The 51,965-nt window shown below is 67.6% G+C and carries 50 protein-coding genes and 1 pseudogene; 24 read left to right on the top strand and 27 right to left on the bottom strand.

The genetic code is table 11. From position 1 onward, the window contains the following. Positions 1-47 precede the first annotated feature (47 nt). The 3 genes from OR37_RS18215 to OR37_RS18205 are packed head-to-tail and all read right to left on the bottom strand — an operon-like array spanning position 48 to position 2,268. On the bottom strand, positions 48-650 hold the full coding sequence (locus OR37_RS18215) for an FMN-binding negative transcriptional regulator (RefSeq protein ID WP_004623239.1): 603 nt from the start codon (positions 648-650) through the stop codon (positions 48-50). After that, positions 650-1,378, bottom strand: coding sequence for a peptidoglycan recognition protein family protein (locus OR37_RS18210; protein ID WP_004623238.1), 729 nt, complete (start codon positions 1,376-1,378; stop codon positions 650-652). Before OR37_RS18210 ends, OR37_RS18215 begins: the two co-directional genes overlap by 1 nt. Then, on the bottom strand, positions 1,375-2,268 hold the full coding sequence (locus OR37_RS18205; protein ID WP_004623236.1) for a DMT family transporter: 894 nt from the start codon (positions 2,266-2,268) through the stop codon (positions 1,375-1,377). The genes OR37_RS18210 and OR37_RS18205 overlap by 4 nt, the downstream gene beginning before the upstream one ends. Positions 2,269-2,443: 175 nt before the next feature. On the opposite strand from OR37_RS18205, the gene OR37_RS18200 reads away from it, so the two are divergent. Next, complete coding sequence (locus tag OR37_RS18200) at positions 2,444-3,925, top strand: flavin-containing monooxygenase (protein ID WP_004623235.1); 1,482 nt, start codon at positions 2,444-2,446, stop codon at positions 3,923-3,925. 208 nt (positions 3,926-4,133) lie between these two features. Here OR37_RS18200 and OR37_RS18195 read toward each other — a convergent pair whose 3' ends face one another. From OR37_RS18195 to OR37_RS18185, 3 genes are all read right to left on the bottom strand, one after another. Then, positions 4,134-5,441: a cytochrome P450 gene (locus tag OR37_RS18195; RefSeq protein ID WP_004623233.1), complete on the bottom strand. Its 1,308-nt coding sequence runs from the start codon at positions 5,439-5,441 to the stop codon at positions 4,134-4,136. 202 nt (positions 5,442-5,643) lie between these two features. Then, positions 5,644-6,240: a DUF3052 family protein gene (locus tag OR37_RS18190; RefSeq protein ID WP_004623229.1), complete on the bottom strand. Its 597-nt coding sequence runs from the start codon at positions 6,238-6,240 to the stop codon at positions 5,644-5,646. Between the two features lie 4 nt (positions 6,241-6,244). Beyond that, positions 6,245-7,042 (bottom strand): crotonase/enoyl-CoA hydratase family protein, encoded by a 798-nt coding sequence (locus OR37_RS18185; RefSeq protein ID WP_004623228.1) that lies wholly within the window; start codon positions 7,040-7,042, stop codon positions 6,245-6,247. A gap of 177 nt (positions 7,043-7,219) precedes the next feature. On the opposite strand from OR37_RS18185, the gene OR37_RS18180 reads away from it, so the two are divergent. From OR37_RS18180 to OR37_RS18170, 3 genes are all read left to right on the top strand, one after another. Further along, a complete protein-coding gene (locus OR37_RS18180; protein WP_004623225.1) occupies positions 7,220-7,582 on the top strand; it encodes a response regulator in 363 nt (120 codons plus the stop codon). A gap of 50 nt (positions 7,583-7,632) precedes the next feature. Further along, positions 7,633-8,247 (top strand): pyridoxamine 5'-phosphate oxidase family protein, encoded by a 615-nt coding sequence (locus tag OR37_RS18175; protein ID WP_004623223.1) that lies wholly within the window; start codon positions 7,633-7,635, stop codon positions 8,245-8,247. A 67-nt stretch (positions 8,248-8,314) separates the two neighbouring features. Beyond that, entirely contained in the window at positions 8,315-8,773 is a 459-nt protein-coding gene (locus tag OR37_RS18170) for a DUF6334 family protein (RefSeq protein ID WP_035017687.1), read from the top strand. A 112-nt stretch (positions 8,774-8,885) separates the two neighbouring features. Here OR37_RS18170 and dksA read toward each other — a convergent pair whose 3' ends face one another. Both dksA and fliX read right to left on the bottom strand, forming a co-directional pair. Next, positions 8,886-9,314 carry an RNA polymerase-binding protein DksA gene (gene dksA, locus OR37_RS18165; RefSeq protein WP_004623221.1) on the bottom strand — a complete coding sequence of 143 codons (429 nt, stop codon included), beginning with the start codon at positions 9,312-9,314 and terminating at the stop codon, positions 8,886-8,888. A gap of 212 nt (positions 9,315-9,526) precedes the next feature. Continuing rightward, on the bottom strand, positions 9,527-9,961 hold the full coding sequence (gene fliX, locus OR37_RS18160) for a flagellar assembly regulator FliX (RefSeq protein ID WP_004623220.1): 435 nt from the start codon (positions 9,959-9,961) through the stop codon (positions 9,527-9,529). Positions 9,962-10,207: 246 nt separating this feature from the next. Between fliX and OR37_RS18155 the strand changes: the two genes are divergently transcribed. Genes OR37_RS18155 through OR37_RS18145 form a run of 3 tightly spaced genes read left to right on the top strand, consistent with a single transcriptional unit; the run spans position 10,208 to position 12,135 of the window. After that, positions 10,208-11,320, top strand: a complete 1,113-nt coding sequence (locus OR37_RS18155) for a flagellar basal body P-ring protein FlgI (protein WP_035017698.1) — start codon at positions 10,208-10,210, stop codon at positions 11,318-11,320. Then, the gene (locus tag OR37_RS18150) at positions 11,320-11,682 is read left to right on the top strand and encodes a rod-binding protein (RefSeq protein ID WP_004623216.1); all 363 of its coding nucleotides are present in this window, start codon (positions 11,320-11,322) and stop codon (positions 11,680-11,682) included. The genes OR37_RS18155 and OR37_RS18150 overlap by 1 nt, the downstream gene beginning before the upstream one ends. A 3-nt stretch (positions 11,683-11,685) precedes the next feature. After that, positions 11,686-12,135, top strand: a complete 450-nt coding sequence (locus OR37_RS18145) for a hypothetical protein (protein ID WP_004623215.1) — start codon at positions 11,686-11,688, stop codon at positions 12,133-12,135. Between the two features lie 3 nt (positions 12,136-12,138). On the opposite strand, the gene OR37_RS18140 is transcribed toward OR37_RS18145, so the two are convergent. The 4 genes from OR37_RS18140 to OR37_RS21915 form a co-directional block, all read right to left on the bottom strand. After that, complete coding sequence (locus OR37_RS18140) at positions 12,139-12,705, bottom strand: class I SAM-dependent methyltransferase (RefSeq protein ID WP_004623214.1); 567 nt, start codon at positions 12,703-12,705, stop codon at positions 12,139-12,141. Positions 12,706-12,804: 99 nt separating this feature from the next. Beyond that, the gene (locus tag OR37_RS18135) at positions 12,805-14,385 is read right to left on the bottom strand and encodes an ABC-F family ATP-binding cassette domain-containing protein (RefSeq protein WP_004623212.1); all 1,581 of its coding nucleotides are present in this window, start codon (positions 14,383-14,385) and stop codon (positions 12,805-12,807) included. After that, positions 14,342-14,455, bottom strand: a complete 114-nt coding sequence (locus OR37_RS21530) for a hypothetical protein (RefSeq protein ID WP_106404409.1) — start codon at positions 14,453-14,455, stop codon at positions 14,342-14,344. The genes OR37_RS18135 and OR37_RS21530 overlap by 44 nt, the downstream gene beginning before the upstream one ends. A 62-nt stretch (positions 14,456-14,517) precedes the next feature. Continuing rightward, entirely contained in the window at positions 14,518-14,679 is a 162-nt protein-coding gene (locus OR37_RS21915; RefSeq protein ID WP_004623209.1) for a hypothetical protein, read from the bottom strand. Between the two features lie 280 nt (positions 14,680-14,959). On the opposite strand from OR37_RS21915, the gene uvrA reads away from it, so the two are divergent. After that, complete coding sequence (uvrA, locus tag OR37_RS18125; protein ID WP_004623207.1) at positions 14,960-17,872, top strand: excinuclease ABC subunit UvrA; 2,913 nt, start codon at positions 14,960-14,962, stop codon at positions 17,870-17,872. 73 nt (positions 17,873-17,945) lie between these two features. Here uvrA and OR37_RS18120 read toward each other — a convergent pair whose 3' ends face one another. Beyond that, on the bottom strand, positions 17,946-18,854 hold the full coding sequence (locus tag OR37_RS18120; protein WP_004623205.1) for a hypothetical protein: 909 nt from the start codon (positions 18,852-18,854) through the stop codon (positions 17,946-17,948). Between the two features lie 142 nt (positions 18,855-18,996). Between OR37_RS18120 and OR37_RS18115 the strand changes: the two genes are divergently transcribed. Further along, positions 18,997-19,611 carry a glutathione S-transferase family protein gene (locus OR37_RS18115; RefSeq protein ID WP_004623203.1) on the top strand — a complete coding sequence of 205 codons (615 nt, stop codon included), beginning with the start codon at positions 18,997-18,999 and terminating at the stop codon, positions 19,609-19,611. 8 nt (positions 19,612-19,619) lie between these two features. Here the strand turns inward: OR37_RS18115 and OR37_RS18110 are convergent, their stop codons facing one another. From OR37_RS18110 to OR37_RS18100, 3 genes are all read right to left on the bottom strand, one after another. Next, positions 19,620-20,495: a hypothetical protein gene (locus OR37_RS18110; RefSeq protein WP_004623201.1), complete on the bottom strand. Its 876-nt coding sequence runs from the start codon at positions 20,493-20,495 to the stop codon at positions 19,620-19,622. Beyond that, positions 20,496-21,263, bottom strand: coding sequence for a hypothetical protein (locus OR37_RS18105; protein ID WP_004623199.1), 768 nt, complete (start codon positions 21,261-21,263; stop codon positions 20,496-20,498). A 123-nt stretch (positions 21,264-21,386) separates the two neighbouring features. Further along, positions 21,387-22,340: a hypothetical protein gene (locus OR37_RS18100; RefSeq protein ID WP_004623198.1), complete on the bottom strand. Its 954-nt coding sequence runs from the start codon at positions 22,338-22,340 to the stop codon at positions 21,387-21,389. Between the two features lie 96 nt (positions 22,341-22,436). On the opposite strand from OR37_RS18100, the gene trmFO reads away from it, so the two are divergent. Beyond that, a complete protein-coding gene (gene trmFO / locus OR37_RS18095) occupies positions 22,437-23,837 on the top strand; it encodes a methylenetetrahydrofolate--tRNA-(uracil(54)-C(5))-methyltransferase (FADH(2)-oxidizing) TrmFO (protein WP_004623197.1) in 1,401 nt (466 codons plus the stop codon). Here trmFO and OR37_RS18090 read toward each other — a convergent pair. Together OR37_RS18090 and OR37_RS18085 are read right to left on the bottom strand one after the other, a co-directional pair. After that, positions 23,834-24,622 carry a DUF1365 domain-containing protein gene (locus OR37_RS18090; protein ID WP_004623196.1) on the bottom strand — a complete coding sequence of 263 codons (789 nt, stop codon included), beginning with the start codon at positions 24,620-24,622 and terminating at the stop codon, positions 23,834-23,836. The genes trmFO and OR37_RS18090 overlap by 4 nt on opposite strands. Next, a complete protein-coding gene (locus OR37_RS18085; protein ID WP_004623195.1) occupies positions 24,619-25,941 on the bottom strand; it encodes an NAD(P)/FAD-dependent oxidoreductase in 1,323 nt (440 codons plus the stop codon). Before OR37_RS18085 ends, OR37_RS18090 begins: the two co-directional genes overlap by 4 nt. 112 nt (positions 25,942-26,053) lie before the next feature. On the opposite strand from OR37_RS18085, the gene OR37_RS18080 reads away from it, so the two are divergent. From OR37_RS18080 to OR37_RS18040, 9 genes are all read left to right on the top strand, one after another. After that, entirely contained in the window at positions 26,054-26,461 is a 408-nt protein-coding gene (locus OR37_RS18080; protein ID WP_004623193.1) for a DUF2177 family protein, read from the top strand. A 35-nt stretch (positions 26,462-26,496) separates the two neighbouring features. Beyond that, positions 26,497-27,051 carry a sigma-70 family RNA polymerase sigma factor gene (locus OR37_RS18075; protein WP_004623191.1) on the top strand — a complete coding sequence of 185 codons (555 nt, stop codon included), beginning with the start codon at positions 26,497-26,499 and terminating at the stop codon, positions 27,049-27,051. Beyond that, the gene (locus OR37_RS18070; RefSeq protein ID WP_004623190.1) at positions 27,048-27,776 is read left to right on the top strand and encodes an anti-sigma factor; all 729 of its coding nucleotides are present in this window, start codon (positions 27,048-27,050) and stop codon (positions 27,774-27,776) included. The genes OR37_RS18075 and OR37_RS18070 overlap by 4 nt, the downstream gene beginning before the upstream one ends. Positions 27,777-27,984: 208 nt before the next feature. Further along, positions 27,985-29,253, top strand: a complete 1,269-nt coding sequence (locus OR37_RS18065; protein ID WP_035017695.1) for an allantoate amidohydrolase — start codon at positions 27,985-27,987, stop codon at positions 29,251-29,253. Continuing rightward, a complete protein-coding gene (locus OR37_RS18060; RefSeq protein ID WP_004623185.1) occupies positions 29,250-30,473 on the top strand; it encodes a pyridoxal-phosphate-dependent aminotransferase family protein in 1,224 nt (407 codons plus the stop codon). Before OR37_RS18065 ends, OR37_RS18060 begins: the two co-directional genes overlap by 4 nt. Further along, entirely contained in the window at positions 30,470-31,390 is a 921-nt protein-coding gene (gene puuE / locus OR37_RS18055; RefSeq protein ID WP_004623183.1) for an allantoinase PuuE, read from the top strand. The genes OR37_RS18060 and puuE overlap by 4 nt, the downstream gene beginning before the upstream one ends. A gap of 151 nt (positions 31,391-31,541) precedes the next feature. Then, on the top strand, positions 31,542-32,066 hold the full coding sequence (gene uraD, locus OR37_RS18050) for a 2-oxo-4-hydroxy-4-carboxy-5-ureidoimidazoline decarboxylase (RefSeq protein WP_004623180.1): 525 nt from the start codon (positions 31,542-31,544) through the stop codon (positions 32,064-32,066). A 1-nt stretch (position 32,067) separates the two neighbouring features. Then, the gene (locus OR37_RS18045) at positions 32,068-33,255 is read left to right on the top strand and encodes a urate hydroxylase PuuD (protein ID WP_004623179.1); all 1,188 of its coding nucleotides are present in this window, start codon (positions 32,068-32,070) and stop codon (positions 33,253-33,255) included. Then, positions 33,252-33,929 carry a TetR family transcriptional regulator gene (locus tag OR37_RS18040; protein WP_004623178.1) on the top strand — a complete coding sequence of 226 codons (678 nt, stop codon included), beginning with the start codon at positions 33,252-33,254 and terminating at the stop codon, positions 33,927-33,929. The genes OR37_RS18045 and OR37_RS18040 overlap by 4 nt, the downstream gene beginning before the upstream one ends. Before the next feature lie 175 nt (positions 33,930-34,104). Here the strand turns inward: OR37_RS18040 and OR37_RS22380 are convergent, their stop codons facing one another. Next, complete coding sequence (locus OR37_RS22380; RefSeq protein ID WP_004623177.1) at positions 34,105-37,365, bottom strand: cytochrome D1 domain-containing protein; 3,261 nt, start codon at positions 37,363-37,365, stop codon at positions 34,105-34,107. 266 nt (positions 37,366-37,631) lie between these two features. Further along, positions 37,632-38,576, bottom strand: a complete 945-nt coding sequence (locus OR37_RS18030; RefSeq protein WP_165570631.1) for an acetamidase/formamidase family protein — start codon at positions 38,574-38,576, stop codon at positions 37,632-37,634. Between the two features lie 220 nt (positions 38,577-38,796). Here OR37_RS18030 and OR37_RS18025 point away from each other — a divergent pair, with 220 nt between their 5' ends. The 4 genes from OR37_RS18025 to OR37_RS18010 are packed head-to-tail and all read left to right on the top strand — an operon-like array spanning position 38,797 to position 41,800. Then, a complete protein-coding gene (locus OR37_RS18025) occupies positions 38,797-39,015 on the top strand; it encodes a hypothetical protein (protein ID WP_004623175.1) in 219 nt (72 codons plus the stop codon). Beyond that, complete coding sequence (locus OR37_RS18020; RefSeq protein WP_004623174.1) at positions 39,012-40,406, top strand: AtzE family amidohydrolase; 1,395 nt, start codon at positions 39,012-39,014, stop codon at positions 40,404-40,406. Before OR37_RS18025 ends, OR37_RS18020 begins: the two co-directional genes overlap by 4 nt. Continuing rightward, entirely contained in the window at positions 40,403-40,807 is a 405-nt protein-coding gene (gene hpxZ, locus OR37_RS18015; protein WP_004623173.1) for an oxalurate catabolism protein HpxZ, read from the top strand. The genes OR37_RS18020 and hpxZ overlap by 4 nt, the downstream gene beginning before the upstream one ends. A gap of 21 nt (positions 40,808-40,828) precedes the next feature. Next, the gene (locus OR37_RS18010) at positions 40,829-41,800 is read left to right on the top strand and encodes a nucleoside hydrolase (RefSeq protein ID WP_004623171.1); all 972 of its coding nucleotides are present in this window, start codon (positions 40,829-40,831) and stop codon (positions 41,798-41,800) included. A 97-nt stretch (positions 41,801-41,897) separates the two neighbouring features. Here OR37_RS18010 and guaD read toward each other — a convergent pair whose 3' ends face one another. The 5 genes from guaD to uraH form a co-directional block, all read right to left on the bottom strand. Then, positions 41,898-43,202, bottom strand: a complete 1,305-nt coding sequence (gene guaD / locus OR37_RS18005) for a guanine deaminase (RefSeq protein WP_004623169.1) — start codon at positions 43,200-43,202, stop codon at positions 41,898-41,900. Further along, positions 43,189-44,208, bottom strand: coding sequence for a xanthine dehydrogenase accessory protein XdhC (xdhC, locus tag OR37_RS18000; RefSeq protein ID WP_004623167.1), 1,020 nt, complete (start codon positions 44,206-44,208; stop codon positions 43,189-43,191). Before xdhC ends, guaD begins: the two co-directional genes overlap by 14 nt. Before the next feature lie 135 nt (positions 44,209-44,343). After that, positions 44,344-46,686: a xanthine dehydrogenase molybdopterin binding subunit gene (gene xdhB, locus OR37_RS17995; RefSeq protein WP_004623161.1), complete on the bottom strand. Its 2,343-nt coding sequence runs from the start codon at positions 46,684-46,686 to the stop codon at positions 44,344-44,346. Next, the gene (gene xdhA, locus OR37_RS17990; protein ID WP_004623159.1) at positions 46,679-48,121 is read right to left on the bottom strand and encodes a xanthine dehydrogenase small subunit; all 1,443 of its coding nucleotides are present in this window, start codon (positions 48,119-48,121) and stop codon (positions 46,679-46,681) included. The genes xdhB and xdhA overlap by 8 nt, the downstream gene beginning before the upstream one ends. Beyond that, the gene (gene uraH / locus OR37_RS17985; RefSeq protein ID WP_004623158.1) at positions 48,122-48,469 is read right to left on the bottom strand and encodes a hydroxyisourate hydrolase; all 348 of its coding nucleotides are present in this window, start codon (positions 48,467-48,469) and stop codon (positions 48,122-48,124) included. It lies immediately after the preceding gene. Positions 48,470-48,815: 346 nt separating this feature from the next. Between uraH and OR37_RS17980 the strand changes: the two genes are divergently transcribed. Further along, positions 48,816-51,098: an NADP-dependent malic enzyme gene (locus OR37_RS17980; protein ID WP_004623156.1), complete on the top strand. Its 2,283-nt coding sequence runs from the start codon at positions 48,816-48,818 to the stop codon at positions 51,096-51,098. 111 nt (positions 51,099-51,209) lie between these two features. Here the strand turns inward: OR37_RS17980 and OR37_RS22230 are convergent, their stop codons facing one another. Together OR37_RS22230 and OR37_RS22225 are read right to left on the bottom strand one after the other, a co-directional pair. Beyond that, positions 51,210-51,404: a cold-shock protein gene (locus tag OR37_RS22230; RefSeq protein WP_035017693.1), complete on the bottom strand. Its 195-nt coding sequence runs from the start codon at positions 51,402-51,404 to the stop codon at positions 51,210-51,212. Positions 51,405-51,527: 123 nt separating this feature from the next. Then, positions 51,528-51,731, bottom strand: a pseudogene (locus OR37_RS22225) (cold-shock protein); the annotation flags it as partial. Between the last annotated feature and the right edge of the window lie 234 nt (positions 51,732-51,965).

Genomic DNA, 51,965 nt, shown 5'->3' with positions numbered 1-51,965 from the left:
GGATCGCTGGCTCGACCTGGGCCCCGGCATTCGCCGGGGAAATCGGGTTAAGAAAGATCCCGCATCAACCCCGCGATCGGATGCTCGCCCAGCCCCTTCGCCGCGCCCAGGCGGTCGGCGTCGTTCTTGTTCTGCGAGAGCTTGAAGGTCCCTTCCAGCCGCTCGACGAACAGCCGCCCGCCCATGACCCCGTTCAACAGGGCCTCGAACTTGCCGGCCTTCATCTTATCGCGGGTCCAGGGCGTCTTCGGCGAGAGACGCGCCTCTTCCTGGGCCGACAGGTCGTCGAGCAGCGCGATCAGTTCGGCCTCGTTCAGCGGGGCCACCGAGCCCTCGGCCTCGACCGACTGGTAGTTCCAGGTCGGGACCTGATCGGCGCTCTCGTACCAGTCGGGGCTGACATAGGCGTCGAGGCCGGTCGCCAGGACCACCGCGCGGAAGCCTTGCGTCAGATGCGGCGTCAGGACGTTGCCGCGCGACAGGTGGAAGTCGAGGGCGATCTCACCGTCCAGGTCGCGGATCACGACCGGCGACTGGGCCACCATCGGCCGGCCGCCGACGCTGGCGGCGATCGTCACGAACGGATGGACTCGCAGGAAGCCCAGCAAGACCGCGCGATCCTCGACATGGAAGGCTGGAGCGGGATGCATCAGTCGGCCGCCGCGCGCAGCAGACCGACCAGCCGCGCCCGCGTCTCGCCGTCGGCGACGCCGTCGAAGCGGCTCTGCAGCCAGTGGCGCTGGAAGGCGGCGACGATGGTCGTGGTCCATTCGTCGTACTTGCCGGTCGGGGCGCAATCGAAGCCCAGACGCGTCAGGCCCGCTTGCAGCGCGAAGACGCCGGTCCCCTCCTCGCCTTGGCCCAGCGGCGCGCCGGGCGACGGCGCCGGCTCGATCCACAGGCCATGGCCGCTTTCGGCCAGGCGCTTCCAGGGAAAGAGCTCGCCCGGATCGATCTTGCGCGCCGGGGCGATATCGGAGTGGCCGAGGATGCGGCTGTCGGGGATCATCCAGCGCGAGCGCACGTCGGCCAGCAGGTTGATCACCGCGGCGATCTGGGCGTCCGGGAACGGGCGATAGCCGAACTCGTGGCCGGGATTGACGATCTCGATGCCGATAGAGGCCGAGTTAATGTCCTTGACGCCCTTCCAGAAGGCGGCGCCGGCGTGCCAAGCGCGGCGCTCCTCGGGCACGAGACGGAAGACGCGGCCGTCCTCCTCGACGCAGTAGTGGGCGCTGACCTTGGCCTCGGGGTCGCGCAGCCGCTCGATGGCCGCCTCGCCGGTCTCCATGCCGGTGTAGTGCAGCACCACGGTGTCGGGGACGGCCTTCCGCGCGTCGAAGTTCGGCGACGGGGCCTCGATGAAGGACAGGCTCATAGGGCGCGATTCCGGATCGACATCAGCAGTGGCATGACCTGATTCCGCCGCAGCGCGATGATCAGAACGCCGATCAGCGCCAGCGAAGCGCCGATCCCCATGCGCAGATCGAAGTGGTCGTGGGTGACCACCACGCCCATGCCGATCGTAAGGAGCGGCGTCATCAGGGTCAGGGGCGCGATCAGGTTGGCCTCGTAGCGCTGGATCAGCCCGTAATAGGCCGTGTGGGCCAAGACCGAAACCACCAGGGCCGAGAACACCACCGCCCCGACGAAAAGCCATCCGGCGTGCAGGCCGGCCGCCACCTGCCCCGGCTCCATCAGCGCGCTCATCAGCCCCAGCGGCCACAAGGATGAAAAGCCGACCCAGGCCTGGAACTGCAGCGGTTTGACGCCCTCGATCTGCTTCATCATCACCGCGCCCAGCGAGCCCGTGAAGGCCGCGGCGACGATCAGCCAGAGGCCGGGCGACAGCTCGAAGCCGTGCGGGCTCCACATCACCACCACCGCGCCCAGCAGGGTCAGGGCGATGCCGACGCCGCGTCGCCAGCGGATCTTTTCGCCCAGCATCAGCACCGACAGCACGGTGGTGAACGGCACGCCCAGCTGGATCACCACCGCCGCCGCCGAGGGCGACGCGGTCTGGAATCCCATGAACAGCAGCGCGAAATTGCCGCCGCCCATCAACAGGCCCACCAGAACCATCCGCCAGGTCGGCCGGGGCGCGGGCAACAGCCAAGGCAGGGTGATCGCCGCGACCAGGGCGAAGCGAACGGCGGCGTAGTACAGCGGCGGCACGCCCCACTGGGCGACCACCAACTTGGAGACGATGTTGCTGCCGGCCCAGGCCAGGCAGATCAGGATCAGAAGGCCGAAGTCGCGCAGAGACATAGACCACCGCTTAAGCCGCCGCCCCCTCCGTATGCAATCAAAACCCGCGCGCCGTCACCCAACCCGGGGCGCGATCGCGGTTGACGTTCGGTCAAAACGGTCGTTTTGTTCCTAAACAATGTTCACCTATCGCCACGACGGATCAACCGCGGGCGTCGAACCGGGCGGAAATCATATGGAACACGTGGACGTGCTGATTGTCGGCGCCGGGCTTTCGGGGATCGGCGCGGCCTATCATCTGAAAAAGCACTGCCCTGCCAAGACGTACGCCATCCTGGAGGGACGCGAGGCGATTGGCGGGACCTGGGATCTTTTCCGTTATCCCGGCATCCGCTCCGACAGCGACATGTACACCCTGGGCTACAGCTTCAAGCCCTGGAAGGCCGCCAAGGCCATCGCCGACGGCCCGTCCATTCTGAGCTATGTCCGCGAGACCGCGCGCGAGCATGACGTCGATCGCCACATCCGCTTCAGGCACATGGTCAAGCGCGCCAGCTGGTCCAGCGAAACGGCGACCTGGACCGTCGAGGCCGAGCATGACGGCCGTATCGTCAAGTTCAGCTGCGGCTTCCTCTACATGTGCGCGGGCTATTACCGCTATTCGGCGGGCTATACGCCCGACTTCGCCGGGACCGAGCGCTTCAAGGGCCGGATCGTCCATCCGCAACATTGGCCGCAAGACCTGGACTACACCGGCAAGCAGGTCGTGGTGATCGGCAGCGGCGCCACGGCGGTCACCCTGGTGCCGGAAATGGCCAAGACCGCCGCCCACGTCGTCATGCTGCAGCGCTCGCCGACCTATGTGGTCTCGCGCCCGGCCGAGGACGGGATCGCCAACTGGCTGCGGTCCAAACTTCCCGCCATGACCGCCTACGGCATCACGCGCTGGAAGAACGTGCTGATGCAGATGCTGTTCTTCAACATGGCGCGAAAGAAGCCCGAGAAAGTCAAGCAGCGCCTGCTGGACATGCTGCGCGAGCATCTGGGTCCCGACTACGACATCGCCACCCACTTCACGCCTCGGTACAATCCATGGGACCAGCGCCTGTGCCTGGTGCCCGACGCGGACCTTTTCGATTCGCTGAAGACCGGAAGGAGCTCGGTGGTCACCGACCACATCGAAGCCTTCACCGAGACCGGCATCCAGCTGAAGTCGGGCAAGACCCTCGAGGCCGACGTGATCGTCACCGCCACGGGCCTGCAGCTGCAACTGGTCGGCGGCATGGAGATCGTCATCGACGGCAAGCCAGCCGATCTGTCCCGCGCGATGAGCTACAAGGGCATGATGTTCAGCGACGCGCCGAACATGGCCTCGGTCTTCGGCTACACCAACGCCAGCTGGACGCTCAAGGCGGACCTCACCAGCGAATATGTCTGCCGTCTGCTGAACCACATGGACCGCGTCGGGGCCGACTACTGCGTCCCGCGCGTGGACGATCCCGACATGGAGGTCGAGCCGTGGCTGGACTTCTCGTCCGGCTACATCACCCGCTCGATCGGCCAGTTCCCCAAGCAGGGCGCGCGCAAGCCTTGGAAGGCCCACCAGAACTACGCCCTGGACCTTGTGACCCTGCGCTACGGCAAGGTCGACGACGGCGTGATGGAATTTGGGCGCAAGACGGGGGCTAAGGCGACGTCCCTGAAAGCAGCCGCCTAGAGCCTTATCCGCTCGAATGGAATCATTCGAGCGGAAAAATAAGGCTCTAAATCAAACATTTAGAGCGTGATAACCGCCGAAACCGCTCACACTTTCGGCTATCACGCTCTAAAACCCTTAAGCTCGCGGCGGGGATCGCCAGACCAACCTTGTCTCGTAAGGAGATCGCGCCTCGCCGCTCGCGGCGAGGCGCGATGGAGACGCTGAGTCAGGCGTCCAGCTTTTCAAGCGTCACGGGTAGCCGCCGCAGTTGGCACATGGCGTGATTATCGATCCAGTCGTCGATGTCGCCAGCCGCGCGCACCTCGATCCTTTCGGTGATCATGGCGTCGATAAGGCTCCTGGCCGCCAGACTCGCCACGAAACGCCCAGGGCAGATGTGGGCGCCCCCGCCAAACGTTGTCGAACCCTGCTGCGGCCGGTTCAGATCAAATCGATCGGGATTCACGAAAGCTTCAGGATCGCGGTTGGCGGCCGCCCACATCATCAGGACCCGCGTGCCGGCCGGAATGATCAGGCCATCGTAAGCCAGATCGGCGCTGAGGATCCGGTTGAGATGGATAACCGGCGGCTCCAGCCGCAGGCACTCCACAACGGCGGCCGCGACCTTTTCCGGCTCGGCGCGCAATTGGGTCATCACTTCAGGATGATCCAGCAGCGTGCGGACCGTATTCGCGATAGCCAACGCGGCCGTGTGGAAGCCGTCAAAAAGATTGCCGGCGAGGAACGCTCCGACGGTCTTGGGGACATAGCCGCCATAGTCGAGATCGTCAGCGATATCGATGGCCGCGAGATCGTGCGCTATCGCCGTGACGAACGGGCAACGCCCCGCCTCAAGGGCTCGCTGCCCACTCCCTTCCACAAGCGCGCGGTAGGCCTTAGCCGCGGCGTCGGCCTCGCGAATGCCCTCCCAATCCATCCGCAGGAACAGCATCGGCGTCATCCTGCGAGCCTGGACGGCCGCGGCGAGCGCGTCCTGGTCGCTCATGCCGATCAGACCGCCCCAGTAAAGACCGATCAGGGGCTCCGCGATCTGTTCGACCAGATCAACGGCCTGGTTCAAGGGCAAGCCTTCCAGGATTCGTGTGGCGATCGCGCGCGCGACGTCGGTGCGCGCGGCCGTCGGCTTGGGCCCGATCTGGTTGAGGAGCACCTTGCGCAAGCTCGCGTTGAGCTCGCCATTGGCGCCGAAGAGCTGGTTCTTGATCAGATCGGCGATGGCGAAGCCCACGGGCTTCTCCTCTGGCAGCTCGGCTGTGAGCACGCCCGGAAAAACCTGATTGGGGGCCATGGCCGCCAGCTCCGGCTTAGCGGCCATGGCGCGCAGGTCAGCGTGGCGGAACACGACCAAGGCCCCGGTGTCGCTTTTCAGAAAACGAGGCGCGCCGGGCTCGAACACCTGGGCGCAGAACCTGCGGAAGGCGATCCGTCCTCCGTCATAGCCGTAGTCCGCCAGGGTCGGCAGCGCCTCGACCTCCAAAACCGTCGGCTGACGCCCTGCAACCTCGCTAGTCATGAAATACTCCCGGGATCCGAGGTCCTTCGTCGTCGGGCAACGGCGCCGACGCCCCTTCGCGCCGAGCATAACAATAGTAATAACTATCTCAATGGCGTTTCGCGCTTTCTTGAGAACGTCCGGCCTCACGGCGCTACGATCGCGGGTAACCACCCGGCCCAGCGCATGGCCCGTCGATGTCCGTAACCGTTCGCGAGACGACCTACCCGCCCTTGCGCTTCACGAACCTCAGCGCCGTGTGCGTGGACGAGAACGCGCAGACCTTGGTGTCCGTAAACCCAAGGCCCCGCACCGCCTCCAGAATCTCGGCGTCCTTCAGCGGCGCGCCCTTGCCTTTCCGCGCCACGACCCAGACCGCGCCCTTGGCCGCCAGGGCGCCCGCCCAGTCCTCCAGCCGGTCGAAATCCGCCAGGTCCTCGGCGCCGAGGAAGAGAAGGTCGATCCCCTCCTCCGCCTCGTCCAGAGCGACTCGGGTTTCCAGTTCGGCGATGAACGCCTCGTCCTCGACGCCGTCGACCACCACGGTCATGCCCGGCTTCACGCCCAGTTTATCGAGGCGCGAGGGCGGGTTGAGGATGGCGTGGACCCACTTCTCGGCCTGGCCCGCCTCCAGCGTGAAGCGCGTGCCGTCGCTGAGCACCAGGTCGTCGCCCTCGGCCCGCACGTTCTTCAAGGCGTGGCCCTGATAGATGCCGCGATAGGCGCCGCGAAAGATCAGCTTCGGCGGCTCCCAGAGGAGCTTGCCCTCGCTTTCGCCGTCGGACAGCTGGCCCCAGACGCCGCTGGCTTCCTTGCCCATGACCTCAGGCGCCCTTGAACACCGGAGCGCGCTTTTCGAGGATCGCGTCGACGCCTTCCATATGGTCCTCGGTGTGGTGGGCGATGGCCTGGGCGGCGGCGCTCATCTCCATCAGGGTGTCATAGCTGGCGTTCTGGCCGTGCTTGAGCAGGCTCTTGGCCATGCGCAGGGCGTGCGGCGGCTGCTGGGCGATCCGTTCGGCCAGGGCCAGGGCCTCGCCCATCAAGTCGGCGTGCGGCACGGCCTTGCTGATCAGGCCCCACTCGGCCGCCTTGGCCGCGTCGATGACGTCGCCGGTGAACAACAGCTCGGCCGCCCGGCTCATGCCGATCGTGCGCGGCATCAGCCACGCGCCGCCGTCGCCCGGGATCAAGCCCAGCTTCAGAAAGGTCACGCCGAACTTGGCGGTGTCGGCGGCGATTCGGATGTCCGTCATGCAGGCCACGTCGCAACCCAGGCCGATCGCCGCGCCATTGACCGCCGCGATCGAAGGGACTTCCAGGCCGTAGATGGCGCGGACGATGCGGTGGATGTTCTTGCGATAGCCGTCGCGCACCGCCACCCCGTTGCCGCCGAAAGCCCCCTCGCGGGCCTTCATCGCCTTGACGTCGCCGCCGGCCGAGAAGGCCCGGCCCGCCCCGGTCAGGACCACGCAGCGGATGTCCTGGTCGTCATTGATCGCCTCGCAGGCCGCGGCCACCTGGTCGCCATCGCCGGGCGCGCCCAGGGCGTTCATCGCTTCCGGCCGATTCAAGGTGAGAATGGCGACGTGGCCGCGCTTTTCGACGAGAATCAAAGACAATGGGCGCTCCTGCTGATGCTTATTACTGTTATGGATCCATACTCCGCTTCGGCTTCCCGCGCAGCCAGTCCAAATCAGATCAACCCACGCGATAGCGGGGATCACGAAAACGCGACTGGCGCGCCGCTCCTTGGCGACATTGAAATGAGTTCGGGACGAGAGAGAAGGCTGCGGCGGATGACCGAGCACGCTAAGGCCCGCCATGTGTTGATTATAGAGGACGAAATCCTCATCGCGTTTGAAGTCGAGGCCCTTTTGGCGGAACAGGGCTTCACCAGTTTCGATATCGCCGACAGCCCCGGCGACGCCTTGGCCTTGGCCTTGGCCAATCCTCCGGACCTGATCACCGCCGACTACCGCATCGTGGGGGGCACGGGGGTCGAGGCCGTCGAGGCCATTCAGCGTCAACTGGGCTCCATTCCCGTCGTCTATGTGACCGGAAATTCCGACCTTGTGCAGGACCGCCTGCGGCCGATCGTCGGCAAGCCAATCTCGCCGCGCATCTTGGCCGAGGCCTGCGCCCAGGCGCTGATGGCTTGAGTTGTATCGGCGCGGCTCCCTCCGCTAGACTCGGGGGACGGGAGAACGCGATGCACGAGATCACCACGGTCGACGCCTTGGAAGCGCTCTACCAGCCGCTTCCCGCCCCGGCCTCGACCGTCAAGGTCACCGACCATATCACCCCGCACTACGCCGCGCTGATAAAGGCTTCTCCCTTCGTGGCGCTGGCCACGGCGGGTCCCGAGGGCCTGGATTGCAGCCCGCGCGGCGACCTGCCGGGTTTCGTCCGCATCGAGGATCCCCGGACGTTGATCCTGCCCGACCGGCGCGGCAACAACCGCATCGACTCGCTGCGCAACGTCATCCGCGATCCGCGCGTGGCCCTGCTGTTCCTGATCCCGGGCTCGGGCACGACCTTCCGCGTCAACGGCCGCGCGGTGATCAGCGCCGATCCGGCGTTGTTGGAAAGCTTCGCCGTGGATGGCAAGGCGCCGCGCACCGCGATGATCGTCACGGTGGAGGAAGCCTATTTCCAATGCGCCCGCGCCATCGTGCGCTCGGGCCTCTGGAACCCCGAGACCCACGTCGATCCCAAGTCCCTGCCCACGCCCGGCGCCATGCTGGCGGCGGTCACGGCCGGCGAGGTCGGCGGCGAGACCTACGACCGCGAATGGCCCGGACGCGCGGCCAAGACGATGTGGTGAGGGGGTTAGACAAGTGTCGGCCGAGTGTGGGTAGTGGACTATGAACCACCCCGAGCGGAAGCCTCCCATGAATTCTGATGAACTTCCTCGCGCCCAGGGCATCGTGCGGTTTGATTTCGACCGTTACGACGATCTCCAGGGTCAATCGACCTGCCGCATAACGGCTAAGGTCGAGGCGGACGATCCGAGGCCCACTTGGTGGGAAATGGTCGTGATGGGCGAGACCCTGGGTCTACACATCACCGTAAACAGTGACACTGACGAGCTGATCGTCTCGCTAACCGATGTTGCGGAACCTAGCGGCGGTCGGTGGATCGACGTCGAACAACTAGCTGATTGTATTGGGGGCAAGATCGGCTGGTGCTGGTCCGCGCTCAATTCTCAAGGTTATTGGGATTTGTTCATACTGTCGTTCGAGGGCGGTGTAATTCCGGGCGTAGCCTTTCTCGGAATGGCGTCGGAAGTGCACGTAATGCGGATGACCCTGGTTGAGCAACCGTCTGCCCCTGAGGTGCTTGAGCGTTAGGCTATCCAACGTCCCCTCAAGCTCGCAAGCCGTCCCGCACCCCACGAATAAAAGCGGCCCTGGGCTCCCCACCCAAGGCCGCTTGAAACACATCAGTCGCTGAAGCGGGCGCTTAGTCGTCGCGGTGGACGCGTTCGCGGCGTTCGTGGCGTTCCTGGGCTTCCAGGCTGAGCGTCGCCGTCGGGCGAGCGTCCAGCCGGGCCAGGCCGATCGGCTCGCCCGTCTCCTCGCAGTAGCCGTAGGAGCCGTCCTCGACTCGGCGCAGGGCCTGGTCGATCTTGGAGATCAGCTTCCGTTGACGATCGCGGGTGCGGAGCTCAAGAGCCCGATCGGTTTCCGAGGACGCGCGATCGGCGAGATCGGCGTGATTCTCGGTTTCCTTCTGGAGGTGGGAGACCGTTTCGCGCGATTCGCGAAGGATCTCTTCTTTCCAGGCCAGCAGCTTGTTCTTGAAATACTCAAGCTGCCGGTCGTTCATAAAAGGCTCGTCCTCGGAAGGACGGTACTCAGACTTATCGACTAGAACAGTGGCCGTTTGCATCAACGCCTCACGCCCCAATGAACTCAGCCTTCGAGGGCTGCGTGCTTATAGCAAAAGGTGAGCCGCATTCAATGAACCTCGCGTGAGCGGCGCGTTCAGGTCGCGCGACCCGCGCGGCGGCTCGAAGACCGCGGCGGCGACGGATATAAAACGCGCGAACGCGCCAAGCGTGGCGGAGGCGAACGACGATCTTGTTCGCCGCCCCGCCCATGTCAGCTGTTCCGCGCCTGAAGCTTGGCCAGCTCGACGGCGGCCCGAGTCTCGATCTCGTTGAGCACCCCTTCGAGTCGGGGGTCGTCTGTCGCGTCGCGCTGCTCGCGGACGGCGCGGGTCAAGCGATCCAGGGCGCTCGGCGAGATCTCGCCGTCGATCAGCGCGATCCGCACCTCGCCCAGGATGTCGAGAATATTGTCGGCGCGGCGCACCGCCCGCTTGCGGCGCTCCAGCGGGCCGCCGACGGTTTCCATCTGTTGCAGCGCCAGCAGCGCGTCCACCGAGCCGACGCCCGTCAAACCGCCGACGGCCGCCGTGCTGGCCGCGCCGCTGGCGGCGTTCACGGACGGAAGCGAAAAGCCCGACGCCCCGCCGGCGGGCCTGGCCCGCGACGCGCCGGTCGCCCCCACGCCTCCCGTGCTAGAAACCTTCATCCGACAGCTCCAATAAGCCTACGCGCGCGAGTCACGCTTCCCGCGCCTTGGATCACATTAGTCCGCCATCCGCTTGAAGTATGGTTAATGCCGGGCAGATTCTGCCGTTCGGCGCCAGGCGGCCCGGCGGCCAATCGGGAATCCCTTGAGTCACAAGGCCCTAGCCCGTCGGAGAGAACTGGCCCGCTTCTGGCATGGGACGGCGCGGGGATGTGTCCCGACCCCGGTATCGCCTTCGAGACCACCATGCCGCGTTCATTCTTTCGCACGCTCCTGATCGCCCTTGTCGCGGTTTCGTCGCTCGTCGCGGCGCCCGCCTTCGCCAAGTCGCGCATCAAGGACATCGTGTCCTTCGAGGGCGTCCGGGAAAACCAGCTGGTCGGCTACGGCATGGTCGTGGGCCTGAACGGCACCGGCGATAGCCTGCGCAACGCGCCGATGACCAAGCAGAGCCTGGAGGCGATGCTTGAGCGCCAGGGCGTCAATGTCCGAGACGCCAATCTGAACACCAAGAACACGGCCACCGTCATGGTCACGGCCAACCTGCCGCCCTTCGCCGCGGCCGGCGCCAAGCTGGACGTCACGGTCTCGGCCCTGGGCGACGCCAAGAGCCTGCTGGGCGGCACGCTGATCGTCACCAGCCTGCAGGGCGCGGACGGCCAGACCTACGCCGTGGCGCAAGGCACCGTGCAGACGGGCTCGGTCTCGGCGGGCGGCGCGTCGGGCAGCTCGGTCACCAAGGGCGTCCCGACCGCGGGCCGCATCGCCGGCGGCGGCATCATCGAGCGCGAGACCGGCTTCCAGATGGTCAATATGGATATTCTCCGTCTGACCCTGCGCAATCCGGATTTCACGACCTCGCGCCGCATCGCCGACGCGATCAACAACCGCTATCCCGGCTGCGCCCAGGCGCAGAACCCTACCATCGTCGCCATCCGCGCCCCGGCCGGTGTCGACATGATCAGCTTCGTCACCGCGATCGAGAACCTGGAAGTCGAGCCGGACGGCCCGGCCAAGGTGGTGATCGACGAAGTGGCCGGCGTGATCGTGATGGGCGACGACGTCCGCATCAGCAAGGTCGCGATCGCCCAGGGCAACCTGACCATCTCGGTCCAGGAGACCCCGGCCGTCAGCCAGCCGGCGCCGTTCAGCCAGGGCCAGACGGCGGTGGTGCCGCAGTCGACGGTCAAGGTCGACGAGGAAAAGGGCAAGAAGCTGATCACGCTGGGCGGCTCGCCGTCGCTGAAGAGCCTGGTGGGCGGGCTGAACGCCCTGGGCGTCACGCCTCGCGACATGATCTCGATCCTGCAGGCCGTGAAAGCCGCCGGCGCCCTGCAAGCCGATATCGAGGTGATGTAATGAGCCTGCTCTCCGCCCTCGCTCCCCAGGTCAACACCATCGCCAGCGCGGCCGAGGCCACAGCCAAGACGGCGCGCAACGTGGCCAAGACCGCCCTCGGCGCGGCCGACGAGGCCGCCAAGCGCGCCAAGATCAAGGAAACCGCCCAGAACTTCGAAAGCTCGTTCCTGTCTGTGATGTTCCAGCAGATGTCCGCCGGCGTGAAGACCGACGAGACGTTCGGCGGGGGTCAGGGCGAGGAGATGTTCAAGTCGGTCCTGACCGACGCGATGTCCAAGCAGATCACCAAGGCCGGCGGGATCGGCCTGGCCGCCAGCATCCAGCGCGAGATGCTGAAGATGCAGGGTTTGAAGGAGCAATAGTCCATGGCTCTCGCCGCCGTCGACGCCGATGATCGCGTCACCCAGCTGATCCTGCTGACCGAACGCCTGACCGACCTGATCGCCAAGGAGGCCCAGGCCTTCGAGAGCCGCCGGCCGCACGAGGCCGCGCAGTATGTCGAGGAAACCGCCAAGCTGGCGAACCTCTATCGACATGAGTCGATGCGCGTGAAGGCCAATATCGCCCTCGTGGAGGCGGCCCGTCTTGAGCTGCGCCAACGCCTGATCCGCGCCACCGAGGCTTTCGACGCCGTGCTGGCCCGGCAGGCTCGCGCCGTGAACGCCGCCCGCGTGGTCACCGAGGGTCTGGTCCGCGCCGTGGCCGAGGAGATCGCCAACCAGCGCGCCGCCCCGGCCGCCACCTACGGCGCCGGCGCGATGATGAATGACCGCCCGCAGATGGGCGCGGCGATCACCCTCAACCGCAAGGCCTGACTCTTAGATCAACGCGAACACCGCGGCCGGCCGGGTCATGCCCGCCGGGTCGCCAAAGTCGGCCACCGGATAGTCGGCCACGACGCGGAGACGTTCGGTCGGCAGGAACTCGCGCCAGGGATCGCCGATCAGCACCGCCACCCCGGCCGCGCGGCAGCGGTCCAGAAAGGCCAGGATCCGCTCAGCCAGGACGGCGTCATAGAAAAGGTCGCCGACCAGGACAAGGGCGACGGCGGGCGGATCGCCGGTCGTCAGATCCGCTAGCGTCGCCTCCACGCTCACGCCGTTGGCGGCGGCGTTGAGGCCGATAGCCGCCACCGCGTAGGGATCGATATCCACCGCCCAGGCCGCCCGAGCGCCCGCCAACATGGCGGCGATGGCGACCAGACCCGAACCCGCCCCAAGATCCAGCACGCGCCGGCCCGCCACGCTTTCGGGACAGTCCAGCACATGCCGCGCCAGGGCCAGGCCGCCGCCCCACGGTCGGGCCCAGTAGGGCGAGCCGAACGCGGGGTCGGCCTTGGCCAGGCGCATCAGCCCGCTGCGGGGACCGGCGGTGTGCAGGCGCACCTCGGGCGCGCCGGGCGCGGGTTCCAGCGGCAGATTGGCTCGAATGAAGGCGGGAATGTGCAGACGTCGCGATCCTTAAAACGATGTTCCCTTGAGCCGCTAACCGAGCGCGATCCCGCGTTCAATGCCGATGGCGTCGAGAAAATCCTCGTCGTGGCTGACCACGAGCAGCGCCCCGTCATAGCCCGACAGCGCCGCCTCGACCGCCTCGATCGAGGCGATGTCCAGATGGTTGGTCGGCTCGTCCAGGATCAGCAGCTGCGGCGGCGAGACGCCGCTCAATACGCAGGCCAGGGCCGCCCGCAGGCGCTCGCCGCCGCTCAGCGTGCCGGCGATCTGGTGCGCGGCGGTGTTGCGGAACAGGAATCGGGCCAGGGCCGCATAAGCGTCGTTTTGGCTGGCGGCGGGGTTCAAGCGGCGGAAGTTCTCGAGGATGGTCTGGTCGTCGGCCAGCAACGCCGCCCGCTGGTCGAGCAGCGCCGCGGGGACCGACCGCTTCACCGCGCCCGCCGTGGGCGACAGCGCCCCGGTCGCCAGGCGGATCAAGGTGGTCTTGCCGGTCCCATTGGCGCCCGACACCGCCACCCGCTCGGGGCCGGCGATGCGGAAGGACAGATCCTCGATGATCGGCGGTCCGTCCGGCCAGGCCAAGGCGACCGAGTCGAAGACCAGGACCTCGCGCCCTTGCGGCAGTCCCGAGGGGGGCAGATCGAACCCCAGCGTCCGGGCGCGCTCGACGCGCGCCTCGGCCGACGCCTTGGCCCGGGCCGCCTCGGCCGCCAGCCTATCGGCGAGCTTGCCCTCGCGCGCGCCGCTGTTCTCGGCCCGCTCGGCCAGCGCGCCCAGCAGAATTTTCGGTGTTCCGCCCCGGTCGGCGAACCGGCGGCCGCCCGCGTCGCGGCGATCCTTGCGTTCGCGGGCGACCTGGGCCTCGCGGGCGACGCGGCGCACCTCCTTCTCCGCGTGGTCGAGATCCCGGCGAGCCGCCTGGGCCTCTTCGGCCCGGCGCTCGGCATAGAGGTCCCAGCCGCCGCCGTAGGACCGCGCGCCGAGCGACGACAGCTCGACGATGCGGTCCATGCCGCGCAGCAGCGCCCGGTCGTGACTGACCACCACCGCCCCGCCGCGCCATCGGGCCAGCACGCGCGACACCATCTCTCGCGCCGTCGCGTCGAGATTGTTGGTCGGCTCGTCCAGCAGCAGGACGTCGGGTCGGGCGATCAGCAGCCGCGCCAGCCCCGCCCGCGTCGCTTGTCCGCCCGATAGCGACGCGGCCGGCCGCTCGGGATCGAGGCCGGGCAAGCCGACATCGGCCAAGGCCTGCTCAAGCCGCGCGGGGAGGTCCCAGTCGGCGTGGGCGAGGTCGGCCTCGTCGCCCTCGCCTTGCTGGATGCGCGCCAGGCGATCCCAGTCCGGCCCGACGCCCAGCAGGTCGGCCAGCCGCGCGTCGGCCGAGACGTCGGGCGACTGATCCAGGACCGCGACGGTCCCGGTCCGGGCCACGCTTCCCGCCAACGGCGGGCGCGCGCCCGCGATCAGCGCCAGCAAGGTCGACTTGCCCGCGCCATTGCGCCCGACCAGGCCGATGCGCTCGGCCCCGATCGACAGGTTCAGGTTTTCGAAGAGAAGGCGGCCGTCAGGCGTGGCGGCGGAAACGGAATCCAAGGTGATGAAGGACATGCGAACCCAAGGTCAGGGAAACGGAGAGGACGAAGCGGTCTTCCGTCTTGCTGATCATGGGAGCCTCCATCGGATAGGAGCGGCGAATCTAGGCGTTGGCGCGTCGCGCGGCAAGCGGCGCCGGACGGCGCCCTAGTTGGGCGCCATGGTGTGCAGAACGTAGATCAGCGACCCGACGCCGCCGATGAACACCAATCCGTCGATGACGATCGAGCGCGGTTTGCCCGGCTTGAGCGCGTCAAACGCATCCTGCTTGGCTTCCTGTTTGGCGCTTTGGGCCTCGGGCTTGGCCATCGCTCGCTCCTTATCGAGGTCGAGCTTCAGCCCGAACGTGGCCTTTACATCATGCGTGAGCTGAAGAACCCGCTTCCAAACAGGGTTTAGGGAATGCGAACGCCGTTGCGTCCTTTTCGGGCGCGCTCTTCGCACATTGCTGACACCCGCTGTCAGCAGGCGCATCCTCGCGGGCGCGAGACATTTGTTCACACCTTGTTCTTGTGTTAATCCCCGCGCCGAGCCCTACATATAGTCGTTGCGCCGTGAGCCTTCTCATGGCCCGAACGTTCCGGGAAACATGGCTGAACAACTGAACTTCATCCGCGTGCGCGGCGCCCGCGAGCACAATCTCAAGGACGTCAGCGTCGACATCCCGCGCGGCGAGCTCGTCGTGCTGACCGGCCTGTCGGGCTCGGGCAAGTCGTCCCTGGCCTTCGACACGATCTACGCCGAGGGCCAGCGCCGCTATGTGGAGAGTCTGTCGGCCTATGCCCGCCAGTTCCTGGAGCTGATGAGCAAGCCGGACGTCGACCTGATCGAAGGCCTGTCGCCGGCGATCTCGATCGAGCAGAAGACCACCAGCCGCAACCCGCGCTCGACCGTCGGCACGGTGACCGAGATCCACGACTACATGCGCCTCCTGTGGGCGCGGGTCGGGGTCCCCTACTCGCCCGCCACCGGTCTGCCGATCGAAAGCCAGACCATCAGCCAGATGGTCGACAAGATCACCGCCCTGCCCGAAGGCACGCGTCTCTACCTGCTGGCCCCCGTCGTTCGCGACCGCAAGGGCGAGTACAAGAAGGAGATCGCCGAGTGGCAGAAGGCCGGCTTCCAGCGGCTGAAGATCGACGGCGAGTTCTATCCGATCGAGGACGCCCCGGCCCTCGACAAGAAGTTCAAGCACGACATCGACGTGGTCGTGGACCGCGTGGTGACCAAGCCCGACATGGAGCAGCGCCTGGCCGACTCTATCGAGCAGGCCCTACGCCTGGCCGACGGCCTGGCCGTGGCCGAGTTCGCCACCATCGAGGAAGGTGAGAAGGAGCCCAGGCGCATCCTGTTCTCGGAGCGCTTCGCCTGCCCGGTCAGCGGCTTCACGATCGCCGAGATCGAGCCGCGGCTGTTCTCGTTCAACAACCCGGCGGGCGCCTGCCCGGTCTGCGACGGCTTGGGCGCGAAGCTGGCCTTCGACGCCGACCTCGTCATCCCTGACAAGGACAAGAGCCTGCACAAGGGCGCCGTCGCGCCGTGGGCGAAAGGTCCGTCGCCGCTCTACACTCAGACCCTGCAGGCCCTGGCGCGCCACTACGGCTTCTCGATGGACGAGCCGTGGCACAAGCTGTCGCCCGACGCGCGCGACGTCGTGCTGAACGGGTCCAAGGGGACCAAGATCAAGTTCACCTACGACGACAACGCGCGGAAGTACGAGGTCGAGAAACCCTTCGAGGGCGTGCTGCCGAACCTGGAGCGCCGCTGGCGCGAGACCGACAGCTCGTGGGTTCGCGAGGAACTGGGCCGCTACCAGTCCGACACCCCCTGCGAGACCTGCCACGGCAAGCGGCTGAAGCCGGAAGCGCTGGCCGTGAAGGTCGACGGCATGGACATCGCCGAGGTGTCGATGCTGGCCATTCGCCCGGCCCGCGACTGGTTCGCGAGCCTGGACGGCAAGCTGACCGACAAGCAGATGGAGATCGCCCGGCGAATCCTGAAGGAGATCAATGATCGCCTGCGGTTCCTGGTCGATGTCGGTCTCGACTATCTGAACCTGTCGCGCGGCTCGGGCACCCTGTCGGGCGGCGAGAGCCAGCGCATCCGCCTGGCCAGCCAGATCGGCTCGGGCCTGACCGGGGTGCTCTACGTACTGGACGAGCCGTCGATCGGCCTGCACCAGCGCGACAACACCCGCCTCTTGACCTCGCTGCAGGGCCTGCGGGACCTGGGCAACTCGGTGCTGGTCGTCGAGCATGACGAGGAGGCGATCCTCACCGCCGACTACGTGATCGACATGGGCCCGGCCGCCGGCGTCCACGGCGGCGAGATCGTCGCCCAGGGCACGCCGCAAGAGATCATGGACAATCCAAAGAGCGTCACCGGTCAGTACCTGACCGGCGCGCGCGAGATCGAGGTGCCGGAGCAGCGCCGCCCGATCAGCAAGAAGAAGGTGCTGAAGGTCGTCGGCGCCTCGGGCAACAACCTGAAAGACGTCACGGCCGAGATCCCGGTCGGGACCTTCACCTGCATCACCGGCGTGTCGGGCGGCGGCAAGTCGACCTTCACGATCGAGACCCTCTACAAGGCCGCCGCGCGCCGTCTAAACAACGCCAGCGACGCCCCCGCCCCGCACGAGCGGATCGAGGGGCTGGAGCACTTCGACAAGGTCATCGACATCGACCAGTCGCCGATCGGCCGCACCCCGCGCTCGAACCCGGCGACCTATACCGGCGCCTTCGGCCCGATCCGCGACTGGTTCGCGGGCCTGCCGGAAAGCAAGGCGCGCGGCTATGGCCCCGGCCGCTTCAGCTTCAACGTCAAGGGCGGCCGCTGCGAGGCCTGCCAGGGCGACGGCGTCATCAAGATCGAGATGCACTTCCTGCCCGACGTCTACGTCACCTGCGACGTCTGCAAGGGCAAGCGCTACAACCGCGAGACCTTGGACGTGGTGTTCAAGGGCAAGACGATCGCCGACGTCCTGGACATGACCGTCGAGGAAGCCGCCGACTTCTTCAAGGCCGTGCCCCCGATCCGCGACAAGATGGAGACGCTCAAGCGCGTCGGCCTCAGCTACATCAAGGTCGGCCAGCAGGCGACGACCCTGTCGGGCGGCGAGGCCCAGCGGGTCAAGCTGTCCAAGGAGCTGTCGCGCCGGGCCACCGGCCGGACGCTCTACATCCTCGACGAACCGACCACCGGCCTGCACTTCGAGGACACCAAGAAGCTGCTCGAGGTGCTGCACGAGCTGGCCGACCAAGGCAACACCGTGGTGGTCATCGAGCATAACCTGGACGTCGTGAAGACCGCCGACTGGCTGATCGACTTCGGTCCCGAGGGCGGCGACGGCGGCGGCCAGATCGTCGCTGTCGGCTCGCCCCAGGACGTGGCCAAGGTCGAGGCCAGCTGGACCGGCCGCTACCTGAAGGAGCTGCTGGACCGCCACGAGGAACGCCGCAAGGTGCGGGTGGCTGAGCTGAAGAAAGAGGCGAAGAGAGCCTAAGCGCCGCGGAACAGCCCCCCGTTCATCGACACCTCGGGACGGGGGACTTGGCCTGGGGCGCGACTGGTATCGCCTACCAGCCGCCCTCGCCGGAAACGCCTGCCTCGCGCTCTTTCAGCTCACGATAGATGGACGGCGCGGGGCCAAAGACGATCAAGGTGGTCAGCACATTGATCAGGCCGGAGAACAGCGCCTGGACCACCCCGGCCGGCGTGAAATAGGCGCGCAGCGAGGTCGTGTCGGCGCGCAGCATCTTGCCGGTGGCCGCGAAGTCGCCCGACGCGACCAGGCCGATAGCCGAGACGATGGTCCAGATCAGCAGCACGACGATGATGCTCATCACCGCCGCCAACAGATAGGCCCCCAGCAGCGGCCAGAAGAGCCCTTCGGTTCGCGGCATCGACTTGAACAGGGTGATCTTGCCGGTGTCGAAGGTGACCGCCGAGGCGAACGACAGGCGCACGGCCAGATAAACGACGCCGCACAGCGCCCCAACGAGGCCCAGCAGGGCGAGGAACGCGCCCGTGGCGCCGCCGAGCGCGCCCAGGAAACCCGAGACGGCCGAGCCCAGGAACAGCACGCCCATCAAGACGCAGCTGGTCAGCACCCACAGGACCGCCTGCCGCAACTCGGCCGCGCCAAGCCGCAGATAGGCGAAACGGCTCTCGTCATGACGCAGGATCAGGCGGTTCAGGGCCGCGAAGACCACGCCGTTGACGATCAGGCTGTAGGGCAGCATCCACAGCATCAACGGCGTCAGACCCGAGGCGCGATTGAAGAACTCATCCGGGTCCGGATTGTTCGTGTCGGTCATGTAGCTCAGCAGGGCTTCGAGCTTGGGACCGAAGAACTGGATGGCCAGCACGTTCGACGCGATCGACAGCACCGTCATGGCCACCGCCCAGACGCCAATCGTCTTCAGGTTCTCCCGCACCAGCCGGAAGCCGGAGAAGGCCGCGTCGGAGGCCGAGAACTTGGACATGACGAACTCACAGGATGGCGAATAAGCCTTGAGGCTAAACAGGTTCGCGCCGCTTCGACAGGGTGGGCGAAGCCTTTTTCGCACGGGCTTGCGGCGTGGGTCGGCGCGCCTCTAACATCCGTTTTAAAATTGGGAGGACACCATGAAGCTCTATGGCGAGGCCATGCCCGCGCCCAATCCTCGGCGCGTGCGGATCTTCCTGGCCGAGAAGGGCCTGTCGGTGCCCGAGATCCCGATCGGACTGCGCCAAGGCGGCCACAAATCGCCGGAGCATCTGGCGCGCAACAGCCTGGGCCAGGTGCCGGTGCTGGAGCTGGACGACGGGACCACGATCAGCGAGACCGTCGCCATCTGCCGCTATTTCGAGGTGTTGCACCCCAAGCCCCCGCTGTTCGGCGTTTCGGCGCTGGAGCAGGCGATGATCGAGATGTGGACGCGCCGGATCGAGCTGCGCCTGACCGTGCCGGTCGGCATGTTCTGGCGCCACGCCCATCCGTTCACGGCGCATCTTCTGAAGCAGAACAAGGAATTTGGAGAGTCGAACCGCGAGGTCGTCGAAAAGATCCAGCTGTGGCTCGATCGCGAACTGGCCGACGGCCGCCCCTATCTGACGGGCGAGACCTACACCATCGCCGACATCGCCGGCCAGACGACCTTGGACTTCGCCGACTTCGTGGGTCTGCCGACGCCAGACGAAGCCAGGAACGTCATCGCCTGGCGCGAACGGATGGCGGCAAGGCCCAGCGCGTCGGCCTAAGCGCCCCCTCAGGGGTGCAGGCCGGCGTCGATCTCGTCCTGGTTCAAATGGGCGAAGGCCTTGGCGGGGGCCGCGGCGAGGATCACGGCCTGAAGGGTCAGGAACACCGGCGCCAGCAACAGATTGGCCAGCAAGGTCAGGATCAGGCCGGCGTTGACGCCTGCGGCGCGCACATTGACGCCGCCGCCCAACAGACCGGCGACGATGCTCGACACCGTCGCGCCGACGATCGAGACGATCGCGCTCATCACGATCGTCATGACGAACATCCCCAGCAGCCGGAAGAACTGACCGTGGGTCTGGATCCAGGCGGCGCGGATGTCGATGTGATGGTGCGAAAAGGCGTGCGGACCCAACAGCGACAGCCGCACGCCCACCCAGAGCGACAGGCCGATCACCGCCAGAGTGCCCACCGTTCCGAACCAGTTGGCCGCCGGACCGGACAGCAGCGACGTCCCCATCACCACCGCGCCGGACGGGATGACGGTGACGATCAGGGCGGCCGCCCAGGTGATCAACGAGACCACCAAAAGCTGCACCTCTTCCTTGCCGACGCGAAGATAGGCGAAGCGGTCATTGGCCGGTTCGATCACAGAGCGGATGATCGCCGCCGAAAGCACCGAACCCAACAGCAGGGCCAGCGCGATGAGCAGCACCATGGCGCCGCCCAGATGCGTCACGAGGTCCAGGATTTCGCGAGGGTCCGCCGAGCCGGCCCGTCCAGCCAGCACCTTGAGCCCCTCCTTGCCCAGAACGATATTGGCCACCAGGCCCAGGACCGGCAGCATGACGAGCGAGAACACCGCCCAGGCCAGGACGACGGTCGGCTTGCGCCGCATGATCCGGAGGCCTTCGGTGGCCGCTTCGACGGGACGAACAGACATCTAGGCGTCCTGTATGACCGCGCTCTGGCGGTAGATATGGGTCAGGGCGCCCGCCAGGACGGGCGCCAGATACAAATAGGTCATCATGGCGACAATCGCCGCCGCCAGAAGCTCGTCGGCGCGCGGGAGGCTCGCGCCGACCAAGCCTCCGGCCGCGAGCGGCGGCAAGGCCAGCGCCAAGACGGCGACTAGAAGCGTCGCAACACGACCTTTTGTCAGGGGAAAGGCGCTCAAAACCCGCACGCCCGACTGATCGACCGTGGCCGGCGCCACCAGCGCCAGGCGCAGGGCCAGCCAGACCAGCAACGCCAGAGACGCCACCGGCGCCAGACCCGCGATGAGGCCGGCGGGACCGGCGGAGGCCAGCGCCTGACGCCACGCGCTGGCCGAGCCGACGTCCAGATCAGGCGCGCTGGCGCGGGCGACGCCCCAGGCGATCGCCCCGACCACCACCAGCAGGATCGAGCCGATCAGCAGGATCAGGCCCAGCGCCATGACGTGCGCGCTTAGCAGTCGCCACTCGTCGCGCCCCCATCGCAGACCCTTGAGGCCCGGGGCCCGTCCGAAGGCGCGTCGATAAAGCGCGCCCTGCGCGATCACCGTCGCGACGACCAGCGCCAAGGTCTTGATCGCGGGCGGCAGGGTCGCGGCCAGAACGGTCAGGACGATGGCGGCCAGCAGCGCCGCCCAGCAGGCGTTGATCGAAGCCCCGAGGTCGGAATAGCCCGCGCGGAGCGCCGCGCCGACGTTCGCCGATCCCTCCGTCATCCGATCAAATCCCCTTCCCGCCACAGCGCGGCGAGTCACCGCCCCACCCGGCAATCTAGGGCCTCGCGGACCGTCTGGCGATGGCGGCGCGGCCCCGCGCGCGCATTTCGATCCGGCGTTACGTCAGAGCCACGCCGTCTCGCGCGGGCGGGCCAGGGCGCGGTGAATGAACGCCCAGGGCGCGTAGAAAACCGCCTGCGCCACCGCGCCGAACAGCGCCACGACAACGCCCAGCGACGTCAGCCACGGCCACAGCACGCGCAGGATCTCGATCGGCGGCCGGCGGAACAACGCGTCCAAATTGGCCGAGCCTTGCAGCGCCGCCAGCGACCCGCCGCCCGCCAGGACGACGCCGCCAATCAGCCCGGCCAGCAACATTTCCATCACCACCAGGAACAGGATGACCAGCAAGGCGACGCCTAGCAGCCGCCACGTCTGCCCCTTGGTCAGATCCAAAGACTCGAACAGGCGAAACTGGTTGTCGGCGAAGCTCATCGGACCGGCCATGGACAGGCGCAGCGCCACCCAGATCACAAGGACCACGGCGATCGCGCCGCCAACGCCGGCGACGGCGATCGCGCCGCCCGTTTGATGATCCCCCGCGCCCACCGCCGCGATCGCCGCCACCACGGCGATGACCAGGGCCATGACGAAGACGGCGATAAACAACAGCACCTGCTCGACCAGCATCACCAGCGCCAGCCACATCTCCCGCGACCCGATGCGCAGATAGGCCCAGGCGGCCTTCTCCGGCGTCAGCACGGCGCGGAACGCCGCGCCGCAGAACACCGCCTTCACGAAGGTCGACCACAGCCAGTAGAGCATGTTGAAGCCGGTCAGGCCGGAATTCAGCCGCATCATCCGATCCAGGGCTTCGGGATCGCCGGCCTGCCCTTTCTGTTGGGCCGCCAACTGCATGATCTCGACGAACCGCGGTCCCAGCATCGCGATGCACAGCAGGGCGGGCAGCACCAGCGCCGCGACCAGCGCGATCGCCCAGCCCGCCACGACCAGCGGCCTGCGACCGACGATCCCGAAGCCGGCCGTCGCCGCCTCGGTCACGGAAAACCTAGCCATGTCCCCTCCCACGCCGTCCAGCGCGAAGCGCTGACTCCGCTCGCGAGCCTACACGCAGGTTTCGCGAAACGACAGCGGGGGGTATAGGGCGCGGCCATGACCACGAACTCGACCTATCAGCCCGTCCACGTCGTCGGCGGGGGCCTGGCCGGCTCCGAGGCCGCCTGGCAGATCGCCCAGAGCGGCGTGCCGGTGATCCTGCACGAGATGCGCAAGGACGACGCCACGGGCAAAGTCACGACGGACGCCCACCAGACCGACGGCCTGGCCGAGATGGTCTGCTCGAATTCGTTCCGCTCCGACGACTGGCAGTTCAACGCCGTGGGCCTGCTGCACGCGGAAATGCGCAAGCTGGGCAGCCTGATCATGAGCTGCGCCGACCAGCACCAGGTGCCGGCCGGCGGCGCCCTGGCCGTGGACCGCGACGGCTTCTCGGCCGAGGTCACCAAGCGCCTGTCACAGCACCCGCTGGTCACGATCGTCCGCGAGGAGATCGCCGGCCTTCCGCCCGCCGAATGGGACAATGTCGTCGTCGCCACCGGCCCCCTCACCTCGCCGGCTCTCGCCCAGGCGATCCTGGAGATGACCGGCGAAGGCCAGCTCAGTTTCTTCGACGCCATCGCGCCGATCATCCACTTCGAGTCCATCAACATGGACGTCGCCTGGCGACAGTCGCGCTACGACAAGGAAGGCCCCGGCGGCGACGCGGCCGCCTACATCAACTGTCCGATGAACAAGGACCAGTACGAGGCCTTCATCGACGCCCTGCTGGCCGGTCCCAAGTCCGAGTTCAAGGAGTGGGAGAACGTCCCCTATTTCGACGGCTGCCTGCCGATCGAGGTGATGGCCGAGCGCGGCCGCGAGACCCTGCGCCACGGCCCGATGAAGCCGGTGGGCCTGACCAATCCGCGCGACCCGACCGTGAAGTCCTACGCCATCGTCCAGCTGCGCCAGGACAACGCGCTGGGCACGCTGTGGAACATGGTCGGTTTCCAGACCAAGCTTAAGCACGGCGTCCAGGCCGAGACCTTCCGGATGATCCCGGGCCTGGAGAACGCCCAGTTCGCGCGTCTGGGCGGCCTGCACCGCAACACCTTCATCAATTCGCCGAAGCTCCTGGACAAGTCGCTGCGGATGAAGGCCCAGCCGCGCCTGCGGTTCGCCGGCCAGGTCACCGGCGTCGAGGGCTATGTCGAGAGCGCCGCCATGGGCCTTCTGACCGGCCGCTTCGCCGCCGCCGACCGCAAGGGCGCGCCGATCGACGCGCCGCCCCCGACCACCGCCCTGGGCGCTCTGGTCGAGCACATCACCGGCGGCCACCTCGAAGGGGGCAGCTTCCAGCCGATGAACATCAACTACGGCCTGCTGCCGCCGCTGGAAGCGCCGAAGGTCGACGAGGATGGCAAGAAGATTCCGCTGAAGGAACGCGGCCGCGCCAAGAAGCGCCTGATGAGCTTGCGGGCGCTGAAGGATCTCGAAACCTGGATGGGCGCCTAGACCGCTTCAAGCGTCCCGGCCGGCCGACGCACGCCGCGCGTGGCCGGATCCTGCGGAAAGAAGCGAAAGCCTTTCAGGACGAGCTTGATCGCTTCCCAATGGATGGCGACCATCACGCCGATCACCTGCCAGGGATGGGTGGCCAGTGCCCGCCAGATCGCGCCGTCGGTCAGGTCGCGCCGCGTTCCCGAAAAGGTCGCGGCCAGCACGACGCCCTCGGAGTCCAGCACGTCGACGCCGACGTGCACGGTCTCGCCCGGCGGCGCGATCTCGAAGCCGTAGCGCAGGTCCATCGGCAGGAACGGTGAGACATAGAAGACCTTCGTCCGCGCGCCCTGATCGAGCCGCTCGCCCCGCGCCTCGCCGGCGGGCAGGACGTAGTCATGACGTTGGCCGAACGTGTTGCGCACCGCGTGGACGGTCGCGACCAGCCGCCCGTCGGCGTCGTGGCAGAAGAAGACGCTCAAGGGATTGAAGCCCTTGCCGAGGATGCGCGGCATGGCCAGCACGCTGATCCGCGCGCCCTTCGGCGCAAGGCCGCTGGCGTCGAGCTTGGCCAGCACCACGTCCTTCAGCGACGCCGACGGATCGTCGAGGTGGTCGCGGTCATGAAAGCCGAGCAGGTTGAAGCGTCCGCGCGAGAACCGCTTGAGCCTGGCGTCCAGGGCGTCGATCTCGTCCAGGTCCAGCAGCAGCATGAACACGCGATAGCGCAGGCTATGCCGCCGGGGCCGCGCGCGGTCATGGGTCACCAGGCCGGCATAGAGCGCCGAGCGAAAGGTCACGCCACCAGTTCCTCTTGCGGCTCGATCGTCCGGTCGTCGAGGAAGATGCGCCCCGATGGATCGGGCAGCACCCACGGACGGTGCACGCCGCCCAGCCGCTCGGCGACCGCGAGTCCCGCCTGCAGGCCGTCCTCGTGGAAGCCCGATCCGAAATAGGCGCCGCAGTACCAGGTCCGCCGCCGGCCCTGCAGGGACCACAGACGCCGTTGCGCCAGCATGGCCGGACCGTCGAACAGCGGGTGCTCGTAGACCTGATCGTACAGGACCTCGCTGGGGGCCTGCTCGGGATTCAGGGTCAGGAAGAACGCCTTGTCCTTCGGAAGCGGCTGCAGCAGGTTCATCCAGTAGGTCACGCCGCCATCGCCGCCGCGACGGCCGACATGGTTCCAGCTGGCCCAGGCCGAGCGGCGACGCGGCATGGCGCGCGCGTCCCGGTGCAGCACCGCGCGATTGCGGCTGTAGCGGAAGCTTCCCAGCAGTTCGGCTTCCTCGGCGGAGGGCGAGGCTAGCATCCTTAGGGCCTGATCGGCGTGCGCGGCGATGACGACCTGATCGAAGGTCCGAGACTCGCCGGCCATGTCCTCGATCATGACGCCATCCCGTTCGCGCCGGATCGACGTCACGGGGCGTCCAGTCAGGATCTCGCCAGAGACGCCGGCGGCCAGCTTTTCGACATAGCGCGCGCTGCCGCCGACCACCGTGCGCCAGATCGGCCGCTTGTCGATCGGCAGCATCAGGCCGTGGTTGTCGAAGAAGCGCAGCAGGGCCGCGGCGGGAAACTCACGGATGTCGCGCAGAGATGCCGACCAGATCGCCGCCGCCTGGGGCAGCAAGTGGTCCTCCTGAAAGGCGCGCCCGAAACCCTGTTGGCGCAGATAGTCGTCCAGCCGGCACAGACCGCCGCTCTCCAGCTCGGGCGGGATGCGCCGGCCGTCGCGGTAGAAGCGCATGACGTCCATCAACATCTTGAGGAAGCGCGGGTTCACCGCGTTGCGCTTCTGGGCCAGCAGGTTGGTGCTCGAATATTCCAGCGCGCCGCCGTCCAGTGAGACGCCGAACGACATGTCCGTGGGCGTGGTCTCGACGTCCAGATGCCGGAACAGCGCGGTGAGGTTCGGATAGTTCGGCTCGTTGTAGACGATGAAGCCGGTGTCGACCGCGTCGCCTTCGACGGTCACGGTGTGGGCATGGCCGCCCAGCCGGGCGTCGGCCTCGTAAAGGGTCACGTCGTGACGGCGAGACAAGAGCCAGGCGGCCGACAGGCCCGAGATCCCGGAACCGACGACGGCGATGGACTGGCGAGCAACGGCGGTGACCAAGGAAGCGCTCCGGATAGGTTTCGCAGGAAGTTACGGCGCGAGTGGGCTGATGGACGCATCCGGAAACACGGCTTCGCCGTACCTTGATCCGAAATCAAGGACGAGCCTCGGCATGACCCTCCTACGCCTCGCCGGCGGGACTTTCGCGACCGCCGGAACCATGCTGGCGCTGGACGCCGCGTGGCTGATGAGCATGACGCCGCGCTTCTACAAGCCGCGCCTGGGCGGGCTGATGGCGGAGACCCCCTCGCTGGCGCCGGCCGTGGCCTTCTACCTGCTCTATGTCGTGGCGATCATCGCCCTGGCGGTGCTGCCGGCGCTCGACGGCGGCTGGAGTCGCCTGCTGGGCAACGCCGCCCTGCTCGGCCTGACCGCCTACGGGACCTATGACCTGACTAATCAGGCGACGCTCAAGGGCTGGCCCCTGTCCGTTACGCTCGCCGACATGGCCTGGGGCGTCGCGGCGACCACCGCGGCGGCCTGCGCCGGCTATGTGGCGCTGCTGCGCCTCGGCGCCTAGGTCGGCGGACATGAGCCGCTTGTGGGGAGCCTAGCATGGACGCTGACACGAGCCGCGCCTTGCTGTCGCGCGCCATTAGTCGCGTGGCCCAACGCGATCATGATGCGCTGAAATACGTCTATCGGCACACCTCCGCGAAACTGTTCGGCGTCTGCCTCCGTATCTTGAACGACCGCGAGGAGGCGGAAGACGTGCTTCAGGATGTGTATCTCACCGTTTGGAACCGGGCCGATCGCTTCGACCAGGAGAAGGCCAGTCCGATCACCTGGCTGGTCAGCATCGCCCGCAATCGTTCCATCGACCGGCTGCGCAAGCGGGGCGGCCGGGTTATCGCCGACGTCGAGGAGGCCGAGGCCCTGGCCGATGGCGCGCCGCTGGCCTCGACCCTGCTCGAGGACGAGGACGACCGTCGCCGCCTGGAGGGCTGTATCGACCAGCTGGATCCTCGGCACGCCGGCGCCCTGCGCACCGCCTTCTTCGAGGGCGTGACCTATGACGCCCTGGCCCAGGCGCTGAAGGTGCCGCTGGGCACCATGAAAAGCTGGATCCGGCGCAGCCTGATCAGCCTGCGCGGATGTCTCGAAGCATGACCGACATTGCCTCCTACGACGGCGATGAACGCCCCCTGGCCGGTGAATACGTGCTGGGCGTGCTGGACGCCGATGAACGCGCCCAGGCTCAGGCGCGGATCGCCGCCGAGCCGGCCTTCGCCCGGGCCGTGGCCTGGTGGGAGAACCGCCTCGTCCATCTCGCCGCGCGCGTCGCGCCGGTCGAGCCGCCGGCGACCGTATGGCCGCGCATCGCCAATCTGATCGGCGCGACCGAGACGCCTAAGCGCTCGGCCTGGAACAGCCTGGGACTTTGGCGCGGCGCGTCCCTCAGCGCCTTCGCCCTGGCGGCGGCTAGCGTCGTGGCTTTGATCGTCACGCCACGCCCGGCCCCCACGCCCACGCCCGCGCTCGCCCCGGCCGCGACCGAGGTGGCGGTGATTAACAACCCCGCCACCCAGCGCCCCGCCCTGGTGGCGACCCTCGACCGCGCGGCCGACAAGCTGATCCTGACGCCCGTGTCGATCGCCCTGCCCAACAAGCGCGACGCGGAGTTGTGGATCATCCCCGAGGGCCGCAAGCCGATCTCGCTGGGCGTGATCCCGCGCGACGCCCAGACCCGCGTCGCCCTGCCCGCCGGCCTACGTGGCCCGGCGGCCTACACCACCACGCTCGCCGTCAGCGACGAACCGCTGGGCGGCTCCCCGACGGGCGCGCCGACGGGACAGATCCGCGCGGCGGGCAAGTTCCAGCGAATGGCCGGGTAGCGGAGCCTTCCGCTCGGCGGCTTCGTGTCGCGCGAACACGGCAAGATACGGCCGGCCTTCCACAAGTAAGAGAATTATGACTTAACAGGAGGCGCCGCCGTCCGCGCATGGCGCATGGGCGGGCGCCTGGGCGAGAACTTCGCCATTCGGCGCTTGTCGTGGAGGGGCGACGGGCGCGAACTGCTAGGGTCTGGGGATGGAAGCGGACGTGACCGAGGGTCTCGACATCGACGTCCTGGCGTGGGGGGCCAGGGCCAAGGCGCGCTGCGACGCGCTGGGCCTGCCGCCCTACAGCGAGGTCGAGGGCCAGCTGACGCGTCGCTTCCTGACGCCCGCCCACGCGGCCGCTCTGACCACGCTGTCGGAATGGATGGCCGCCGCCGGCATGAGCGTGCGCCGCGACGCCGCCGCCAATCTGATCGGGCGCTACGAAGGCGAGACGCCCGGCGCCAAGGCCCTGATCATCGGCTCGCACATCGACAGCGTCCGCAATGGCGGACGCTATGACGGTCCGCTGGGGATCATGCTGGGCGTCGACGTGGTCGAGGCCCTCCATCGCGCCGGGCGACGCTTGCCCTTCGCGATCGAGGTCGTGGCCTTCGGGGACGAGGAAGGCTCGCGCTTCCCCGCCTCGATGAGCTGCAGCCGGGCCATCGTCGGGAGCCTGGATCCCTCCGCCCTGGCGATGAAGGACGCCGACGGCGTGTCGGTCGCCCAAGCCCTGGCGGCGTTCGGCGGCGATCCGGACGCCATCGCCGCCGCCGCGCGTCGGCCCGAAGACGTCCTGGCCTTCCTGGAGGCCCATATCGAGCAGGGCCCGGTGCTGGAGGCCGAGGGCCTGGCCCTGGGCGTCGTCACCGCCATCGCGGCGCAGAAGCGGCTGATGGTTCGGATCGAGGGCGTCGCTGGCCACGCCGGCACGACGCCGATGGCCCTGCGCAATGACCCCGCTCCCGCCGCCGCCGAGGCGATGCTGGCCCTGGAGCGGATCTGCCGCGCGGGCGCCGACGGCCTGGTGGGCACGGTGGGCCGGATGACCGCCCTGCCTGGCGCGTTCAACGTGATCCCCGGCGCGGTCGAGTTCTCGATGGATATCCGCGCCGAGACCTCGGCGACGCGCGACGCGGCCGTCGAGGCCGTAACAGCAGAAATCCAGGCCATCGCCGATCGCCGCGGCCTTCGCGCCGAGATCACCCTGATGCAGGTCCTGGCCGAAAGTCCCTGCGATCCGTCCCTGATGGGTCTGCTCGAAGAGTCCCTCTCTGACCTTTCCCTGCCCGCGCGCCGCCTGCCGTCGGGGGCCGGTCACGACGCCATGGTGATGGCGGATCTTTGCCCCGTCGCCATGCTGTTCATCCGCTGCGAGGGCGGAATCAGCCACAACCCGGCCGAAGCCGTCAGCGAGGCCGACTGCGCCTTGGCGGCCCAGGCCATGCTCCATTTCATCGACAAGCTAGAACGACGCGAACGCGCATGACCGAGACTTTTCACGAGCTAGACCACCCCGCCCGCCTGCTGATGGGCCCAGGCCCGATCAACGTGCACCCGCGCGTGCTGCGGGCCATGTCCGTGCAGCTGCTGGGCCAGTTCGACCCCGAGTTCACCGGCTACATGAACGAGGTCATGGCCCTGTATCGCGGGGTCTTCCAGACGAAGAACCGCTGGACCTTCACGATCGACGGCACCTCGCGCGCGGGCATCGAGGCGGCGCTGGTCTCGACACTCTGCCCCGGCGACGACGTGGTGGTGGTCAACGCCGGACGCTTTGGCCTGCTGCTGGCCGAGATCGCCGAGCGCTGCGACGCCAAGGTCACCTTCGTCGAGGCGCCGTGGGGAACGGTGGTCGATCCGCAAGCCGTCGAGGACGCGGTCAAGCGGGTGAGGCCGCGCCTGGTGGCCTGCGTCCATGGCGACACCTCCACCACCATGGCCCAGCCGCTCGACGAGATCGGCGCGATCTGCCGCGCGCACGGGGCGCTGATGTATGTCGACGCCACCGCCACCCTGTCGGGCATGGACGTCCCGGTCGACGCCTGGGGCGCCGACATCGTCACCGCCGGCCTGCAGAAGTGCCTGGGCGGCCCCTCGGGCTCGGCCCCGATCACGATCAGCGACCAGGCCGCCGAGCACATCTTCTCGCGCCGGCATGTCGAGAAGGGCTTGGCTGGGACCGGCGGCGCGGCGGGCGCCGGCCGGCGGATCGCCTCGAACTATTTCGATCTGGCGATGATCATGGACTACTGGTCCGAGAAGCGGCTGAACCACCACACCGAATGCGCGCCGATGCTGTTCGCCGCCCGCGAATGCGCCCGGCTGGTTCTGGAAGAAGGGCTTGCGGCGCGCTTTGAACGCCACGCCAAGGCCGGCGCGGCGATGACCGCCGGATTGGAAGCGATGGGCCTCTCCATCTACGGCGACAAGGCCCACAAGATGACCAACGTCACCGGGATCTGGGCGCCCGAAGGCGTCGACTACGACCGGGTGAAGGTCCGGATGCGCACCGACTTCGAGATCGAGATCGGGTCGGCCTTCGGGCCGCTGACGGGCAAGATCTGGCGGATCGGGACCATGGGGGTGAACGCCCGCAAGCACGCCGTTCTCCAGACCCTGGCGGCGCTGGAAGCGGTGCTGCGCTGGGAAGGCTTCCAGGCGCCGGCCGGCGCGGGCGTCGACGCGGCGGCGAAGGTCTTCGCATGACCGCCGCCTATCCCCGCGACCTCATCGGTTATGGCGAGCATCCGCCGCACGCCCGGTGGCCGAACGGCGCCCGCGTCGCCGTCCAGTTCGTGCTGAACTATGAAGAAGGCGCCGAACGCTCGATCCTGCACGGCGACCCCGTGTCCGAGTTCTTCCTGTCGGAGATGGTCGGCGCCCAGCCCATCCCGGACATGCGTCACATGTCGATGGAGAGCCTCTACGAGTACGGCTCGCGCGCGGGCTTCTGGCGCATTCGGCGGCTGTTCGACGAATTTGGCCTGCCGCTGACCGTGTTCGGCGTCGCCCAGGCCATGGAGCGCCATCCCGACGCCGTCGAGGCGATGATGAAATCCGGCTGGGAGATCGCCAGCCACGGCTATCGCTGGATCGACTACCAGCACTTCACGCCCGACCAGGAGCTGGAGCACATCCAGCGCGCCATCGAGCTCCAGACGCGGCTGACCGGCGAGCGTCCGCTAGGCTGGTACCAGGGCCGCACCAGTCCCAACACCGCCCGCCTAGTCGCCCAGGAGGGCGGCTTCGTCTACGACGCCGACAGCTATGCCGACGACCTGCCCTATTGGGACGATCAGCACGGCCGGCCGCAGCTGATCGTGCCCTACACGCTGGAAGCCAACGACATGCGCTTCACGGCCGCCCAGGGCTTCAATACCGGCGAGCAGTTCTTCACCTATCTGCGCGACGCCTTCGACGCCCTCTATCTGGAGGGCGAGACCGCGCCGAAGATGATGAGCGTCGGCCTGCACTGCCGCGTGGTCGGCAAGCCCGGGCGCATCGGCGCCCTGCGGCGGTTCCTCGCGCACATCACCAGCCACGACCGCGTCTGGGTCGCCAAGCGCATCGACATCGCCCGGCACTGGATCGCCGAGCATCCTTATGCGGGGAGCGGCCAATGAACGCTCTCTACTTTTCTCCGTCATCCCGCGCTTCATGCGCGGGACCCATGGTTCAGCTTTCACGTGAGAACGAAATCTCTCCCGCACCTGCGACGGATCGATGGGTCCCGCGCATGAAGCGCGGGATGACGGGGTTCGCGGAGGGAGACGCATGAGCTCGGCCCCTCCTCTGTCCCTGAAACTGCTCAACAGCATGAACCGGACCGGCTTCGCCACCGCTCTGGGCTTCGCCTTCGAGCTTTCCCCGTGGGTCGTGGAACGCGCCTGGAGCGAGCGGCCGTTCGCCAGCGTCGAAGCCCTGCACGCGGCGATGATGGACGTTCTGGGCGCCGCGAGCGTCGAGGACAAGCTGGCCCTGATCCGCGCCCACCCCGAACTGGCCAGCAAGGCCGCGATCGCCAAGCAGCTGACCGCCGAGAGCAACGCCGAGCAGGCCAGCGCCGGCCTCGACCGCCTGACGCCCGAGGAGTTCGCGCGCTTCCACGACCTGAACGCCGCCTATTCCGAGCGGTTCGGCTTTCCGTTCATCATCTGCGTTCGCCTGAACGACAAGGCCTCGATCCTGGCCGCCATGCAGGCGCGCCTCGCCCACGATGAGACCCAGGAGATCGCCGAGGCGATCGCCCAGATCGGCCTGATCTCGAAACTCCGACTGCTCGACGCGGTGACCGACTAAGATGGACTACGACCTTCCCGGCTGGCTGAACCTGGCGCTCCGCTGGCTGCACGTGATCGCCGGCGTCGCCTGGATCGGCGCGTCCTTCTACTTCGTCTGGCTGGACAACAATCTGCGCGCGCCCATCCCCGAAAAGGACGGGGTCAAGGGCGAGCTGTGGGCCGTGCACGGCGGCGGCTTCTACCATTCTCAGAAGTACATGGTGGCGCCGGCTCACATGCCCGACCACCTCCACTGGTTCAAATGGGAGGCCTACACCACCTGGCTGTCGGGCTTCGCCCTGCTGATCGTGCTCTATTACTGGCAGGCGAACGTCTATCTGATCGACGCGGCCAAGCACGCCTTCAGCCAGCCGGCGGCGATCGGCGTCGGTCTGGCCTTCATCTTCGGCGGGCTGGCGGTCTACGAGGCGCTGTGCCGCTCGCCGCTAGTCCGGAACGGCAAGCTGTTCGGGATCGTCTGGTTCGGCGCGCTGACGGCGGCGGCCTGGGCGCTGACCAAGCTGTTCAGCGATCGCGGCGCCTTCATCCATGTGGGGGCGATCATCGGCACCTGCATGGCGGCCAACGTCTTCCTGGTCATCATCCCCAACCAGCGCAAGATCGTCGCCGACATGCTGGCCGGCCGCGAGGTCGATCCGCGCCTGGGGCTGATGGGCAAGCAGCGGTCGGTGCACAACAACTACATGACCCTGCCGATCATCTTCATCATGATCAGCAACCACTATCCGCTGGTCACCGGCCACCGCCTGGCCTGGCTGCTGCTGGCGATGATCGCGGCCGGCGGGGTGTCGATCCGCCACTTCTTCAACCTGAAGCACGTCGGCAAGATCCGGCACGATTTCCTGTTCTACGGCGCGATGCTGGTGTTCGGCGCGACCGTGGTGGCCAGCGCCAAGCCGGCCAAGAAGATCGAGGTATCCGACACAGTGCCCTTCAGCACGGTTCAGGGAATCATCCAAAAGCATTGCGTCATGTGTCACAGCCCCAGCCCGACACATCCTGGATTTTCCGCCCCTCCGCTGGGCGCCACCTTCGACACCCCCGCGCATATCCAGGCCTATGCCCCGAAAATCAACGAAAGGGCGGTCCTCTCGACCAGTATGCCCCTTGGCAACGAGACCGGCATGACCGATGAGGAGCGCGCCCAACTGGGCGCCTGGATCAAGCAGGGAGCCAAGAGCCCGTGACCGACGCCGTCCTGGACGCGCCGACCAAGGTCGAGAACGAGCCCGCGCCACGCAAGCGCAACGCCGAGCGGACCCGCAAGGCGATCCTGGCGGCGGCGCTCAAGGAGTTCTCCCAGGCCGGCTTCGCCGGGGCGCGGATCGAGAAGATCGTCAAGTCGGCCCGGTGCAACATCCGGATGCTCTACCACTACTTCGGGGACAAGAAGGGCCTGTACATGGCCGTCCTCGAAAGCGCCTACATGGACCTGCGGGCCCGCGAGGCCGAGCTGAAGATCGACTTCGACAAGCCCCTGGAAGGCTTTCTGGAGCTGCAGCGCTTCACCTTCGACTACTTCGAGAAGAACCCCAAGTTCGAGGGCCTGCTGCGCAACGAGAACCTGCAGCACGGCAAGTTCGCCGCTCAGTCGCGGGTCGTGACCGAAACCGCCTTCCCCCTGCGCCACACGATGGAGCGGCTGATCGAGAGCGGCCAGCGCCAGGGCGTGTTCGGCCCCGAACTCGACCCGGTGCAGATCTATGTGACCATCGCGGCCATGAGCCGCTTCCACCTGGCCAACGGCTATTCTCTGTCGGCCACGCTGAACACCGACATGAGCGCGCCCGAGTGGCGCAAGGCGCGGCTCGACCACGCCCTGGCGCTGCTGGAAGGCTACCTGACGCGCGGGGCGCGTTAGGGCTTCGCGGCGGTTGGTGGTTGGCGGAGAAATCGGCCTCAATCGCCGCTGCGACGTATCACCGGCGTCGAGGAGCATTCCCGCCGCAGCGGTTTCGCGCCGGATGCGATGCGAACACAAAAGGCCCCCGCCAACATGAGGTCAACGGGGGCTAACATTCGGCTGAGAAGGCGCGCTAGTGGAAGAAGTTGTCGATGCTGAGCGTTTGCGCCGACACGCCGGCCAACTTGATCACGTTCTCCAGCGCCGGCGCCGACGAGTCGACGCTCTGCCCCGCGAAGAGGTAGGTGTCGCCTCGCACCTGGATCGCCACGTAGAGCTGGTGGTAACCGGGAACGTGGAGGAAATAGTCCGCGAGGGACTGGGCGTCTTGAAAGCTCCCCGCCGAATAAGCTCCAAAACTTATTGGCAGGTCCTTACCCAGGAAACGGATGGCGTCCTTACTTTCGAAATCCGTAATGACGGTCACACCCGCACCCAGGGAATCCGTGGGCAAGGAGTCACCGACGCTGAACAGGAAGGTGTCCGCCCCTGCGCCGCCGGTCAGGGTATCAGCCCCCTTGCCGCCGATGATGACATCATCACCGCTACCGCCGGTCAGGATGTCGTTGCCAGCGCCGCCTCGATAGAGCTTTCCGATATCCTGGCCAAGCTCGATCGCGGTAACGGGCACGGACACCAATTGGGAATCGGTGAAGATCGTTAAGCGCGCGCTATCGTTGCTAACAGAAACGCGATCGCCATATGCGCTTCCTGTGAAGCTGTAACTGATGGCGCCGTTATTGTTCAGCACCGGATCGATATCGAGTCCGATCCGGAACACATGCTCGACATCCCAGGTCGAGGTCGAAAGCTCGAAAACTCGGTCGGTCACCTGATCAACGACGAAAAGATGCTGGCCGTCGCCGCTGAAGTCCATGCCATAGACGCTTGCGATCTCGGGATGCAGTTTACCCAAGTCGGCGACCACATTCAGCGACGAGTCGTAGGCAGTAAACTTGTGCAAGGTCGTCCATTGGGCGATCAGTCCGTTAGCGCTGGAAATCGCTTGGACCCCCATATTGGTGCCCGTCACACCACCGACCTGGGCGGTCTGACCGATACTGGAAGCCTGGACGGCGAGCGGGGCTTCGAAAAGATTCGTCGGCCCCACCAATACCTTCTGGTGGTCATTACTCACACTCAGCACTGCGCTCTGATAGGTCTGCGCGCTAAGAGTAAAAACGCCCGTGGCCGGGTCCAAGGTGCTCAAGGACTTGGGCGTGAGCTGGGTGATGCTTGAGGCCTGGGCCAAGACGATCTGGCCATTGGCCAGGAACGCGGCGTCGGTGAATTCCCGATCCGTACCCGTTGCGCTGGTGGCGTAGTCCTTGACCAGGCCGGTCTGCAGATCGAGTACGTGAACCGTGATGGTCGCCTGCGACGCATCGCCGGGCGACATGGAGACGGTCTCGATCTTGCCTTCGGTCGCGACCAAGTAGCGCCCGTCGGCCGAGACGTCCATGCCACCCAGGTTCGTCCCCACCTTCACGTGCGCGCGCACCTCGCCAGTCGTCGTATCAATCGCCGAGATGTAGCCGTCCTTGTCTGAAACATAGGCTGTGCGTCCGTTCGGCGAGAAAACCGCGTCGACGAAGGCATGGTCGGACGAGGCAATGACAACGGGTTTCACGACATCATCCACTGTCACCGTCGTATCCGACGACGGCAGCGTCACGGTCTTGTCATTGAACTGTAGCTTCTCGATGTTCAGCAGGGTGTCGACGCCGTCGAGACCCTTCACGGTCCACGTACCGTTGGCGTTCTTGGTCCAGGTGTAGTCCGTGGAAGCGCCCGTGAAGATCGCGGTGTCGACGCCGGCGCCGCCATCGAGGATGTCGTCGCCCGCGCCGCCTTCCAGGGTATTGTCCTTGCCGTCGCCGATCAGGATGTCGCCCAGGCTGGAGCCCTTCAGGCCCTCGAAATTGATCAGGGTGTCGATCCCGGCGCCGTGGGTGTCCTGCGGGCCGGTCTTCGACAGGTCAACCCGCACGGCCGGACCGCCTTCGTAGGAGGCGATGTCGAAGCCGGCGCCGCCGTCGAGGACGTCGTTCCCCGCGCCGCCGTTGATCACGTTATTGCCCGCGTCGCCGGTCAGGTGGTCATTGCCCGCGCCGCCGGTGACGTTCTCGATGTTCTGCACGACCATGTGGACGCCGGGCGAGACCACCTGATCGGTCGTGACCCGCAGGTCGAAGGTGATGTCCTGCCCCGACGAGAATAGCAGGGTGTCGTTCCCCGAGCCGCCATCGACGGTCGTGACGCCCTCGCTCCCGGGTCCCGTGAACACGATGACCAGGTCGTCGCCCGCGCCGCCGAGCAGGATGTCGCCCGGCTTATGGAAGCTCCCCCGCAGCACATCGTTGCCGTCGCCGCCGTCCAGGGTGTCGTTGCCGCCGACGGCGTAGAGCACGTCATTGCCCGCGTCGCCGAACAGATAGTTCTCGGCGTCGTTGCCGGTGATGACGTCGTCGTGGGTCGAGCCCATCACGGCCTCGATCGACACCAGGGTGTCGGTGGCCCCGCCGGTCGCCGTCCCCTTCGACAGGTCGACGACCATGCCCTTGTCGGCGAACGCATAGTCCACCGTGTCGAAGCCCTGGCCGCCGTCGATGAGATTGACGCCCGGACCGCCCGACAGGTGGTCGTCGCCCGCGCCGCCATAAAGCTTGTCGTTGCCCTCGCCGCCCCACAGGTAGTTGTCGTGGGCGTCGCCGGTCAGGACGTCGTCGTACTTGCTGCCGTAAAGGTTCTCGATGCTGATCAGCGTGTCCTTGCCCGCGCCGCCGGTGTCCTGCGGCCCGGTCTTGGTCAGGTCGACGGTGACGCCCGAGGTCGCGTCCTCGTAGGACGCCCAGTCGTTGCCCTTCCCGCCCTTGAGAACGTCATCGCCCGCGCCGCCGACCAGGTAGTCGTCGCCGTCGCCGCCATCCAGCGTGTCGTTGCCCGCGCCGCCCCACAGGGTGTCGTTGCCGCCGCCGCCATAGAGGGTGTCATTGCCCGCGCCGCCGACGATCATGTTGTCGTGGGCGTCGCCGGTCAGGACGTCGTTATAGGGCGAGCCGTACAGGTTCTCGATGGAGACCAGGGTATCCTTGCCGCCGCCGCCGGTGTTCTGCGGACCGGTCAGGTTCAGATTGACCGTCACGCCCGAGGTCGCGTCCTCGTAGGACGCCCAGTCGTTGCCGGGACCGCCGTCCAGCAGATCGTCGCCGGGCCCGCCCAGCAGGTAGTCGTCGCCCTCGCCGCCGTAGAGCTTGTCGTTGCCCTCGTTGCCCGCCAGCACGTCGTCGCCCTTGCCGCCGTACAGCGTATCGTTGCCGGCGAAGCCGTAGAGCGTGTCGTCGCCCGGGCCGCCCGTCAGGGTGTCCGCGCCGTTCGTGCCGTGCAGTTCCATTTCGAGTTCCCCAGCCCAAGCCTTCAACTAAAGCGTGATCTATCGCCTGCAAGGGCGGCGCCGAAAGGCATTCAGCTTTTACGGGAGAATTAACCACGAAGGACAGGTCCCGACGCGGAGGTTGTCCCGCATCGAGATCGAAATTCCTTACGCGGCAAGGGAAGTCGGCCCGGGTTGGCACAGGTCTCGACCGAGACGGCGCCGCGACGTTCAACCTTCGCGATGGCCTTCGCGAGAGGGCTTGGCGCGCGCCCAGGTGGAGAATGTCAGAACAACAGGCCCTTCTTCAGCAGGGCGTGGACGCCCTTCTCGCCATTGACGGTCTGGGTCACGCGGAAGTCCACGGCCAGCGAACAGAACTGATAGGCCTGGACGCGGGTCAGGGCCGAGCGGGCGACGATGAAGTCGATCGTCTGGCGCAAGGCCTGTTTCATGGCCAGGTCCAGATCCTCGTTGAAGCCCATCAGGATGTAGTGGGTCGGCGTCTCGGCGCGGGGCCAGGCCAGCGACGCGCCCTTGTGCAGCACGAAGGTGAAGGTCCCCGTCAGGCCCATTTCCAGAGCGTTGACGCAGACCTCGCCGTCGCCCTGTCGCCCGTGGCCGTCGCCGACCGAGAAGTTCGCGCCCGGAACCCAGACCGGCAGGAAGAGGGTCGAGCCGGCGACCAGTTCCTTGTTGTCCATGTTGCCGCCATGCTCGCGCGGCTCGCGGCTGGAGAGACGGCCATACCGGGCGGGCGGGGCGACGCCCATGGTGCCGAAGAACGGCGCCAGCGGCAGTTCCGGCCCCCAGTCGGGCTTGCACACGCTCCGCGCCCGATCGACGGCGATGTGGCTGACATAACGGTCGGGGAAATCCTCCGGGATCGTGCCGGCCAGCGGGCGCACGGCGCAGTAGCCCCAGTCGTTGTTGGGCTCGATCGCCTCGATCCGCACCTCCAGCGTGTCGCCGGGCTCGGCGCCGACGATGGCGACGGGGCCGGTCAGGATGTGCGGACCGATGCGCGGCGGGTCGCTGGCGTGGATCGCCCGGAGCGCGGGCGGAACGGCGTGGGGCGAGCCGGGCGGCGGCATCACCTCGACGCCGCCGGACACGCACTCGAAGGTGACGCTGTCGCCCGAAGCGATGGTCAGCACGGGATCGAAGGCCGCGTCGAACATGCCAAAGCGGATGGTGTCGGGCGTGGAAGCCAGTCGGTGATGCGTCATCAAGTAAGCCTTCTATTACCTCATGCTCTCGCGCGGCTTCCCCAACGAGCCAAGCTCGCGCAGGCGCGGACGCCGCGCTCGCGCCGCCACTGCCCGCCAAGCGGGCGATCCGCGCCGCGAATGACGCCCGCTTGGGCGCTGGAGCCACCGAGGCCAAGCTGGGCTGGCGCAGCCGGCGAACCTGGGTGTATGAAGTTTTTTCTTACTTAAGGAGCCTGGCCGCATGGCGCTCGACATGGAGACGGAAGCCCTCCTCAATCTCGGAGACGCCGAGGCGGGTCCCTGGACCGCGGCCCGCGCCGCCGCGCTGGAGCTTTCGATCCCCGCCGAGGCCCTGCCCGGCGTGATTGACAACATCGCCCTGCTGAAGAGCCAGACGGCCCTGTTCGTCGCCGCCTTGGGCGACCGAGCCGGCGAGCCGCCGGAGACGTTCCAGCCGTGAGCTTCCCCAGCGTCGTCGAGATCGCCGGCGAGGTCCGCGCGGGTCGCGTCACCGCCCGATCGGTCACCGAGGCCACCCTGTCGCGCATCCAGCGGCTGGACGGCGGGATCAACGCGTTCACAGCCGTCACGCACGCCCGCGCCCTGGTCGCCGCCGACGCGGTCGACGCCGACCTCGCCGCTGGCCGTCCCGTCGGACCGCTGGCCGGCGTCCCGGTGGCGGTGAAGAACCTGTTCGATATCGAAGACCTGCCCACCCTGGCGGGCTCGAAGATCCGACGCGACGCCGCGACGCCGTCGCGCGACGCGACCTTGGTGCGACGCCTGACCGCCGCGGGCGCGATCCTGGTCGGCGCGCTGAACATGGACGAATTCGCCTACGGCTTCGTCACCGAGAACGCCCATGACGGCCCTGCCCGCAACCCGCATGACCCCAGCCGGATCGCGGGAGGCTCGTCGGGCGGTTCGGCGGCGGCCGTGGCGGCGGGGCTGGTTCCGCTGACCCTGGGCTCGGACACCAACGGCTCGATCCGCATTCCGGCCAGCCTATGCGGCGTCTTCGGCCTCAAGCCCACCTATGGTCGCCTGTCGCGCCAGGGGGTCTTTCCGTTCGTCGAGAGCCTGGATCATGTCGGTCCGTTCGCGCGCTCGGTCGAGGATCTGGCGCTGGCCTACGACGTTTTGCAGGGTCCCGATCCCGAGGGCGACGCCCTATGCGTTCGGGCCGCCGAGCCCCTGAGCGGCCGCCTCGAAGACCTGGCCGAGCGCCCCTTGCGCGTCGGCGTGCTAGGCGGCTGGTTCCAGCAAGGCGCGTTTCCCGAGGTGCTGGACGCCCTGGGCCGGGTCGCCGACGCCTGCGCCGACGCCGCTCCAGTGGAGCTTGCCGGCGCCCAGGCGGCCCGCGCCGCCGCCTTCTGCCTCACCGCCTTCGAAGGCGGCGAACTGCATCGCGATGATCTGGCCTCCCGCGCGCTGGACTACGACCCCGCCGTCCGCGACCGCCTGCTGGCCGGCGCTCTGTTGCCGAAGGGCGTGCATCAGGCGGCGCGGCGGTTCCGCACGATCTTCCGCGATGAGGTCCGCGAGGCCTTCCAGCGCTTCGACATCCTGCTGGCCCCGTCGTCGGTCTGCCCCGCCCCGCCGATCGGTCAGGCGACCATGGAGATGGACGGGGTCCCCGTCTCGGTGCGCAAGAACCTCGGCGCCTTCACCCAGCCGATCAGCTTCATCGGCCTGCCGGTGGTCGCCGCGCCCGTGAGCAGGCCGGGCCAGTTGCCGGTCGGCGTGCAGATCATCGCCCCGCCCTGGCGCGAGGACCTGGCCTTCGCCGCGGCCCTGCGTCTGCAACGCGACGGCGTGGTCGCCGCCCATCCCCCGAAAGGCGCCCCGTGATCGTCAACGATCCCACCGTCCTCTCCGAAGTCACCGACGCCGTCGACGCGTATGAAGCCGCGCTGATGGCCAACGACATCGCTGCGCTGGACGACGCCTTCTGGAATTCGCCGCACACGGTGCGTCTGGGCGTGGCCGAGAACCTGTGGGGCTTCGCCGAGATCGCCGCCTTTCGCGTCGGCCGGACCGGCGGCTCGCCGCCGCGCACGCGCCTGCGCACCGAGATCACCAGCTTCGGCTCGGACTTCGCCGTCGCCAACGTCGCGTTTCGCCGCGACGACACCGGCATGATCGGCCGCCAAAGCCAGACCTGGATCCGCACCCGCGACGGCTGGAAGGTCGCCTCGGCCCACGTCTCCCTGATGCAGGCTGGCGCGGATCAGCGCCTCGCCTCGACCTGAGAAAAGCGCTACAGCCCCAGAATGACGAACCCCACCAAGATCATCTTCGACACCGATCCCGGCATCGACGACGCGATGGCGCTGCTGTTCATCGAGGCGAGCCCCGCCCTCGACCTGATCGCCGTGACGACCATCTTCGGCAATTCCGACATCGAAACCACGACCCGCAACGCGCTCTATCTGAAGCAGCGCTTCGGCATCAAGGCGCCGGTCTACAAGGGGACGGACAAGCCGCTGACCCGGCCGCGCAACCCCTCCCCGACCTTCGTGCACGGCGAGAACGGCCTGGGCGATGTCGAGCTGACCGGCCTCGTCGCCGCCGAGCCCGAGGCCAAGCCCGCCCACCAGGCGATCATCGACCTGGCCCGCCAGTATCCGGGCGAGGTGGTGCTGTGCGCCGTTGGTCCGCTGACCAATCTCGCCCTGGCGCTGCGGGCCGATCCCGAGGTCGCCACCCTGCTGAAGTCCGTGGTGATCATGGGCGGCGCGTTCGGCGTGGCCGGCAAGCCGGGCAATGTCACACCCGTGGCCGAGGCCAATATCTGGAACGACCCCGAGGCCGCCGATCAGGTCTTCACCGCGCCCTGGAACCTGACCGCCGTCAGCCTGGACGTGACGACCCAGGTGGTGATGTCGCCGGACTATATGGACGCCCTGGCGGCCAGCGGCGGCGATGTCGGCGTGTTCCTGAACGCGATCTCCAAGCCCTACGCGGCGTTCTATGGCGGCCGGGACGGCATCGTCGGCTGCTGCGTCCACGACGCGGCGGCGGTGGCCTTCGTGATCGACCCGACGCTGTTCACGGTGCGGCGCGGCTCGGTGCGCGTGGTGACCGAGGGCGTCGCCCTGGGCCAGACCTGCCAGAAGGTCGAGGGCGAACTGTTCGGCCCCAGCGCCTGGGACGACCAGCCGATCCAGGCGATCACGGTCGCCGTGGACGGGGCGCGGTTGCTGAAGCTGTACGCCGAGACGATGACGGTGGCGCAAGGGTAAGCCCCCTCCACCGCCGTTCGGCGGTCCCCCTCCCCCAGACGGGGGAGGAATTGTCCTCCGCCCCCGTCTGGGGGCGGACAGACCTCGCGTAGCGAGGTCAGGTGGGGGCTCGCACGGCCCGATACCGCTCCACGCCCGCCAGATAGGTCCCCGCCACCACCCGATCGTCGGCTAACACGGTCAGGGCGAAGAGCTTGTCCTCCAGGGTCTTGGCGCCCGCCAGCCGCCGCGCCATCAGCGGCGTCGCGGCCAGGTCCAGCACCACGAAGTCGGCTTCCTTGCCCGGCGACAGGTTGCCGATCTTGTCGTCCAGATCCAGCGCCCGCGCGCCGCCCAGCGTCGCCAGGTAAAGGGCGTGGAACGGATCCAGCGCGTCGTCCCGCAGTTGGCCGACCTTGTAGGCCTCCCCCAGGGTGTGGAGGATCGAGAAGGTCGTGCCGGCCCCGACGTCGGTGCCGACGCCGACCTTGACCCCGTGCGAGCACGCCTCCTCCAGGGGAAAGAGACCCGAGCCGAGGAACAAGTTCGAGGTCGGGCAGAAGGCCACCGCCCCGTCCTTGGCCGCTAGCCGTCGGAAGGCGTCGCCCTTCAGGTGGACGCAGTGGGCGAAGACCGAGCGTTTCCGCAGGAGCCCGAAGCCGTCATAGACGTCCAGATAGTCCCGGGCCTTGGGAAACAGCCGCGCGGTCTCCTTGATCTCGTGCAGGTTCTCGGCGAGGTGGGTCTGCATCCAGACGTCGGGATGCTGGGCCAGGACCTCGCCAGCCATGGCCAGTTGCGCGTCGCTGCAACTGATGGCGAAGCGCGGCGTCACGGCGTAGCCGAGCCGCCCCTTGCCGTGCCAGTCGGCGATCAGCGCCTCCATGTCGGCGAGGCTGGTCTCGACCGTGTCGGTCAGCCCTTCCGGCGCGTTGCGGTCCATCAGCGCCTTGCCGGCGATCAGGCGCATGTCGCGCGCATAGGCCTCGGCGAACAGGGCGTCGACCGAGACCTTGTGCACCGAACCGAACACCAGCGCCGTGGTCGTGCCGTTGCGCAGCAGCTCGTCGAGGAAGAACGCCGCCGCGTCCGCCGCGTGTTTGGGATCGGCGAAGGCCGCCTCGGCCGGGAAGGTGTGTTGCTCCAGCCAGTCCAGCAGTTGCTTGCCGTGCGCGGCGATGACGTCGATCTGCGGGAAATGGATGTGCGTGTCGATGAAGCCCGGCGTGATCAGATGGCCGGTGAGGTCCGTCAGTTCAGCGCCGCCCAGCCAAGGCGCCAGATCGGCGTAGGGGCCGCAGCCGGCCACGCGGCCGCCCTCTACCAGCAGCAGGCCATCCTCGTGGAAGGCCACCGCCTCCGCGTTCGTCGTCTTGGTCGGATCCTCCAGCAGGTGGAGAATGGACCCTCTATAAGCTTGCACGGATCAGGCCTTCGTCGTTTCGAACGCGCGCCGCCTCCTGGCGCATCAGGAGATCGGCCGCCACCGAGACCGCGATCACCTCCGGCGCCTTGCTCTTCAGTTGAGGCAGACCGATGGGACAGGTCAGGCGGGTCAGCGCGGCCTCGGAGAAACCATCATCGCGTAACCGCCGCATGAAACGAGCGCGCTTGGTCTTCGAGCCTATGACCCCGAAATACGAAAAGCCCCCGCCCGCCAAGCCGGCCGAGACCAGGGCGTAGTCGAGGGCGTGATCGTGCGTCAGCACCAGGCCGAAGGCGTCGGGATCCGCGCCCATGGCCTTGGCGGCCATCTCGGCCGGCGACAGCACGCTAACGCCGGGAAGGTCGGCGGTCTCGGGGCGGGTGTCGTACCAGAAGAGCTGGAACGGCAGCGGCTCGAAGGCTCGGGCAATCGCCTGGCCAACATGGCCGGCGCCGAACAGCAGCAACGGCGGACGCGGCGCGTCGGCGCGCTCGACCAGTTCGTCGCCTGGCGCGGGGCGAGGCCCGCGCGCGCTGGCCGGTCCTCCCGCCAGGGTGACGGGGGGCGCCTCGTCCTGGGCGCTCAGGATCGGCGCGATGCTCTTGGTCAAGGCTCCAGGCTCGAAGCGCGTGCGGACCTCGAACGGCTCGGCCGCGTCCATGCGCTGGGCGGCCTCGGTCAGCCAGCCGCGGCTGTTATCGTTCAGACGCTCGAGGAACAGACGCACCCGCCCCCCACAGCACTGCGCCAGCAGCGGCCCCAGCGGATAGTCCTGGATCGCGAACTGGGTCTGAGGGATGTCCAGCATCCGCCGCGCCTGATCGGCCACGCGGTACTCCAGATTGCCGCCGCCGATCGTGCCGTCCTGGCCCCCTCGCCAGACAACCATCTTGGTCCCCGCCTCGCGCGGCGCCGAGCCCTCGGTGGCGAGGACGGTGACCAGCGCGGCCTCATCGTGAGCGTCGAGACGCGCCAGGGCGGCGCGGGCCCAGTTCCGGCTCATGCGCCCCCTCCGTCACGGCGCGTATCCGCGCCGCGCAACCTCCCCCGTTGAACGGGGGAGGAGAAACGGACCCGTTCCTCCCCCGCGCGCGGGGGAGGTGTATCGCTGCGAATACGCAGCGAGACGGAGGGGGCGCTATGCATGCGCCCGCCTCCGAACATCCTCGCAGGCCATCAGGATCGCCTCGGGAGTCGCCGGCGCGTTCAGGTCGGGGAACACCCGATAATCCCCCAGGCTCGCCACCGCGTGGCTGATCGCGCTGTGCACCGAGATCGCCAGCATCAAGGGGGGCTCGCCGACGGCCTTGGAGCGGTGCACGGTCGCCTCGACATTGCGCCCGGACCTCCAAAGCCGCACGTCCAGATGCGCCGGCCGGTCGCCGCAGGTGGGAATCTTGTAGGTCGAGGGCGCGTGGGTCCTCAGGCGACCTTGCCCGTCATAGACCAGCTCCTCGGTCGTCAGCCAGCCCATGCCCTGAACGAAGCCGCCCTCGATCTGGCCAAGGTCGATGGCTGGATTCAGCGACTTGCCGACGTCGTGCAGGATATCGGCGCGCGTGACCTTCATCTCGCCGGTCAGGGTGTCGATCAGCACCTCGCTGCAAGCCGCCCCATAGGCGAAATAATAGAAGGGCCGACCCGTGTGGGTCGCGCGGTCGTAATGGATCTTGGGCGTGGCGTAGAAGCCGGTCGCCGACAGCGAAATCCGCGCCAGATAGGCCTGACGAATGAACCCGCCGAACTCGAAAGTCTCTGCCCCCACGCGGACGCCGGCCGGGGTGAAGGCCACCGCGTCGGGCGCGACGCCCCATTTGTCGGCGGCGAAGGCGACCAGCCGCGCCTTGATGGTCTCGGCCGCGTTCAAGGCCGCCATGCCGTTCAGGTCCGCGCCCGACGAGGCGGCGGTGGCCGAGGTGTTGGGCACCTTGTCGGTGACGGTCGAGGTGATCTTCACCCGCGCCACGTCGACCTGGAAGGCCTGGGCGACGATCTGGGCGATCTTGACGTTCAGCCCCTGCCCCATCTCGGTCCCGCCGTGGTTCAGCATGATCGAGCCGTCGGCGTAGAGGTGCAGCAGCGCCCCCGCCTGGTTCAGGTGAGTGGTCGTGAACGAGATGCCGAACTTCACAGGCGTCAGGGCGATGCCCTTCTTCAGCACGGGGCTCGCGGCGTTGAAGGCTTCGATCTCGCGGCGGCGCGCCTCGTAAGCGCAGGACGCGGCCAGCTCGTCGATCAGCTGCGGCGCGACATTGTCCTCCACCACCTGACCATAGGGCGTCAGGTCGCGTCCCTCGCCGCCATAGAGATTGCGGCGGCGCACCTCCAGCGGGTCGAGGCCGACAGCGGCGGCCACGGCGTCCATCACCCGCTCGATGGCGATCATGCCCTGCGGCCCGCCAAAACCCCGGAAGGCCGTATTCGACACCGTATGGGTTCGATAGCGATGCGATAGGATCTCGACCGCCGGCAGGAAGTAGGCGTTGTCGGCGTGGAACATCGCCCGGTCGTTGATCGCCGGCGACAGGTCGGTCGTCGCGCCGCAACGCGACGCCAGCTCCAGCGACAGGCCAGTCAGCCGGCCGTCGTCCTCGAAGCCGACATCATAGACGACCTCGAAGTCATGCCGCTTGCCGGTCATGACCATGTCCTCGTCGCGATCGGGACGGCACTTGGCGGGCCGCCCGGTCTTGACGGCGACCAGGGCGGCGGCGGCGGCGAACAGCGACGCCTGCGTCTCCTTGCCCCCAAAGCCCCCGCCCATGCGGCGCACCTCGACCGTCACGCAATGGTCGGGCTTGCCCAGCACGCGGGCGATCAGGTGCTGCACCTCGGTGGGGTGCTGGGTCGAGGACCACACATGGACGTCGCCGTCCTCGCGCGGCGTCGCCAGGGCGATCTGGCCCTCGAGATAGAAGTGGTCTTGGCCGCCGATCACGAACCGGCCCCGCGCCCGGCGCGGCGCGCTGGCCAGGGCGCCCTGGGCGTCGCCGCGCGCCATCCTCTGGCTGGCTTCGATCTTGAGGTCCATCGCGCGTGCGGCGGCGATGTCGATGGCGGCGGGCAGATCCTCATACTCGACCACGGCCTTGGCCGCGGCGGCGCGGGCGGCGGACAGCGACGTCGCGGCGACCGCGAACAGGCTTTGCCCCACGCAATAGACCTCGCCGTCGGCGAACAGGCGATCGTCGTGGATGACGGGGCTGACGTCGTTCTCGCCAGGCACGTCCTCGGCGCTCAGCACCAGAACCACCCCGGGCGCGGCGCGGACGGCGGACAGGTCCATCCGCGCGATCCTGGCGCGGGCCTTGGCGCTCCGACCAAACGCCACATGCAGCAAGCCGGCCGGCTCGGGCAGGTCGTCGATATAGATCGCCGAGCCCGACACATGACGCGCGGCGCTGTCATGCGGCAAAGCCGCGTGCACGCCGCGAACCGGCGCGGTCTCGATCATCGATGTGGTCGCCGCGGAGTCAGCCATGCGCGCTCTCCGGGACAATGCGGGTTTCGCCGCCGGGGTCCTGGCTCTCAAGCAGGACTTTGCGCAGTATGTTCCGCGCCGCCAGCGACCGGTAGGCCGCCGAGGCGCGCATGTCGCTCATCGGCGTATAGTCGGCGTCCAGCGCGCCCATTGCCGCCTCGACCGTCGCCTCGGTCCACGGCTGGCCAATCAGCGCGACCTCGCAGGCCTGGGCGCGCTTGGGCGTGCCGGCCATGCCGCCGAACGCGACCCGGGCGTCGCGGACCACGCCGTCCTCGACCAACAGCGAGAAGGCGCCGCACACCGCCGAGATATCCTGGTCGAAACGCTTGGACAGCTTGAAGACCTTGAAAATCCGTCCCGCGTCCAGACGAGGCGCGATCACCGCCTCGACGAATTCGCCGGGCCGGCGATCCTGCTTGCCGTAATCGAGGAAAAACGCTTCCAGCGCCATCTCGCGGCGCTCGCCGCCCCGACGCAGAACCAGTCGCGCCCCCGCCGCGATCAGGGCCGGCGGCATGTCGCCGATCGGCGAGCCGTTGGCGATATTGCCGCCGATGGTGCCGCTGTTGCGCACCTGGGTCGAGCCGAGCCGGCGCATCATGGCCCCGAGATCCGGGTAGAGCTTGGCCACGGCCGCGATCGCATCGACATAGCGAACGCCCGCGCCGATCCACAGCCCCCCCTCGGTCTCGCGCAGCGCCTTCAGCTCGGCGACCTCGGAGAGGCTGATCAGCGTCGGTAACGGCTTGCGCAGCTTGGTCACCCAGAGGCCGACATCGGTGGCGCCGGCCACGATCGTGGCGTCCGGATGCTCCAGATAGGCCTGGGCCAGCTCGTCCGCAGTGCGCGGCGCCAGCCAGGTCCGGGTCACGCCATGAACCTCGTCCTGGAAGCTCAGCGTCAGCATCGTCTCGTCGCGCACGGCGGAGAGATCAACCTCCGGCGCGGCCTCGGCGCTCACGCCCTTGGCGACCTCGATGATCGGACCATAGCCGGTGCAGCGGCACAGGTTCCCGGCCAGAACCTCGCCGACCGGCGCGCGCGCCCCCTTGGAGCCGATCGCTCGCGCATACAGCGACATCACGATCCCCGGCGTGCAGAAGCCGCACTGCGATCCATGCCGGTCAACCATGGCCTGCTGCACCGGATGCGGCTGGCCGTTCTTGGCCAGGCTTTCGACCGTCATCAAGGCCTTGCCATGGACCATGGGCAATAACTGGATGCAGGCATTGACGGCCCGCCAGGCGACGCCCTCTCCCTCCGGCTCGCCGACCAGCACCGTGCACGACCCGCAGTCGCCCTCGGCGCAGCCTTCCTTGGTTCCGGTGCGCCGCATCGGTCCGCGCAGGTGTTCCAGCAAGGTCGTCGTCGGGTTGGCCCCATGGACCTCCCGCGCCTCTCCATCCAGCAGGAACCGGATCGTCTCGCCCATTCAGCTGCCCCGGTAGGTGGAATAACCATACGGCGAGACCAGCAGCGGCACATGCCAATGCCGGTCGACGCTCGACGCGGCGAAGTCGATGACCACCACGTCCAGGAACGGCGGATCGGCGACTGGCAGTCCCGACGCCTTGAAGTGATCGCCGATGGCGAATTCCAGGCGGTAGGCCCCGACCTGAAAGTCTTCGGGGGCGATAAGCCGCGCACGGCCGTCCGAGTCGGTGCGGAATTCCGCCAGCCGCGTGACGACGTCCCCGTCGCGTCGGGACACGCTCACCCGGACCCCCGCCGCCGGTTTGCCGGCGGCCTGGTCAAGGATATGCGTGGTCAGTCCCGTCATGCTCAGCCCTCTGATCGTCTCGTCCCGCGATGCTCGGTCGCTCCGGGCGCCCTGTCCAGCGCCTTGCCCCGCTTGGTCGCGCTGGAAGGAGAAGCGCCAAGGAAGGCGGCGGCGGGCGCCCGAAGCGCGGGCACTATATAATAGATTTATTACTTGCGCGCCCCTTCGCGGCACATCTCGGACATCGGAGCGCCCTCAAGATATGTTACCGCTACCATAATTTGATCGACGCTTCGGGCGCTCAGGGTTGGAAAAACGGCTCATCCCCGGTAGCTAGACCCTTTGACGGTCCGCGAACGAGACGGGCGCGCGACGCGCGCGCAGAATGGTCTAAGAGGAACACCGAATGGACGAGGATTTCCGCAAGGCGGCGCTGGACTATCACCGCCTGCCGCGCCCCGGGAAACTGACGATCGAGGCCACCAAGCGGATGGCCACCCAACGCGATCTCGCCCTCGCCTATTCGCCCGGCGTCGCGGCGCCTTGCGTGGCGATCGCCGAGAACCCGGACCTCGCCCGCGACTACACCGCGCGCGGCAACCTGGTGGCCGTGATCTCGAACGGCACCGCCGTGCTGGGCCTGGGCGACATCGGCCCCCTGGCGTCCAAGCCGGTGATGGAAGGCAAGGCCGTCCTCTTCAAGAAATTCGCCGGCATCGACGTGTTCGACATCGAGGTCGACGCCAAGGACCCCGACCGCTTTATCGAGACCGTCGCGGCCCTGGAGCCGACCTTCGGCGGCGTCAATCTCGAGGACATCAAGGCCCCCGAGTGCTTCATCATCGAGCGCGCGCTGCGCGAGCGGATGAACATTCCGGTCTTCCACGACGACCAGCACGGCACCGCCATCGTCTGCGCGGCCGCCGTCCGCAACGCGCTGCTCGTGCAGGGCAAGGCGCTGAAGGACGTCAAGCTTGTCACCTCGGGCGCCGGCGCGGCGGCCCTGGCCTGCGTCGACCTCCTGGTCTCGATGGGCCTTCCGGTCGAGAACGTCACCCTGACCGACATCAAGGGCGTGGTGCACGCCGGTCGCGAACCGGACATGCCCGAAAACATGGCCCGCTACGCGCGCCAGACCGACGCCCGCACCCTGCCCGAAGTGCTTCCCGGCGCCGACATCTTCCTGGGCCTCTCGGCCCCGCGTGTCTTCAAGGCCGAGTGGCTGCCCTTGCTGGCGCCGAACCCGCTGATCCTGGCCATGGCCAATCCGGAACCCGAGATCCTGCCGGAGCTGGTCCAGGCCCAGCGCCCCGACGCCATCATGGCCACCGGACGCAGCGACTACCCCAACCAGGTCAACAACGTCCTCTGCTTCCCGTTCATCTTCCGTGGCGCGCTGGACGTCGGCGCCTCCGAGATCAACGAGGCCATGAAGGTCGCCGCGGTCGAGGCGATCGCCGAGTTGGCCCGCGCCGAGGCTTCCGAGGTGGTCGCATCGGCCTATGGCGGCGCCGCGCCGGTGTTCGGCGCGCAATACATCATCCCCAAGCCCTTCGACCCGCGCCTGATCCTGCAGATCGCGCCGGCGGTGGCCAAGGCGGCGATGGACAGCGGCGTGGCCACCCGCCCGATCGCCGACTTCGATGTCTACCGCCGCGAACTGGAGCTGTTCGTCTACCGCTCGGGCCAGCTGATGCGGCCGGTGTTCGAACGGGCCCGCAAGGCGCCGGTCAAGGTCGCCTATGCCGAGGCCGAGGACGAACGCATCCTGCGCGCCGTCCAGACCGTCGTCGACGAGGGCCTGGCCAAGCCGGTCCTGGTCGGCCGGCGCGAGGTGATCAAGGCCAAGATCGAGGAGCTGGGTCTGCGCCTGCGCGTCGGAGAGACGGTCGAGATCGTCGATCCGTATGACGACAAGGAGCTGTTCGACCCGCTGGCGCTCGACTACCAACGTCTGGTCGGCCGGCGGGGCGTGCCGCCGATCGCCGCCGCGCGGCGCGTCCAGGGACGCCGGACCGTGGCCGCCTCGATGCTGCTGTTGTCGGGCTATGTCGAGGCCGCGCTCGTCGGCGGCAGCGGCGATTGGTGGCAGCACATGACCTACGCCCTGCCGATCATCCCGCGTCGCGAGAACGTCAGCCGCGTCTACGCCCTGTCGACCCTGATCCTGGACAACGGCACGCTGTTCTTCTGCGACACCCACGTCAATGTGGATCCGACCGCCGAGCAGATCGCCGAATGCACGCAGCTGGCCGCCGAGGCTGTCAGGCGCTTTGGCTTGACGCCCAAGGCCGCCCTGCTTTCGCACTCGTCGTTCGGGGCCAGCAACTCGCCGACCGCGCGCAAGATGCGCGAGGCCCTGGCCCTCCTGCGGCGTCAGGCGCCGGATCTGGAGGTCGACGGCGAAATGCACGCCGACGCCGCCCTGACCCAGCACCTGCGCGACCGCCTGGTCGCCGACAGCCCGCTGAAGGGCTCGGCCAATCTGCTGGTCATGCCGACCCTGGACGCCGCCAATATCGGCCTGACCCTGCTCAGCGCCGCCACGGAGTCCCTGTTGGTGGGCCCGATCCTCTTGGGCATGGCCAAGCCGCTGCACGTCCTGACGCCCAATGTCACGGCGCGCGGCATCGTCAACCTGACGGCCCTGGCGGTGAACCAGGCGGCGTCCGAGCGCGCCGGGGCGTAAGCCCTCCGGAAACGCCGAAAGGCCCCGTCCGACGCGTCAGCATCGGCGGGGCCTTCCAAAAACCTCTGAAAAGGCCGTCCGTTCGGGCGGCCTTTTCCTTGGGACGCGATCTTAGAGGATGCGCAGGTTGCCGGCCGAGGTCTTGCCCGAGCGGCGGTCCTGTTCAAGCTCGTAGCCAACTTGCTGGCCTTCGTTCAGGCCACGCAGACCGGCGCGCTCCACGGCCGAGATGTGCACGAACACATCGCCGCCGCCATTGTCGGGCTGGATGAAGCCAAAGCCCTTGGTGGTGTTGAACCACTTCACGACGCCCGTGCCGCTTTCGCCGGTGCCCGACGAGAAACCGCCGCCGCCACGCGGGCTGTCGAAGCCGCGCGAAGGACGGGGAGCGCCGCGACCGCCGCCGGCCGGAGCCGGGCCGTGACCCGTCACGCGCAGCTGACCCGCCGAGGTCTTGCCCGAGCGACGATCTTCTTCCAGTTCGTACGCGACTTGATCACCCTCGTTCAGGCCCGAGAGACCCGAGCGTTCAACCGCGGCGATGTGGACGAACACGTCCTGGCCGCCGTCCTCGGGCTGAATGAAGCCAAAGCCCTTGGCCGGGTTGAACCACTTAACGACACCGTTCGCCATATTATCCTCAAACACCTCAATCGACGGGCTGATAGTCGGCCCGCGTCCTTCCAACGGAAGTCATGACGCAAAACCGGCGCAAGCGCCATGGGCTTTGAGCGGAGAAAAAGAGGCTGAGGGCGGTCTAAACTCGAAAAATTCGCGCATCGGGCAACGAGCGTTGCAAAAGCGCCACTTAAAATTGCATTTTAGACAAGAAAACCCTCCTGCCGAGCGGCGAGGAGGGCGACCGAG

This window comes from Caulobacter vibrioides OR37 (genome assembly GCF_000372645.1).
GTDB classification, from domain to species: Bacteria; Pseudomonadota; Alphaproteobacteria; order Caulobacterales; family Caulobacteraceae; genus Caulobacter; species Caulobacter vibrioides_E.
Note: the sequence above shows the minus strand (reverse complement) of the source record. Positions and strands in the feature narration are given on the sequence as shown.

Coding starts and splice junctions, on each gene's coding strand:
- OR37_RS18215 (WP_004623239.1), bottom strand. CDS start 650: ATGCATCCCGCTCCAGCCTTCCATGTCGAGGATCGCGCGGTCTTGCTG.
- OR37_RS18210 (WP_004623238.1), bottom strand. CDS start 1,378: ATGAGCCTGTCCTTCATCGAGGCCCCGTCGCCGAACTTCGACGCGCGG.
- OR37_RS18205 (WP_004623236.1), bottom strand. CDS start 2,268: ATGTCTCTGCGCGACTTCGGCCTTCTGATCCTGATCTGCCTGGCCTGG.
- OR37_RS18200 (WP_004623235.1), top strand. CDS start 2,444: ATGGAACACGTGGACGTGCTGATTGTCGGCGCCGGGCTTTCGGGGATC.
- OR37_RS18195 (WP_004623233.1), bottom strand. CDS start 5,441: ATGACTAGCGAGGTTGCAGGGCGTCAGCCGACGGTTTTGGAGGTCGAG.
- OR37_RS18190 (WP_004623229.1), bottom strand. CDS start 6,240: ATGGGCAAGGAAGCCAGCGGCGTCTGGGGCCAGCTGTCCGACGGCGAA.
- OR37_RS18180 (WP_004623225.1), top strand. CDS start 7,220: ATGACCGAGCACGCTAAGGCCCGCCATGTGTTGATTATAGAGGACGAA.
- OR37_RS18175 (WP_004623223.1), top strand. CDS start 7,633: ATGCACGAGATCACCACGGTCGACGCCTTGGAAGCGCTCTACCAGCCG.
- OR37_RS18170 (WP_035017687.1), top strand. CDS start 8,315: ATGAATTCTGATGAACTTCCTCGCGCCCAGGGCATCGTGCGGTTTGAT.
- dksA (WP_004623221.1), bottom strand. CDS start 9,314: ATGCAAACGGCCACTGTTCTAGTCGATAAGTCTGAGTACCGTCCTTCC.
- fliX (WP_004623220.1), bottom strand. CDS start 9,961: ATGAAGGTTTCTAGCACGGGAGGCGTGGGGGCGACCGGCGCGTCGCGG.
- OR37_RS18155 (WP_035017698.1), top strand. CDS start 10,208: ATGCCGCGTTCATTCTTTCGCACGCTCCTGATCGCCCTTGTCGCGGTT.
- OR37_RS18150 (WP_004623216.1), top strand. CDS start 11,320: ATGAGCCTGCTCTCCGCCCTCGCTCCCCAGGTCAACACCATCGCCAGC.
- OR37_RS18145 (WP_004623215.1), top strand. CDS start 11,686: ATGGCTCTCGCCGCCGTCGACGCCGATGATCGCGTCACCCAGCTGATC.
- OR37_RS18135 (WP_004623212.1), bottom strand. CDS start 14,385: ATGTCCTTCATCACCTTGGATTCCGTTTCCGCCGCCACGCCTGACGGC.
- OR37_RS21530 (WP_106404409.1), bottom strand. CDS start 14,455: ATGGAGGCTCCCATGATCAGCAAGACGGAAGACCGCTTCGTCCTCTCC.
- OR37_RS21915 (WP_004623209.1), bottom strand. CDS start 14,679: ATGGCCAAGCCCGAGGCCCAAAGCGCCAAACAGGAAGCCAAGCAGGAT.
- uvrA (WP_004623207.1), top strand. CDS start 14,960: ATGGCTGAACAACTGAACTTCATCCGCGTGCGCGGCGCCCGCGAGCAC.
- OR37_RS18120 (WP_004623205.1), bottom strand. CDS start 18,854: ATGTCCAAGTTCTCGGCCTCCGACGCGGCCTTCTCCGGCTTCCGGCTG.
- OR37_RS18115 (WP_004623203.1), top strand. CDS start 18,997: ATGAAGCTCTATGGCGAGGCCATGCCCGCGCCCAATCCTCGGCGCGTG.
- OR37_RS18110 (WP_004623201.1), bottom strand. CDS start 20,495: ATGTCTGTTCGTCCCGTCGAAGCGGCCACCGAAGGCCTCCGGATCATG.
- OR37_RS18105 (WP_004623199.1), bottom strand. CDS start 21,263: ATGACGGAGGGATCGGCGAACGTCGGCGCGGCGCTCCGCGCGGGCTAT.
- OR37_RS18100 (WP_004623198.1), bottom strand. CDS start 22,340: ATGGCTAGGTTTTCCGTGACCGAGGCGGCGACGGCCGGCTTCGGGATC.
- trmFO (WP_004623197.1), top strand. CDS start 22,437: ATGACCACGAACTCGACCTATCAGCCCGTCCACGTCGTCGGCGGGGGC.
- OR37_RS18080 (WP_004623193.1), top strand. CDS start 26,054: ATGACCCTCCTACGCCTCGCCGGCGGGACTTTCGCGACCGCCGGAACC.
- OR37_RS18075 (WP_004623191.1), top strand. CDS start 26,497: ATGGACGCTGACACGAGCCGCGCCTTGCTGTCGCGCGCCATTAGTCGC.
- OR37_RS18070 (WP_004623190.1), top strand. CDS start 27,048: ATGACCGACATTGCCTCCTACGACGGCGATGAACGCCCCCTGGCCGGT.
- OR37_RS18060 (WP_004623185.1), top strand. CDS start 29,250: ATGACCGAGACTTTTCACGAGCTAGACCACCCCGCCCGCCTGCTGATG.
- puuE (WP_004623183.1), top strand. CDS start 30,470: ATGACCGCCGCCTATCCCCGCGACCTCATCGGTTATGGCGAGCATCCG.
- uraD (WP_004623180.1), top strand. CDS start 31,542: ATGAGCTCGGCCCCTCCTCTGTCCCTGAAACTGCTCAACAGCATGAAC.
- OR37_RS18045 (WP_004623179.1), top strand. CDS start 32,068: ATGGACTACGACCTTCCCGGCTGGCTGAACCTGGCGCTCCGCTGGCTG.
- OR37_RS22380 (WP_004623177.1), bottom strand. CDS start 37,365: ATGGAACTGCACGGCACGAACGGCGCGGACACCCTGACGGGCGGCCCG.
- OR37_RS18025 (WP_004623175.1), top strand. CDS start 38,797: ATGGCGCTCGACATGGAGACGGAAGCCCTCCTCAATCTCGGAGACGCC.
- OR37_RS18010 (WP_004623171.1), top strand. CDS start 40,829: ATGACGAACCCCACCAAGATCATCTTCGACACCGATCCCGGCATCGAC.
- xdhC (WP_004623167.1), bottom strand. CDS start 44,208: ATGAGCCGGAACTGGGCCCGCGCCGCCCTGGCGCGTCTCGACGCTCAC.
- xdhB (WP_004623161.1), bottom strand. CDS start 46,686: ATGGCTGACTCCGCGGCGACCACATCGATGATCGAGACCGCGCCGGTT.
- xdhA (WP_004623159.1), bottom strand. CDS start 48,121: ATGGGCGAGACGATCCGGTTCCTGCTGGATGGAGAGGCGCGGGAGGTC.
- uraH (WP_004623158.1), bottom strand. CDS start 48,469: ATGACGGGACTGACCACGCATATCCTTGACCAGGCCGCCGGCAAACCG.
- OR37_RS17980 (WP_004623156.1), top strand. CDS start 48,816: ATGGACGAGGATTTCCGCAAGGCGGCGCTGGACTATCACCGCCTGCCG.